We start from the raw sequence: 56,938 nt of genomic DNA on the forward strand, positions 1-56,938 counted from the left end.
CGGTGGCGGACTGTCGAACGTCGCGTCGCTGTACCGCCGCGTGCCCGAGCTGTGGGGACCGTTCGTGTTCACCGAGGCGGGCCGCATCCGCACCCGGCTGGCCGCGCCCCTGCACGGCGATTCGTCGGGCGTGCGCGGCGCGGCGTGGCTGTGGCCGCCGGTGCGCCGCTAGACGGGCGCGGTTCTAGAGCGATCCCGGGCGGATGGGATCCACCGCCATTCCGAAGCGAAGCGGCGGATCGTTCCACGGATGGGGATCCCTCGCCGCGGTTCGGGATGACGGAGCGGAACGGCGACTCCGCCCCACCGGAACGCGCGTCGGCGGCCGGCGGTCCCTACGGGCATTTCGGCGCCTCGATCGCCTCGATGCGGATCAGGCGGTACTCCATCCGCAGGTCGCCTTCCTCGTGGGTGCCCCAGATCTCGATGCCGTTGTCGAGCGTGACGCTGCTCTGCTCCTGGGTCGGCTCGTCCGCGATCCGGCCGCCCTCGCCGACCGCGCGGAACGACGCGCGGAAGTAGAAGCGCTCCCTGCCCTCCAGCAGGCGCGTGTCGCCCTCCGGCGCGGGCAGCTCCTCCGTGCGCTTCGGCGGCTTCCCGAACAGCGCGCTGACCGCCATCGCCGATTTCTCCTCGGCGCCGAAGAAGAAGCGGGCCTCGTAGCCGGTCTCGCCGGCCTTCCACGCACCGACCATGCCGCGCACGATCGACACGGGGAAGCGCGTGTCGGCGGGGATCTCGATCGGCGCCGCCTTCGATCCCCTGAACACGGCGCGGCGCGCGCCATCGCGGGTCTCGACCACGCCTTTCGTCGTCGACATGCGGCGGCCGTCGACCGAGGACTGGTGCTCGAACTCGTAGCGCGCGCCGTCGCGCGACTCGCCGCCGGTCGAGACCTGGTCGATCAGCGTCGCGGCGCCGTCCTTGCGCATCTCGAAGCGCAGGCGCTGCTGGAAGGCGTGGCCCGTGCAGGTCGCCTGCAGCCGGTAGACGTAGGTGCCCTTGACCTGCGGCGCCGACGCGCCGGCCGGCGCGCGGCCGGTCGCCACCTCGTAGACGGCGAGATGCGGGGTCAGCTCCGGCGCCTGGGCGCGCGACGGCGTCGCCGCGGCGACCAGCGCGAGGACGGCGAGAAGCGGCGCCGCCGCCGCCGGGATCATCCGCATTTCGGTCTCGGCAGCGCGTCGATGCGCTGCAGCTTCGCGTCGAGGGCGAAATCGCCGTAGTCGAGCGTCATCGAGCGCGCGACGCCGTTGGCCAGCAGTTCCATCGACACCTCGTACTCGGGCTGGCTCTCCTGTCCGTCGGCCGGGAAGAACGCCAGCGTCACCTGCCACGATGGCTGGTTGCGCAGCAGCGCGGTGTCGCCGCGCGGCACCGGCGCGAGGCCGCCGCGCTGCGGCTTGCGGATCACCGCGTTGACCTTGAACGCGCCGTCCAGCCGGGCGCCGTCGAACACGTTGTAGGCGACCACGTTCTCGCCCTGGCGGGCGTGCTCGATCAGCTGCGAGAGATGCGCCATCGGGAACGTGGTGCCGGCCGGCAGGTCGAACGCCCGCGGCTCGGGCAGGTTGAAGCTGGCCTTGCCGGCGCCGTCGCGGCCGATCTCGGCGCGCCCGCGCAGCTCCTCCTCGACCTCGCCGTTCTGCGTGTTGCGCACGCTGAACTGGAGCGTCGATCCATCCTTCGATTCGAAGCTGACGAAGCTGGAATCGGTCACGAACTCGTCGGTGTCGGTGCGCAGGAAGGTCAGCTTGATGCGCTGCTTGGTCTCCCAGGAATCGCAGGCGTCGATCGATTCCATGACCATCAGGCCGCGCACGTCGACCACCCCCTGGGCCTTACCGACAAATCCGTACGCCGGATGTTGAGGTGCGCGCTGTCTCTGCTAGGGTAGGCTGCGCCGGCCAAAAGTCGAGTCGTATCGCACCGCCGAACGCACAGAGGCGCCATGACGAAGCCAAAACCGGTCGTGCTCGCGACCCGTCTGTTCCCGCCCGCCGTCGAGGCCCGGCTCTCGGCCGGCTTCGCGCCCATCCTGAATCCGACCGACGCCATCTACGATGGCGCCCGCCTGGTGGCCGCCGCCGAGGGGTGCGCCGGCGTGATGTGCGCCGCCGGCGACGCCCTGGACGCCGCGACCATAGGCCGGCTGCCGGCGAGCGTGCGGATCATCTCGACCTTCTCGGTCGGCTACGAGCACATCGACGTGGCCGCCGCCGCCGCGCGCGGCATCGTGGTCACCAACACCCCCGACGTGCTCACCGACGCCACGGCCGACATCGCCCTGCTCTGCCTGCTGGGCGCCTCGCGGCGCGCGCAGGAGGGCATCGACATGCTGCGCCGGCGCGAATGGGTGGGCTGGGCGCCGACCCAGCTCATGGGCACGCAGCTCACCGGCAAACGGCTGGGCATCCTCGGCATGGGGCGCATCGGCCAGGCAGTCGCCGACCGCGCGCGGGCCTTCGGCATGACGATCCACTACAACAACCGCAACCGGCTGCCGCCGGCGCTCGAGAAGGGCGCGGTTTTCCACAGCGACCCCGAGGCGATGCTGCCGTTGTGCGACTTCCTGTCGATCAACTGCCCGCTGACGGCGCAGACGCGCCATTGGCTGAACGCCGCGCGCATCGCGAAGCTGCCCGACGGCGCCATCGTGGTGAACACCGCGCGCGGCCCCGTGGTCGAGGACGCGGCGCTGATCGCGGCCGTGAAAAGCGGCAAGCTGGCGTCGGTCGGGCTGGACGTGTTCGAGGGCGAACCGAATCTGAACGCCGGCTACCACGAGCGGCCCAACGCGTTCCTGCTGCGGCACATGGGCTCGGCGACTCTGGAGACGCGCAACGCCATGGGCTTCCGGGCGCTCGACAACCTCGAGGCGTTCCTGCTGCGCGACGAAACGCCGCCCGATCCGGTGCGGCCCGCCTGAGGACGACCGCCTAGTAGAGGATCAGCGGCGGCTCGGCGCGGCTGGTGGCGACGCGCGTGCCGGCCGGACGCTGCGACACCGTGACCACCGCGGGCGACACCGGCGGCTTGCGCGGGGCGGCCCGCGCCGTCTGCGTCGGCTTGGCGGGCGACGGCTTCGCGGCGACGGCCGCTGGCGGCGCGGTCGATGGCTTGCCGGCGACCGCCGGCGGCCGGCGTGCCGCGGCGACGGCGGGTTCCCGCGGCTTGGCGGCGGCGGCTTTCGGCGCGGTCGCCCGCGTCGGCGCCGATGCCATGGCGGGCTGCGACCTAGCCTCGGCGACCGGAGTCGCGGCGGCAGGCCGGGAACCGACCTCGGCGGGGGCCGGTAGCGCGGCGGTCTCGACGGCCGCGGGCGCCGCCGTCGACGTGCCCGGCGGTTTGCGTGGCGCCATCGCTTCGCGCGCCTGCGCGTCCAGCAGCAGGGCGCCGCCCTGGCTCGACGGCGCGTACAGTTGGGCGATGCCGCTCTCATCGACCGTACGGTGCGGCGCGTCGCGGTCGACCTGGTAGGGATTCTCGCCGGGTGGCCGGTCGACGCAGATCTCCTTGCCTTTGACGACCCGCCAAGTAGCGCAGTCCTTGTCCGACACCATCGAGATCAGGTGGTCGGAGCCGGATTTGCCGGTGGTGAGGTAGAGCGCGCCATCGGTCGCGTAACTGGCGATGGCGACGCCGATCGGCAGCGCGCAGCCACCGAGCAGCAGGGGCGAGGACAACACGAGCACCAGCGCGAGGGGTCGCATGGGAGCTCCGATCTATTCTTGATCTTATTCAAGAGCATCATAGCATCGCCACAAGCGACGGAAACAGAAAAAGAATCACGGGTCTCCGCTCATCCTGGACCGCGTCCGGGCGCTCATCTCCGGCACTGACGCCTCGTCGGGGACATGCCGGCCTGCCGCCTTCCCACCGGCCTAGATGAACTCCGCCCCGGTCCAATTGTAGCCGTTGTTGGCGCTGAGGGTGAACGTGGTCACGCCGCCATCGGCCGACAGGATCGCGACGTCCGCCGTCGCCCCGTTGCCGATGTAGGAGATTCCCGTCAGATCGACGCGGTCCCCGTCGGCGAAGTTGAAGTCGACGATGATGTCGTCGCCGTCGCCAAGCGAATACGCGAACGTGTCCGCCCCGCCACCGCCGATCAGGATGTCGCGGCCGGCGCCGCCAGCGAGCACGTCCGCCCCGTCGTAGGCGATCAGCGTGTCGTTGCCGCCCGCGCCGGACAACGTGTTCAGGGCATCGTTTCCCTGGATCAGGTTGTCCAGACCGTTGCCGGTGAGATTGAGGGCCGTGCCGATGTTGGCGGCCAGGTTCTCGATCCCGTCCGGCGCGACGTAGTCGACGGTGACGGAGACCCACACCGTGTCGATTCCGGAACCGCCAACCTCGCTGACCACGTCGCCGGCCGCGTCGACCCGGTAGAAGTCGTCGCCAACGCCGCCGAAGTAGGTGTTGCCCGCGCCGCCGCCGCCGATGAACGCGTCGTTGCCGGACCCGCCATAGAGCGTGTCGGCGTCGAGCCCGCCCTGGAGCACGTCGTCGCCGTCCTCGCCGTGCAGCGCGTCGATGCCGGCGTAGCCGAGAAGGTTGTCGTTGCCGCCGCCGCCCATCAGCGTGTTGACGCCGTCCGTGCCGTAGAGGGTGTTGTCGATGGCGTTGCCGGTGAGGTCGCCCGCCGTGTCGAAGTTCAGCACGCCCCATTCGATGTTGGCCTGCAGCGTGTGGCCGGAGAAGTTGACCCATACCTGGTCAATCCCCTCGCCCACCGCCTCGACGATGGTGTCGGCGCCACCGTCGTCGAGGCGGTAGTAGTCGTTGTCCTCGCCGCCGACGAGCGTGTCGTTGCCCGAGCCGCCGTAGAGGAAGTCGGGACCGAGGCCGCCGTAGAGCGTGTCGTCGGCGCCGAAGCCGTAGAGGTAGTCGGATCCACCCAGTCCGAACAGGGTGTCCTGCGAGGCCTCGCCGAACAGGGTGTTGCGGTCGCCCTCGCCCGTCAGAATCGCCGGTCCGGCGAAATTCACCGCGCCGACCTCGGTTCCGGTCGTCAGCGTGTAGTCGGTGAACGACACCCACACCGTGTCGAGTCCGGCGGTGCCGGGCGAGTTCTCGTCGACGATCTCGCCGGCCTCGCGCAGGATGTAGAAATCGTCGCCATAGCCGCCGTTCATCGTGTCGGCGGCGCCGTCGGCCGCCTCGTCGAAGCGGTCGTTGCCCTCGCCGCCGTATAGCGAATCGGCGCCCCCTCCGCCCTTCATTGTGTCGTTGCCGGTATCGCCGGACAAGACGTCGACATACGGCGTTCCGAAGTACTGATCGACTTCCGTGGAGCCCGGCAACGTCACGCCGGCAGTCCGGGGATCAAAAATACGAGCCCGGACGGCGTAGTCTGCGCTGCCATTTCCGACGTCGAATGCGACGACGAACCGCCCGTCCGGCAGCACCGCGATCACGGAATTCCGGGACGCTTGTTCGGTTTCGGCATCGAACTCGGCGCCGACGCGGGCGCCGGCCGAATCGAAGACCTGTCCACGTATCGTCGCGATGCCGCCCGGCGTCCACCCGGACGCGTAGTCGAACCACGTCACGACGAAGCCGCCGCCGTCGAGCGCCGCGACGAACGGGATCTCCTGCCGCCCCGTCGTCGTGGTGTTGACGAGGAACTCCGGCCCCCACGTGCCGCTCGCGAGGTCGTAGACGCGGCCCTTCACCGAACTGAAGCTTCCGTCGCCGCCGGACCCTTCGAAATCGGTCCACACAGCGACGAGGCGGCCACCCGTCAACGTTGCGAGCCGGACATAGGCCTGCGAACCAACGGTCTCCGCGTTGACCACCAGCTCCGCGCCGGAAGGCAATCCGTCCGCACCGAACACCTGCGCGCCGATGTCGCCGCCTCCCAATCCGCGCCATGCGACCGCGAAGCCACCGTCGTCGAGCGCCGCGATGGCAGGTTCGCGGGTCGAATCATCCTCCGGTCCGACGACGAACTCGGTCCCGATTCGCGCGCCATCCGGTCCGAACAGCTGCGCGGCGATGACCGACCCGGACTCGCCGTCGGTCGACCAGGCCGCGACGAAATTGCCGTCGGCAAGTCCGACCACGGCCGGGTCAACGTTGCCGCCGCGCGGCGCCGGCGCGGCGCCGAGGAGAAACTCGCCGCCCCGCGGCGTGCCGTCGGCGTTGAATATTTGGCCGTAGGCGTTGTCGTAGCGGCCCGTTGCGTCGCGCCAGACCGCCACCCAACCGCCATCCTCAAGCGCCGACACGGCAGGGTAGCCCTGCGCGCCCGCGACGGTCGTGTTGACGGCGAACCCGGCGCCCGCGGCGGAGCCATCGGACCTGAACAGCTGCGCCCGGATGCCCGCAGTACCCGCCTCGGCCCCGGCGCCGCTATAGTCCTGGTGCACGACGACGAAATCGCCATTGGAAAGCGCCGCGATCGACGGCCACACGGGAATCGCCCCGGGCGTCTCGCCGACACCGAACTCCGGGCCCCACGCCTGGAGCGGCGGCACCACCGTCAACGTGACGATCTCGGTATGGCCGAGCCCGCCGGCGTCGGCGACCGCGATCGTCACGTCCCATTCCGCGCCGGCGGCGAGGTCGACGACCGCCCCGGCCCTTACGCGCAGCGCGTCGCCGACGATCTCGAAATACCCTGATGGATCGTCGACCAACGTGTAGGTCAGCGCGTCGAGGGTATTTGGATCATTCGACGACAGCCGGCCCACCAGCGTCCCGCCGCCCGCCCGATCGACGACGGCGGTGCCGGTCAGCGCGAGGTCGGTGGCCGCGAAATTGATGAGTTGACCGGCGGTCAGCGTGCCGTCGGCGAAGCGGAAGCGTTCGACGGATTCCACGTGGTCCAGACCGTCGGGCGCGCCGCCGCGCCGGTCTGCCAAGGTGAAGCCGGCGCCGGAGTCGCCAGTGATCGTGTAGTCCCGCCAGTTCCCGGCGTAGATCGCGAGATCGTCGCCCCCGCCGCCCGCTACCGTGTCGTCGCCCGCACCGCCCGTGGCAGTGTCGTTCCCGCCGGCGCCGTCGACGACGTCGTTGCCACCGCCGCCGACGAACGTGTCGCCGAAGCCCTGCCCCGATAGAACGTCGGGGCCGGCCGCGCCGACGAAGCGGTAGCCGAAGTCGTCGAAGATCGCTCGCAGCGGCAGGAGGTCGCCGCCCGCGGCGGCGGAGGCCGCGGCGACGAGGGCGTCGACGTCCATGGTCATGTTCGAGCCGATGGCGACCTGGACGCCGTCGACGACCATGCGGAAATTCGTGACCGTGCCCGACGCCGGTGTGTCCCCCGCGTACGTCACGCCGTACCCGTAGAAAGTGACCACCGTCGTCCCGGCGGTCACCGTGAACCTGCCGCTCGTGCCCGCGGCGAAAGCGCCCGCGCCGAGCGTCGCCTCGAGACCGCCGACGACGTCGACGCCAGCGGCGCCAGTCACCTGGACCAGCGCCGCGCCGGCCTGGACGCCGCCGCGCGGATCGCCGATGGCGAGGTGGATGCCGTAGCCGCTGATATCCGATACGCCGCTGCCGTCCTGCCACGCGACGATGAAGCGTCCGTCGGACAGAAGGGCGGAATCCGCGTTCGATTGCGCGTTGTCGGTGAAGGTGTTCACACGGAATTCGACGCCGACGGGGTTGCCGGCGGCGTCGAAGCGCCGGGCGAGGGTGTCCGTGTTGTTGGTGTCGAACAGGCTCTGGTCGGACCACGACACCACGAATCCGCCATCGGCGAGCGCTGTCACGTCCGCCCGGTTCTGCGCGCCCGCGGTCGACGTGTTGACGAGGAACTCGTCTCCGACAGGCACGCCGCTCCAGTTGAACAACTGCCCGCGGATCGCCCAGGACGCGGTGTCCCCTCCGGTCTGGCTACCGTCGGTCCAGACCACGACGAAGCCGGCGGCGCCGAGCGAGGCGACAGCAGGCTGGTACTGGTAGCCGGCGGTCGTCGTGTTCACGATGATCGCGGGTTCGTAGTTCCAGTCGAATCCGGTGATCCGCCGCAGTTTGACCGACCACAGCGCGCCATCGCCGGTCGCCTCGTCCATCTCGGTCCACACGGCCATGACGGTTCCGGTGGGCGAGATCGCGAGCGCCACCTGGAAATCGGCGCGCGGAAACTCGCCGCCCTCGATCAACTGGCTGATCAAGCTGCCTGAAATGATCCGGGTTCCAGACGATGTGAAGTGAGAGACGTAGACCGACGAGCTTTCATCTGAGAGGAGCGGGAACGCGACGGTGAATCCACCGTCAGGTCGAGCGACGACGTCCGGTTCAAACTGATCGATGTTCGAGCCGCCCCAGACGAGGATTTCATCGCCGATCGGCGTGCCTTCGGGCGTGAAAATCTGGGCTCGAACAGCGAACCTAGAGTCGCCAGCGAGACTAGCGCTGCCATCGGCCCATGTGACGACAAAATTGCCGTCGGCGAGCACGGTGACGCGGGCGGCGACCTGATCCCCGGCCGTCGTCGTATTGACGAGGAAGTCGCCAACGGCCGCGTTGCCATTGGCGGCGCAGACGATCGCGCGGATGGACGTTCCACTGCCGTCGCTGGCGGCGTCGGTCCAGACGACGACGTAGCCGCCGTCGTGGAGGGCCGCCACCGCGGGCGACGTCTGGTCGCCCGTCCTCGTCGTGTTGACGATGAACTCTCCGCGCCAACCCACTGGTGTCGTGGTCATTCACGCCCCCCGCGATCTGGACGAACACCTAGACTTGGCTACGCTACCCAACGCGCGCTAACCGAGCGGACGCGCCGAGCGACGCCGGCATCGGCGATGCTTGGAATCAGATAAACTCCGCCCCCGTCCAGTTGTAGCCATTGTTGGCGGATAGCGTGAAGGTCGTCACCCCCCCATCGGCCGACAGGATGGCGACGTCCGCCGTCGCGCCGTTGCCGATGTAGACGATGCCGCTCAGGTCGACCCGGTCGCCGGCCGCGAAATCGAAGTCGACGATGATGTCGTCGCCGTCGCCCAGCGTGTAGGCGAAGATGTCGGCGCCCGAGCCGCCGGAGAGCACGTCGCGGCCGGCGCCGCCGACCAGCGTGTCGAGGCCGCCGAAGCCCTGCAGCGTGTCGTCGCCGCCGGCCCCCGACAGGACGTTCACCGCGTCGTTGCCCTGGATCAGGTTGTCGGTGGCGTTGCCGGTCAGGTCCATGTCGATCGTCGCGTTCGCCGCGATCACCTCGACCCCGGCCGTGGCGACGTAGTCGATGTCGAGCGACACCCAGACCGTGTCGACGCCGGAGCCGCCGGTCTCGTCGACCATGTCGCCGGCCGCGTCGATCCGGTAGAAATCGTCGCCGGCGCCGCCGAGATAGGTGTTGGCCGCGCCGCCGCCGCCGATGAACGCGTCGTTGCCGATGCCGCCGTAGAGCGTGTCGGAGCCGAGGCCGCCCTGCAGCACGTCGTCGCCGGCGTCGCCGTGCAGCGCGTCGGCGCCGGCGTAGCCCAGCAGGTTGTCGTTGCCGCCGCCGCCGTAGAGCGTGTTGATCCCGTCGGTGCCGTAGAGCGTGTTGTCGATCGCGTTGCCGGCCAGGTCGCCGTCGCCGTCGAAGTTCAGGATCCCCCATTCGACGTTTGCCGACATGGTGTGGCCGGAGAAACCCACCCAGACCTGGTCGACGCCGTCGTCGAACGCCTCGATGACGGTGTCGGCGCCGCCGTCGTCGAGCCGGTAGTAGTCGTTGCCGGCGCCGCCCGCGAGCGTGTCGCCGCCCGTGCCGCCGAACAGGAAGTCGTCGCCAAGCCCGCCGTACAGCGAGTCGCCGCCCGCGAAGCCGTAGAGGTAGTCGCTGCCGCCCAGGCCGAACAGCGTGTCCTGCGACACGTCGCCGAACAGGGTGTTGCGGTCGCCCTCGCCCGTGAGGATGGCCGGCCCCGCGAAATTCACCGCGCCGACCTCGACGCCCGACGGCAGGGTGTAGTCGGTGAACGACACCCACACGGTGTCGAGGCCCGCGGTGCCCGGCGACGTCTCGTCGACGATGTCGGCGTCGTCGAGCCGGTAGAAGTCGTCGCCGGCGCCGCCGACCAGCGTGTCGAGGCCGGCGCCGCCGAACAGGCGGTCGTCGCCGTCGCCGCCGCGCAGGGTGTCGTTGCCGCCGGCGCCGACGAGCTGGTCGTCGCCGCCGCCGCCGTCGAAGGTGTCGTTCTGGTCGCCGCCGGTGAAGCGGTCGATCTCGTCGCCGCCCGCCAGCGCCTCGATGCCCGCGAACACGTCGAGGCCGGCCGCGCCCGTGGCCGAGCCGGCGCCGCCGGCGATCGTGACCTCGACGATGTCCAGCGTCGTCAGGGCGGCGTCGGCGAAGCGGACCGTGTCGTTGCCGTCGCCGCCGTAGATGGAATCGTCGTCCAGGCCGCCGTCGAGCACGTCGTCGCCGTCGAACCCGAACAGCGTGTCGGCGCCGTCCAGTCCGCGCAGCGTCTCGTCGCCCACGAGGAATCCCGGGAACGAGTAGTTGATGCCCTGGATCTCGTTGTCGTTGGAATTGCCGGTCAGCGTGAAGTCGCCGAACGCGGCGGCCCGCAGGTCCTCCAGCGCGATATCGAGCGTGTGGTCGAACGCCACCAGCGCCGTGTCGTGGCCCTCGCCGGGAAGCTCGACCACGACGTCGTTGGGATCGTCGAGCACGTAGACGTCGTCGCCGTAGCCGCCGGTCAGCGTGTCGACGCCGGAGCCGCCGTCGAGCACGTCGCTGCCGTAGCCGCCGGTCAACGTGTCGGCGCCGGAGCCGCCGTCGAGCACGTCGCTGCCGTCGCCGCCGGTCAGCGTGTCGTCGCCGTCGAGGCCGAAGAACTGGACGTCGAACCAGATCGACGACAGCGGGCCGGGCATGCCCAGGTCGATGATGTCGGGTCCGACGCCGCTCATCGTGTCGTTGTAGGCCGAGCCCACGTAGTAGTAGAGGTTCGACAGCGTGTCGGTCGCGCCGTAGCCGTCGACCGCCGTGCCCTCCCAGACGTCGATCGTGACGGAGCCGGGATCGTACTGGTAGCTGACGGCGTCGAAGCCGCCCGGGCGGCCGTCGATGACGTCCGCGCCGGCGCCGCCGACGAAGGTCTCGAAGGTGAAGCCGGAGGCGCCGAGCAGGGTGTCGTCGTAGTCGGAGCCGAACACCGCCTCGAAATCGCCAAGCACGTCGAACTCGCCGCTGTCGACGATCGTCGTCTCACCGATCCCGAGATCGACGGTGACGGCGTAGAACGCGCCGCGGTAGTCGACCCAATCGGTCCAGCCGCCGCCACCGTAAAGGGAGTCGTTCCCCAAGCCGCCGGCGATGGTGTCGTCGTCCTCGCCGCCGTAGATCGTGTTCTCGAGGGCGTCGGCGGCGATCGTGTCGCGGCCCCAGCGGCCCTCGATCACGCGCACGTCGAACCCGTCCCAGAACGTGTCGTCGTAGTCGGAGCCGATCACGGTCTCGATGGCGATGAGCGAGTCGATGTCGCCGAACACCTCGGTGACGATGTTGGTCGAGCCGCCGTAGAGCACCGCGAAGATGGACCCGACCACGGGGCCCCACTCGCCGCTGTAGTCGACCACGTCCTCGTCGGCGCCGCCGTCGATGTAGTCGGAGCCGAAACCGCTGACGAAATAGTCGTCGCCGTCGCCACCCTCCAGCTGGTCCCAGCCGTCGTCGCCGTAGACGCTGTCGTTCCCGGTCCCGCCGTAGACGGAATCGTCCTCTCCGCCGCCGTACAGGACATCGTCCAGATCGTCGCCGTACAGGGTGTCGCGGTCGGCGCCGCCGTATCCGAGGTCGAAGCCGTCGCCGCCGGACAGCGTGTCGTCGCCGGTCCCCCCGTCGAGGGTGTCGTCCTCGGCGCCGCCGTCGAGCGAATCGGCGCCGTCGTCGCCGGCGAGATGGTCGTAGCCGGCGCCGCCCGAGGCGGTGTCGTCCTCGCCGCCGCCGTAGATCGAATCGTCGCCGTCGTCGCCGAACAGCTGGTCGTAGCCGGCGCCGCCCGAGACGGTGTCGTTGTCGTAACCGCCATAGGCGGTGTCGTCGTCGTCAGCGCCGTCGAGGGAGTCGTCCCCGTCGTCGCCGTACAGCGCGTCGTAGCCGCGCCCGCCGTCGAGGCTGTCGGCCTCACCACCGCCGGAGAGCTCATCGTCGTCGTCGCCGCCGGACAGCGTGTCGAGGCCGTTCCCGCCCCACAGGCCGTCCCGGCCGCTATCGCCGTGCAGCGTGTCGTCGCCCTCCTCGCCGAGCACGGAGTCGTCGCCGTCCCCGCCGTAGGCCGCGTCGGCGTTGTCGCCGCCATGGAGGGTGTCGGCGTCCCCCTCGCCGCTGAGCGAATCGTCGCCTTCGCCGCCGTCGAGGGAATCGTCGCCCAGGCCGCCCGCGAGCGTGTCGTTCTCGGTGCCGCCGTCGAGCGAATCGCCGCCGCCGCCGCCGCTCAGCGTGTCGTCGCCCGAGCCGCCGGAGAGGGAGTCGTCGTCCCCGCCTCCGTCGAGCGAGTCCGCCCCGCCGCCGCCGGCCAGTGAATCGAGGCCGTCGTCGCCGGCGATCGAATCGTCGCCCTCGTCGCCGTGCAGCGAATCGTCGCCGCCGCCGCCGGCGACGACGTCGTTGTCGTCGCCGCCATACACGGTGTCGGCCCCGCCACCGCCGGTCGCGGTGTCGTCGCCCGTGTCGCCCTCGATGTAGGCGCCGGTCGAGGCCGTGGCGTCGAGCATGTCGTCGCCGATACCGCCGTAGAGCTGGTCGAATCCAGGGCCGGAACCGAGGCTGTCGTCGCCATCCTCACCATGGAGCGTGTCGTTGGCCCCGTCCCCGGCGAGACGGTCGTTCTCGCTCCCGCCGTAAAGCGTGTCGTAGCCGTCGCCGCCCGCGAGGTCGTCGTGGCCGGCACCGCCGTAGAACGTGTTGTCGAGGTAGACCGAGGAGACCGTGTCGTCGCCGGCGCCGCCGTAGACGACGCGCAGATCGAAGCCGCTATCGAGCGTGTCGTCGTAGTCGGTCGCGAACAGGGTCTCGACGGCGATGAGGGTGTCGACGTCGCCGAACGCCTCGGTGACGATGTTCGTCGATCCGCCGTACAGGGCCGGGACGCCGGTGCCGACGAGCCGGTCGGCGTTGGCGCGGTAGTCGACCACGTCCTCGTCGGCGCCGCCGTCGATGTAGTCCGAGCCCGGGCCGCCGTAGAGGGTGTCGCTGCCGGCGCCGCCGTCGAGCGAATCGTCGCCGTCGCCGCCGGCCAGCGTGTCGTCGCCGCCGGCGCCGGCGAGCGTGTCGCCGCCGCCGGCGCCGCGGAACACGTCGCCGTCGAGGGCGCCGCGCATCGTGTCGGCGAAGCCCGAGCCCTCGTACTCCTCGATCCCGGCGTAGGTGTCGACGCCACCGGAGCCGTCGCGGTTCTGCGACTGGTCGGCGAGGTCGACGACCACGCCGGCGGCGTCGCTGAAGAACGACACGATGTCGCGGCCGCCCATGCCGTCGATCAGGTCGCCGCCACCGCCGCCGACGAAGAACTCGTAGGCCGCGGCGGAGCCGCCGCGCAGCGTGTCGTCGAAGCGCGAACCGTGGGCCGCCTCGATGTCGACGAGGACGTCGGTACCCGTCGAGGCGCCACCCGAGGCGCTTCCCGCCCCGAGGTCGACCACCACGCCTTCGGCGGCCCTGCCGTAGTGGGCCATGTCGACGCCGTCGCCACCGTCGATATGGTCGTCCCCGCCATTGCCGGCGAAGTACTCGAAATAGCCGACATCCGGGCCGGACGGATCGTCGCTGCCGAAGAAGGTGTCGTCGAAATCGGAGCCGAGGACGCCCTGGACCCCGGTGAACGCGTCGGCGCCGGTGCGGTAGTCGCCGCTCGATCCACCTCGCCGGCGGCGGTGAACGTGACGGTCACCCCGGAGCCGGCGTTAACGTAGGAGATCGCGGTGAATCCATTGCCGACGACGGTGTCGTCGCCGGCCATGCCCTCGAACACGTTGAACCGCGGGTCGACCGCGGTGCCCGGTCCATTGGCCGCGCCGTCGCCGCCGGCGAATCCGGTGGCGTCGAACAGGTCGTCGACGATCGTGCCGCGCACGGCCTCGACCGAGATCAGCGTGTCGGTGCCGCTGGTCGCGGGGTCGCCGACGACGATGCCGGCGGCGAGATCGACGGAGATGCCGGCCGCGGGTACGCCGTCGAGGCTGTAGATCGCCTCGTCGAAGCCGGAGCGGCCGTCGATGCGGTCGTTCCCCCCGCGGCCCTCGAAGCCCTCGTAGTCGTCGTCGACGCCGCCGCTCAAAGTGTCGGCGAAACCCGATCCGCGGACCTGGTTGACGCCGTGGAAGCTGTCGACGCCCCCCAGACCGTCGCCGGCCGAGCCGACCACGAGGTCGACGGTGACTCCGATCGTGGCCGAGCGGTAGTCGATCCGCGTGTTGCCGTTGCCGACGACGGTGTCGTTACCGGCATCGCCCTGGAAATGGTTGAAATCGCCGCCGCCGACCCCGTTGGCGAAGGCCGAGGCGTCGAAGCGGTCGGCGAAGGACGAGCCGCGGAAGAAATTGACGTCGAACAGCGCGTCCGTGCCGACGCCGGCGCCGCTCGCGGTCCCGTCGCCGCCCGCGTCCAGCACGATCGTGACCGCGCCGGCCGCGTCCCAGTACTCGGCGCGGGTGTTGGTGACGCCGTCGCCGTGGATCCGGTCGTCGCCTCCGCCGCCGACGAAGCCCTCGAAATCCGCGCCGGAGCCGCCGTAGAAGGTGTCTGCGAAGGACGAGCCGCGGGCGCTTTCGATCCCGATCAGCACGTCGTTGCCGGCGCCGGCGCCGCCATACACCGTGCCGTTCGCGAGATCGACGACGACGCCGTTGGCGGTGCCCCGGTAGTCGGCGAAATCGTACTCGGCGAAGGCGTTGGGATCGTCGAGGTCGAATAGACCGCCGCCGATCAGCACGTCGTCGCCGCCGCCGCCGCGCAGGCCGTCGTCGCCGTAGCGGGCGTTGAGCGTGTCGGCGCCGTCCTCGCCGTCGAGGTAGTTGTAGCCCTCGTCGCCGCGGATGACGTCGTCGAGGAAGGAGCCGCGGACGTGCTCGATGGCGATCAGCCGGTCGATGTCGGCCCAGCCGTCGCGCGCCGTGCCGGCGTCGATGTCGACGTCGACGCCGGCGGTGTCGTCGATGTAGTCGACGAAATCGAAGCCGTCACCGCCGTCCAGCGTGTCGGCGCCCTGGCTGCTGACCAGCGAATCCGCGCCGCCGAACGCCTCGATCGTGTCGACCGCAGCCGTTCCCGGGAGCGTGTCCGCGCCCGCGCCACCCGTGATGATCGCCATAGCAGCCGCCGGCGGCCGCGCGGCCACCGCTCCCTCTCGGCGCGTTCCGACCCCCAAGTCGACACGCCACCCCACCCGATATTCTGAGTGAATAATCCCCTGCGGAGCAAATAGAATCCACGCGAGCGCCGCTCCTCCTCCGGCACCGACACGGACGCGACCGCGCTGTCGTCCACCGCGCCGGCCGGCGGCCACCGCAAAATCCCCTTGCAACGCTCGGAAACGTCTGCAAAAAACCGCGCGCTCGGACGGCACACGCCGGCCGTTCCGCCGATCCGGAGTAGCTCAGCGGTAGAGCAGGCGACTGTTAATCGCCTGGCCGGGGGTTCGAATCCCTCCTCCGGAGCCAATTCAAGGGCCGCTTCCCGCTGGAAGCGGCCCTTTTCCGTCCCGCCATCACGAACGGAGCGAAGCCATGCCGGGCCCGGAGACCAGCGAACGCATCGTCGCCGTCAACCGCCGGGTGGCGTTCCAAGGCCATTTCCGCATCGCCGAATACCGCTTCCGCCACTCGCTGTTCGGCGGCGGCGCAAGTGGCGAGATCAAGCGGGAGGTGTTCGAGCGCGGCCACGCCGCCGCCGTGCTGCCCTACGACCCGGCGCGCGACCACGTGGTGCTGATCCGCCAATTCCGCGCCGGCGCCCACGCCGCTGGACGCCACGCCTGGGTGTGGGAGACGGTCGCGGGCATCATCGAGGACGGCGAGACCGGCGCCGACGTGGCCCGCCGCGAGGCCCGCGAGGAGGCCGATCTGGAGATCGGCGAGCTGGTCGCGATGTGCGATTTCCTCGTCAGCCCCGGCGGCACGTCCGAGACCTGCGCGATGTTCTGCGGCCGGGTCGACGCCTCGGCGGCCGGCGGAGTGCACGGGCTGGCCAGCGAGGGCGAGGACATCCTCGTGCGCGCCTTCGATCTGGCGGAAGCCCGCGCGATGCTGGAGCGCGGCGAGATCGCCAGCGCCACCGGCGTGATCGGCCTGCAATGGCTCCTGCTGCACCGCGACGAGCTGCGCGCCCGCTGGCGGTGACGGCGTCGGTTTGCGTCCCCCTCCCTGCGCCGCTACCGTCGCGCTCATGCCCCGCATCGTCGTCGTCGGAAGCCTCAACATGGACCTGATCGTCCGCGCGCCGCGCCATCCCGCGCGCGGCGAGACGGTCATGGGCGACGATCTGCGCGTGCTGCCGGGCGGCAAGGGCCTCAACCAAGCGGTGGCGGCGGCGCGGCTCGGGGCCGAGGTCGAGATGGCGGGCCGGGTCGGCGACGACGATTTCGGCCGCCGCTTCCTCGCCTTCCTCGACGCCGAGAGGATCGTCCGCGACGGCGTGTCGGTGTCGCCGACGGCGCCAACCGGGGTCGGCATCGTCACCATCGCCGGCGGCGACAACGCCATCGTCGTGGCGCCCGGCGCCAACATGGAGCTGGCGCCGGCGCTGGTGGCGGCCACACGCTTCTCGGCCGGCGACATCTGCCTCGGCCAGTTCGAGGTGCCCGTGGAGACGACCGCCGCCGCCTTCGCCCGCGCCCGCGACGCGGCGCCACGACCATCCTCAACGCCGCGCCGGCGCGGGCGCTGCCGGAGGGGCTGCTGACGCTGATCGACACGCTGATCGTCAACGAAACCGAGCTGGCCGCGCTCTCGGGCGCCGCCGTCGCGGGCGACAGCGCGATGGCCGATATCGCCGCCGCCGCGCAACGCCTCGCCGACGGCCGCCGCGTGGTGGCCACGCTGGGCGCGCGCGGCGCGCTGGTGGTCGACCGCGAAGGCGTGCGCGCGTTTGAAGCGCGGCGTGTCGAGGTCGTCGATCCTACCGGCGCCGGCGACTGCTTCGTCGGCGCCTTCGCGGCTGGAATCGCGGCCGGGCTGGATTCCGGCGCCGCGCTGCGTCGCGCCAACGCCGCCGCCGCGCTGTCGGTGACGCGTCCCGGCGCCGCGCCGGCCATGCCGACGCCGGCCGAGCTCGACCGCTTCATGGCGGCCGTCGCTTGACGCGCGCCGCCCGTTCTCCCAGATCGTGACATCGACCAGGTTCCAGCGGAGCGCATGATGGACGTCCGGCGCGGATTTCTCGAGAGCATCGGCAACACGCCGCTGATCCGCCTGAAGGCGGCGTCGGAGGCGACGGGCTGCGACATCTACGGCAAGGCCGAGTTCCTCAACCCCGGCGGATCGGTCAAGGACCGCGCCGCGCTGGCGATCGTCGAGGACGCCGAGCGCAAGGGCCTGCTGCGCCCCGGCGGCACGATCGTCGAGGGCACCGCCGGCAACACCGGCATCGGCCTGTCGCTGGTCGGCAACGCCAAGGGCTACCGCGCGGTCATCGTGATGCCCGACACGCAGAGCCAGGAGAAGAAGGACATGCTGCGGCTATGCGGCGCCGACCTGCGCCTCGTGCCCGCCGTGCCCTACGCAAACCCAAACAACTACGTCCGCTATTCCGGCGCGCTGGCGGCCGAGCTGGCGAAGAGCGAGCCCAACGGCGCGATCTGGGCCAACCAGTTCGACAACACCGCCAACCGCGACGGCCACTACCGCACCACCGGCCCGGAGATCTGGACCCAGACCGACGGCAAGGTCGACGGTTTCACCTGCTCGGTCGGCAGCGGCGGCACCCTCGCGGGCGTCGGCATGGCGCTGAAGGAGCGCAGCGCGAAGGTCGTCGTGGCGCTGAGCGACCCGATGGGGTCGGCGCTGCACGGGTGGTACGCCCGCAAGGAGCTCAAGGCCGAGGGCAATTCGATCACCGAGGGCATCGGTCAGGGCCGCGTGACCGCCAATCTCGAGGGCGCGCCGATCGACATGTCGTTCCAGATCACCGACGAGGAGGCGCTGCCGATCCTCTACGACATGATCCAGGGCGAGGGCCTCGTGCTCGGTGGCTCGTCGGCGATCAACGTCGCCGGCGCCATGCGGCTGGCGCGCCATCTCGGCCCCGGCAAGACCATCGTCACGATCCTGTGCGACGGTGGCCAGCGCTACCAGTCCAAGCTCTTCAACCCCGAGTTCCTGCGCTCGAAGAACCTGCCGGTGCCCAAATGGATGGCGTGACCGCGAAGACCGAGGAGCTGTTCCGCGAGGACGCGTACCTGAAGATGTGCGAGGCCGCCGTCATCGCGATCGAGGACGGCGCCTACGTGCTGGATCGCACGGTGTTCTACGCCACCAGCGGCGGCCAGCCCGGCGACACCGGCTCGCTGAGCACCGCCGACGGCCGCATGGTCGTGGTGCGCGACGCCACCAAGGGCGCCGCCGGCGTGCGCCACGTGCCGGCGCCGGATTCGCCGGCGCTGGCGCCTGGCGAGATCGTCACCGCCGTCATCGACTGGGACCGCCGGCACCGGCACATGCGCATGCACACCGCGCTGCACCTCGTCTCGGCCGCCGTCGCGGGCGACATCACCGGCGCGCAGGTCGGCGCCGAGCGCAGCCGCGTCGACTTCAACCTCGCCGGCGAGGTGCCGACCAAGGAATCGGTGACCGAGGCCGTCAACAAGATGATCGCACTGGACCGCGCGGTGACCCCGCGCTGGGTCACGGACGAGGAGCTGGCGGCGCGGCCGGAGCTGGTGCGCAGCATGAGCGTGCGGCCACCGACCGGCATGGGCCGCGTGCGGCTGCTCGACATCGAGGGCATCGACCTCCAGGCCTGCGGCGGCACCCATGTCGCGCGGATCGGCGAGATCGGCCGCTTCGAGGTCGTGAAGATCGAGAACAAGGGCAAGAGCAACCGGCGCTTCATCGTCGCGCTGGCCTGAGACCGAGGAGACGACCGATGAGCCATACCCGCCCCGACGCGCTGGTGAGCACCGAATGGCTGGCGACGCGGCTGGACGCGCCCGACGTGCGCGTGGTCGACGGATCGTTCTACCTGCCGGCGCAGAAGCGCGACGCCAAGGCCGAGTACGCCGAGCGCCACATCCCCGGCGCGGTGTTCTTCGACATCGACGAGATATCGGACACATCGAGCGCGCTGCCGCACATGATGCCGCCGCCGGAGAAATTCGCGTCGCGGGTCCGCAAGTTGGGGCTCGGCGACGGCAACCGGATCGTGGTCTACGACGGCGGCCCGATGCCCGGCGCCGCGCGCGTGTGGTGGATGTTCCGCGCCTTCGGCCACAAGGACGTCGCGGTGCTCGACGGCGGGCTGCCGAAATGGCTGGCCGAGGGTCGGCCCGTCACCGACGATCCGCCGGCGCCGCGCGAGCGGCATTTCACCGCCCGGCTGGATTCCACGCTGATCCGCGACGTCGAGCAGGTGAAGCGCCTGGTCGAGGGCGGCGGCGAGCAGAGCGTCGACGCGCGCGCCGCGCCGCGCTTCCGCGGCGAGGTGCCCGAGCCGCGCCCGAACCTGCGGCTCGGCCACATGCCGGGCGCGCTGAACCTGCCGTACAACGAGCTGATCGATCCGAAGACCGGCTGCATGCTGCCGGACGCTGCCCTGCGCGCGCGCATCGCCGCCGCCGGCATCGATCCCGCGAAGAAGGTCACGGCGAGTTGCGGCTCGGGCGTCAGCGCCTGCGTCGTCGCGCTGGGCCTCTACCTCACGGGCGGGCGCGAGGCGGCGATCTACGACGGCTCGTGGACCGAGTGGGGCTCGCGCGAGGACACCCCGATCGTGACGAGCGGCTAAGTCGCCTAGAGCGACCTGGCCCTTGTCGGGCGGCCTTGTCGCGAACAAGTCGACGCGACCGCAGCCGGAGCATCGCCACGCGTCAATCGCCAGGACGTCCGCCCCCGCGTACCGGACGCCCGCCGGCGAGGCGACGCGCTGGGCCAAGGTCTTGCCGTCTCTGGTCGCGTCGCCGGGATGCCAGACAGAGACGAAGAAGCCGCCTAGCGTGGCCTCGGGCACGAACCCGATCTGCATCTCCGTCCCGCAAGCCGAACAGGTTGGTGTCGCCATCCCCAACAATCCTCCTCGCCGACCATGTGCAAGACTCTTGCGACCGGCGTTCGGCTACCACAGACGACGCTACTGTTGCGCCGCCATCGACGTCAACCGGTCGCCGGCCGACTGTTGGCGCCTCGACGGGCGGGTGACATATTGCGCGTCCGGCGGAAACACGGAGCGCGCAAGGCGATGAACACGAGAGTGACGGCGGCCCGCCACGGAGCCCGCCCGGCAGGTTTCTGATGCCGCTACGCGTCGACCACCACCCGCCGCCGCGCGCCGACGGCAAGTTGCCGACGGTCCTGACGTTCCTCGAGATGCGGACGCCGCCGTCCCGGCCGGCCGCGCCGGAGCGCCCGGCGCCGGAAGCCGAGCTGCGGCGGATCGTCGACGCCGACGTGGCGCTCAACCGCTACCTCTACGACGTCGTCGGCCGTCCGTGGCTCTGGTACGAGCGCAAGCTGAAGTCCGACGCCGAGCTGCGCGCCTATCTCGCCGATCCCGCCGTCGAGATGCGCGTGCTGTTCGTGGGCGGCCATGTCGCCGCCTACGCCGAGCTCGACTCGCGGTCCTGGCCGGATATCGAGCTGGCGTATTTCGGGGTGCTGCCGGACTTCATCGGCAAGGGCTACGGGCCGTGGATGCTCGACCGGCTCGCCGACATCGCCTGGTCGCGCAAACCCTCACGCTACTGGGTCTACACCAATCTGCTCGACCATCCCAAGGCGCTCGACCGCTATCTGCGTTCGGGCTTCGCGATCACCAGGCGCGAGGACGCGCTCTACGACGATCCGCGCGTGCGCTGGCCGGAGCAGTATCCATGGACGCCGCCGGTAGCCGGTGGAACCCGCAGCTGGCGGATGCCATAGTGCCCGCGACGCGCATTCGAGGACATCACGGACGATGAGCAGGAAGAAGAAGTTCACGCGGCTCGACACCATCATGGCCGTCGCCGGCCGCGACCCCGAGGGCAATTTCGGCATCGTCAACCCGCCCGTCTACCACGCCTCGACGGTGGTGTTCCCGACGGTGGCCAAGCTGCACGACCGCGTGCCGTTCGAGGGCGTCAGCTACGGCCGCAACGGCACGCCGACGCAGTTCGCCCTCGAGGACGCCTTCGCCGAGCTGGAGGGCGCGCACCGCTGCGTCGCCGTGCAGTCGGGGCTGGCGGCCGTCACCGGCGGCATCAGCGGCTTCCTGAAGGCCGGCGACCATATGCTGGTCACCGACAACGCCTACGGGCCGACCCGCAAATACGCCGACGGCTTCCTCGCCCGCTTCGGCGTCGAGACGACGTACTACGATCCGATGATCGGCGCCGGCATCGCGGCGCTGATCCGGCCGAACACCAAGGTGGTGTTCGTCGAGGCGCCAGGCTCGCAGACCTTCGAGGTCCAGGACATCCCCGCGATCGCGGCCGCGGCGCACAAGGCGGGCGCGGTCGTGATCATGGACAACACCTGGGCGACGCCGCTGTTCTTCCGGCCGTTCGAGAAGGGCGTCGACGTCACGGTGCATGCGGGCACGAAATACGTCGTCGGCCATTCCGACGCCATGCTCGGGCTGATCAACTGCAAGGACCGCGCGACGTTCGAGACGGTCAAGAACGCCTGCATGCTGTTCGGTTTCCACTGCGCGCCGGACGACACCTATCTCGGCCTGCGCGGCCTGCGCACCATGGGCGTGCGCCTGCGCCATCACGAGAGGAGCGGCCTCGAGCTGGCGCGCTGGCTCAAGACGCGGCCGGAGGTCGACAAGGTGCTGCACCCGGCCCTGCCGGACTGCCCCGGCCACGAGATATGGAAGCGCGACTTCACCGGCTCGTCCGGGCTGTTCGCGTTCACGCTGAAGGGCGAGTGGAGCGACGAGGCCGAGGCGCGCATGCTCGACGGTCTCGCCATCTTCGGCATGGGCTACAGCTGGGGCGGCTACGAGAGCCTGATGATCCCCGGCCATCCCGGCCAGTTCCGCTCGGCCGTGCCGTGGGACGACAGGAAGCGCATCTACCGCGTCCATATCGGCCTCGAGGATGTCGAGGATCTGCGCCAGGACCTCGCCGAGGCGCTGGACCGGCTGAAGGCGAATGCCTGACGCGGACGGCATCCGCATCGAGATCGAGGATCCCGGCCGGCCGGACGTCGTCGCCGCGTTGCGCGCCGCCGATTCCTGGTACGCCACGCTCTATCCGGCCGAGAGCAACCATCTGGTCGATGTCGAGACGCTGCGGACGGTGGACGTAACGTTCCTCGCCGCACGAGACGGCGACGGCGCTCTGCTCGGCTTCGGCGCCATCGCCGCGCGCGGCGGCTACGCCGAGATCAAGCGCATGTACGTCGATCCCGCCGCCCGCGGCCTCAAGCTCGGCCGCCGCCTGCTGGAGCGCCTCGAACGCCACGCCGTCGACGGCGGGTTCGCCATCGTCCGGCTGGAGACCGGGATCAGCCAGCCCGAGGCGATCGGTCTCTACCGGAGCGCGGGCTACCGCGACATCGCCCCGTTCGGCGAGTACCGACCCGATCCGTTGAGCCTGTTCATGGAGAAGTGGCTGACGTAGACGCCCGCCGCCCCGCCTACGCCCGCCCGGCGGCTAGGCAGGGACCGCAGGTGCCGGCGATCTCCAGCGTCATGTGGGCCGGCGCGAAGCCGTGGGCGCGGGCGCCCGCCGCGATGCTCTCGGCCAACGAGTCGTCGTGCAGCTCGCGCGCGTCGCCGCAGCGGTGGCAGATCAGGAAGAAGCCGCGGTGCGCCTCGCCGGGATGGGCGCAGCCGACGAAGGCGTTCAGCGACTCGACGCGGTGGACGAGTCCGTTCTCGAGCAGGAAGTCGAGCGCGCGGTAGACGGTCGGTGGCGCCGACCCCAGCCCCTCGGTGCGCAGCGTCTCGAGAATGGCGTAGGCGCCGACCGGCTTGTGGCTGGCCCACACCAGCTCGAACACGCGCCGGCGCAGATCGGTGAACCGCGCGCCGCGCTCGCGGCAGACCCGGTCGGCCAGCGCCAGCGCGTCCTCGACGCAATGCGCGTGGTCGTGCGGCGCGCCCTGCGGATGGCGCGCGGCGCCGCCGGCCGGCGTCGCGGCGACGCGCTTGGCCCGGCGGGCGGGCGTGGCCATGGTGGAATGCCGCGTCGACGCGCGCCGTCAGCGCCGTGGCGGCAGGGAGGCGCCGTCGTCGAGCCGCAAGCGGCAGCCGCAAGCGGGGCAGTCGACCACCGCGAGGGCCGGCGGTGGCGCCTTGCCGTCGAGCGCGGCGCGGGCGTCGGCCAGGATGCGCTCGTGGTCGGCGTTGGCGCCGCAGGCGGCGTTCAGAAGCTCGCGGGTCTTGGCGTCGGGCTCGACCAGCGTGATCGCGGCGGCTCGGCGGCCGAACGCGGCCAATCCGGCCGCGGCCAGCAGCGCGCCCCCGCCCCAGACGAGCGTCCGGCGGCGCGTCGCGGACGACGGATCGGCCGATGTGGTCGCGGCCACGGCGACGGCGGGACGACGGCGCATGGGCGCCTCCTCGTTGTCATTCGCTGATGGCGGGACTATACGCCGGGCCACCGGCGGCGCCAATGGCGACCGGCGGCCCATCCACCGGCGTTCCGCCCGGCTCCGTCCGGCCGGCCGACGCGGGAGCGCCCGACATGACCGCGACCACGACGACACCCGCGACCGATTCCGCCATCGCCGAGGCGCTGGTGGCGATCCGTTTCGACGCCCAGGGGCTGGTCGCCTGCGTCGCGCAGCAGCACGACACGGGCGAGGTGCTGATGATGGCGTGGATGAACCGCGACGCGGTTGAGGAGACACTGCGCACGGGCCGCGTCTGCTACTGGTCGCGCTCGCGCGGCAAGCTGTGGCGCAAGGGCGAGGAGTCGGGCCACGTCCAGACCCTGCGCGACCTGCGGATCGACTGCGACGGCGACACGCTGCTGGCGCTGGTCGAGCAGGAGGGCGTCGCCTGCCACACCGGACGGCACAACTGCTTCTTCCGGGCGTTGCGCGGCGGAAATCTGGCCGAGATCGCACCGGTGCTGGTGCCGCCGGAGAAGATGTATGGCGGCTGAGGCACGGGCGCCATCGTTCAACGACCGCCGCCGGGCGCTGCGCGCGCTCGTATCGGCGCCGGGCGCGACGCCGGCGATGGGCGCCACCGATGCGTTGAGCGCGCGGCTGATCGAGGCGGCCGGCTTCGGCTGCGTCTACATCGGCAGCTACGCTACCGCCGCCAGCCGCTTTGGCCTGGCCGACACCGGCCTGCTGACGCTCGACGACATGGTGGCGCAGGCCCGCACCATCGTCGACGCCACGACGCTGCCGGTGGTCGCCGACGCCGAGGGCGGCTTCAACGACGCGGCCAATATCTGGCGCACGGTGCGCGCGTTCGAGCGCGCCGGCGTCGCCGCGATCCACATCGAGGATCATGCCTTCGGCAAGCACGCCGACGTGCCGCAACGGCTGCACACCGCCACCGCCGTGGCCGGCCGCATCCGCGCCGCCGTCGACGCGCGCGAGGATCCCGACATGTTGATCGTGGCGCGCAGCGACGCGGCGTGGGCGACCGGCGACATCGACGAGACCGTGCGGCGCCTGGCGCTCTACGCCGACGCCGGCGCCGACATGGTGTTCCCCACCATGGTGCCGCCGCCGGCGCTCAAGGCGATCCGGAATCGACTGACGCGGCCGGTGATGGTGGTCGACTCGCCGGGTTTCACATTGGCGGACGAGACCGCGGCCGGCGCCGACATCGTGCTGTACTACGGCTTCGCCGCGCTGATTCACTACGACGCATTGACGCGGGCGCTGGCGCGCTTCAAGAGCGTCGGCGACGCGGGAGCGGTGCCGGGCGCGCGCGACCGCACCGCCGAATTCGAAGAGTCCCTGGGTTACGCCGCGTTCGCCGGGCGCGCGCGCAAGTACGGTGCGGAAGAAGAATGAACGAAGCTTTGACGCGACGGTCCGGCCCCTCCCCGGACCCTCGCGGCGCGGTCTCAGGCGCGATGGCGCGACGGACGATGCTGTTCGCCGGAATCGCCACCACGGTCGCGGCCTGCGAGAGCATGCCGCCCTGGCTGGGCGGCCGGCGCGGTCCCCGCCCGATCGTCGCGCCGCCGCAGGTCGAAAAGCTGCTCGCGTGGCTGCGCGCCGAGGGCCGCGACACGGTGCTCGATCCGTCGGCGCCGCGAATCATGGGCTTCGACAACGGCAACCAGGACATCCCCGTCAAACAGCTCGCGGCGGAGGGGCCTGACGGACGCTACGTCGTCAGCCTGTTCCGCGCCCGCGGCCGCGAGCAGCTGATCTTCCACCGCCGCCAGCGCGACACGCTATATTTCCATCTCGCGGCGGTCGATCTCACCCGCGCAGGCAGCGCCTCCTTTCCGCGCAACGGCGCCCCGAGCCGCATGGCCGACTCGATGGCGCCGCTCGATTTCGACCTCCAGACCCGTTTCTGGATCGACGCCGCGGCCCGCCGCTAGCCGTCGCCACTCGACCCCGGGCGCCGCGCGTGTGATCCTGCGGGGCGTCGTCAAACCGAGGGAGCGCGTGGTGGCCGGCGGAATCTCGATCCATGTCGTCGACGTCAGCCGCGGCGTGCCGGCGCACGGCCTCCGGGTGGCGCTGCGCCGGTTGTCGGACGGCGCCGTCGCGACGCTGTTCGAGGGCGCGGTCGACGCCCGCGGCCTGCTGCCGATGCCGCCCTCGATCGGCGACACGCCGCAGCCCGCCGGTGTCTACGAGGCGGTGTTCGCGATCGGCGCCTACTACCGCGCGCGCGATCCCGCGGCGGCGACGCCGGCCTTCGTCGAGGACGCGACGTTCCGCTTCGGCATCGCCGAGCCGTCGCAGCACTACCATCTGCCTCTCAAGATGACGGCGTGGGGCTATTCGCTGTTCCGCGGCGGCGCCTAGGTCCGCCCTCGCGCCGATGTGAACCGCCGGACGCTGACGCCGGGATCGCCGCGTGCGAGATTCCAAGGCGCCGCCGGCCGCTCCGGCCGGCCTCGACAGGAGATCGCGCGATGCCGGTTCCCGCGGGCCGTTTCGTCTGGTTCGAACTGATGACCACCGACCAGGCGGCCGCGAAGGCGTTCTACGCCGCGGTCGTCGGCTGGGGCGCGATGGACGCGCCGATGCCGGGCATGACCTACACCATGTTCACCGCCGGCGGGACGCCGATCGGCGGGCTGATGGACCTGCCCGAGGACGCGCGCAAGGCCGGCGCGCCGCCGTCGTGGAGCGGCTACGTCGCGGTCGACGACGTCGACGCGGCGGCCGCGAAGGCCGCGTCGCTCGGCGGCGCCGTGCACGTGCCGCCGACCGACATCCCCGAGGTCGGGCGCTTCGCCGTCGTCGCCGACCCGCACGGCGCGGCGCTGGCGATGATCAAGCTGTCGAGCCCGGACCAGCCGCCACCGCCGCCGGGCACCGCCGGCCGCGTCGGCTGGCACGAGCTGCTGGCCGGAGACCGCGAGACGGCGTTCGCGTTCTACGCCGCCATGTTCGGCTGGACGAAAGCCGACGCCATCGACATGGGCGAGATGGGCATCTACCAGCTGTTCGCGGCCGGCGGCGAGGTGATCGGCGGCATGTTCACCAAGCCGCCGATGATTCCCGTCCCCTTCTGGCTCTACTACGTCAACACCGGCGACATCGACGCCGCCGCCAAGCGCGTCGGCGAGGCCGGCGGCAAGATCATGATGGGGCCGATGGAGGTGCCTGGCGGCGACTGGATCGTCCAGGGCATGGACCCGCAGGGCGCCGCCTTCGCGCTGGTCGGCAAGCGCGGGTGACGATCAGGCGTGGATTCCGATGGATCGCCCGCGCCCGTCATCCCTGGCGGCGCTCGGGATGACAGGAGCGGCCGGCGCGCGTCGGGTCGAGGGTCTAGTTGAGCTTGGCGCCCGACGCGATCACCGCCGGCTTGAAGTCGGCGACCTGCCGCGTGACGAAGGTCGTGAACTCGGCCGGCGTCATCTTCGACGACACGATTCCAAGCTCGTTGAACCGCGCCGCCACTTTCGAATCGGCCAGCGTCTCAAGCACGGCCTTGTTGAGCCTGGCGACGGCGGCGGCCGGCATACCGGCGGGTCCGGAGACGCCGATGAAGTTCTCGGCCACCAGCTTCGGATAGCCGAGGTCGCCGACCAGCGGCACGTCGGGCGCGATCGCCGGCCGCGTCGTCGAGGTCAGCGCCAGCACCCGCAGCTTGCCGTCCTTGGCCAGCGTCCACACCTCGGGGAACGCGTTGATGGCGATGCCCAGCTGGCCCGCCATCATGTCCTGGAACATCGGCGCGGCTCCCTTGTAGGCGATGTGCTCCATGTCGAGGCCGAGCTGGCTCTTGAACATCTCGCCGACGATGTGGCCGATCGAGCCGGCGCCGCCGGAGCCGAACGGCACCGGCTTGCCCTGCGCCTTGATCCACGCCACCAGCTCCTTCATCGACGTCACCGGCATCGAAGGGCTTACCGCGAAGGCGTTGGCCATCGACGCCAGATGGGCGACGTGGGTGAAATCCTTCACCGGGTCGTAGGGCGGCGTGTCGAACAGGAACGGCGCGATCGAGATCGGCGCGCTGTTGGCGATCAGCAACGTGTGGGCGTCGTCGCGCGCCGACAGCATCGAGCGCACGCCGATCGTGGTGCCACCCCCGGGCCGGTTGTCGACGATCACCGTCTGGCCGAGCCGCTCCGTCAGACCGGGCGCCACCAGCCGCGCGACGACGTCGCTGATACCGCCGGGCGGGAACGTGACCACCAGCTTGAGCGGCCGGGCCGGCCATTCCTGCGCCCGCGCCGCGCCCGGCGCGACGGCCAGCGCGCCCGCCGCCGCGATGATGCTCCGACGTCCATACATAGGGTATCCTCCTTGGTGGTCAGAACGCCGCGCGGAACTCCGCACCGTCGCGACAAGCGAGATTCGTGCCAATGCCGCGCCATTACGCGGTCGAAGCCGTATCAGCTCCCGCGATAGGTGGCGTAGCTCCACGGCGTCGCCAGAAGCGGCACGTGGTAGTGGCCCTCGGCCTCGGCGACGCCGAACCGCAGCGGCACGACGTCGAGGAACGGCGGCTCCGGCAGTTCCAGGCCGCGCGCGGCGAAATAGGCGCCGATCGCGAAAGTCACCTCGTAGCGGCCGATCGGCAGCGGCCGGCCGCCGATCAGCGGCGCGTCCGTCCGTCCATCGGCGTTGGTCTCCATCCGCGCGACCACCCGCGGCGCGCCCGAGTCGGACAGCTCGCGCAGTTCGACCGCCACGCCGGGCGCGGGCTGGCCGAGATGGGTGTCGAGCACGTGGGTCGAGAGCCGCCCATGGACCCCGGTCACACCCTCGACGCGGGTGTCCAGACGCAGCGCCACGATGCGGTCGATCTCGCCCAGCGCGGTGTCGAACTCGACCGGCGCGGATTGCGCGAGGCGCCGCTCGAACGTCGCGAGGATCGAATCGCGGCTATGGCGGCGGACGCAGACGATGAAAGGGAAGCCGAATTTACGCCGGTAGGCGTCGTTGAGGGCGTGGAACCGCGCGTAGCCGGCCTCGGTCAGCGAATCGAGCCCGGCGCCGGCCTGCTCGGCGACCGAATCGTCCGTCATGTCCCCGGCGCGCGCGGCCTTCCCGGCGAGATCGGGATGGCCGGCGACGAACGCGGTCTGTCGTTCCACCGGCGCGGCGCGGATCGCGGCCCGCAGCGCCGCCCGCAACGCGTCGACCGACGCGAACGGCCGTCGCGCCGCGGCCGCCGAGACGATCCACGTGGCGTTCTCGCACACCTCGCCCAGCGCCGCCGTGAAGGCGGCGGCGTCCATCGAGTTGAGTTCGGCAAGCGTCAGCTTCCGTGCGGATTCCATGGCCGCCTCCCCCCGACTAGGCGCGCACCGGCCCCATCGGCCGCAATCGGACGCCCGACCGCAGCAGCTTGTAGTCGAGCTCGACCGGATCCGTGATGTGCGCGCCGGGCGACTGGACGACCAGGATCACCTCGGCGATCGGCTGGAAATCGGCGCGGAAATGCACCGTCGATTTGAGCCCGAGGATCGGGACCTTGGCGGGCTCGACGCCGACGTGGCGGAACATCTCCTTGTCGGCCGCCTGCACGCGCTTGGTCGCGAGCACGACCGACACGCCGGACTCGTCGTCGGTGAGCAGCGCCATCGGACCGATCTGGAACTTGGCGCCGCCGTAGAACGGGCCGGTGCCCGTGAACACGCCGGTGCCGACGCGCGCGACGCGCCAGTCCGCCTCGACCGGGGCTTCGCCGGCGTAGCCGACCACGGCGCCGATGCCGCGCCGGATGATCGCCCCCTCGCCCGCGGCCGCCGCCGCGTTGGCCGACGCCTCGTCGATCAGCATGCCGATCACCGCCCCACGCGCCTTGTGGCGCATCAGCGCGCGCAGCAGGCCGACCGTGTCCGACGTGCCGCCGGCGCCGGGATTGTCCTGCACATCCGCCAGCACCACAGGCTTCGTCGCGGTACGCGACAGACGGATCGCCTCCTCCGCGGCCTCGTCCGGCGTCCACAGCCTGCCGGCGAAATCGGCCTCGCGCGCCCGCACGGCGGCGGCGAGGCGGTCGGCCGCCGCCTCTGCCGACGCCTGGTCGTGGGCGTAGACCACCAGCGCGGGGCCGCACTGCGCGATGTCGGCCGGCGGGAAGCCCGGCGTATGGGTCAGCGACACGATGCCCATGTTGTGGCCCGCCGACGGCGCGCCGGCGGCGTCGGTGCCGCGCTCGATCTCCTCCAGCAGCGAGAATATCCCCCTGGCGGGATCTAGGTCGGTGCACTGCCAGACCAGCGGGATGAGGAAGTCGAAGCTGCGGTAGGCCTTGAACAGCGGCCGGCCGTCGCGCAGAAGGCGGTCGAGCAGCCTCGCGGCGCGCGCGCCGGTGTCGGCCATGTCGACATGCGGATAGGTGCGGTAGCCGATCATCGCCGTGCTACGGGCCACCATCTCGCGCGTCATGTTGGTGTGGTAGTCGAGACTGGCGACCAGCGGGATGGTCTCGCCGACGACCGCGCGGACGCGGCGCATCAGCTCGCCCTCGCCGTCCTCGTGGTGTTCGGCCACCATCGCGCCGTGCAGGTCGAGGTAGATCGCGTCGAACGGCCCGAGCCTCTCCAAGTCCTCGACCATCCAGCCCGCGACCTTCTCGTAGGCGTCGCGCGTCACGTGCGCGCTGGGCGGCGCCGAGCACCAGCACAGCGGCACGACCTCGTGGCCGCGCGCCGTGAGCTCCTTCACGGCGCCGGCGATCGGGATGTTGAAGCCCTCGACGGCGGCGATCATCTCCGGCCCGCGCACGAAGGGCGGCCAGGCGTCGGCACGCGCGAAATCCTCCCAGGTCGCCTGCTGCGGCGCGAACGTGTTGGTCTCGTGCTGAAAACCGCCGACGGCGATGCGGGCCATGCGTCTTCCTTTCGTTGCGATCTCGACTGTCGCGCCGACCCTATCAAGCGGCGGCGCCATCCGTCGACCGTCACCGGAAGCTTCACAATTCCGCCATGGCGCGGGAGGATACGCCGCCGCGGGCGCGCGCCACCGCGCGCCGTCGTCCGGAGCCGGGGATCGCCATGCGCCGCCCAAGTATCGCCACCGCCCTGTCGGGCCTCTGCGCCGCCGCCGCGCTGTCGGCCTGCGCGTCGAACTACACGTGGGAGCGGTCGGGCGCGAGCAGCGAGACGATGCGCGCGGACTACGCCGACTGCCGCAAACAGGCCGGGCAGGAGGCGTTCCGCGAGTTCGCCTTCAATCGCGGTTTCATCACGATGGGCCCGGGCTACTGGGGATACCCCGGCCGGCCCGAGTACTGGATGTGGCAGCAGCGGCTCCAATCCGACCGGTTCTACTACGAGAACCGGCTCACGCATTTCTGCATGCGCAACAAGGGCTACGAGCTGGTGCAGGTCGAGCAGGACATGCGTGCGGTCCCGCCAGCCGCCCCGGCGCCCGCGCGCTGATTGCCCGCGCGCTGACGGGCGGCGCGGCGGCCGTCAGCTGAAGATGAAGTCGCCGGCGGCCCAGCCGCCACCGTACCCCAGCACGACGATGGTCGTGCCGTCCGGCAGCACGATTTGCGAATCGGCGCCGCCGTTGATCGAGGAGATCGAGAGCGCGCCGAAGCTCGTGCCGTGGCCGATGACCTCGATCCGGTCCTGGCCGTGGCCGAAGCCGTTGACCGTGTCCGTGCCGGCGCCCGGGCCGAACCCGATCGTGTCCGCCGCGCCGTCGCCGGCCCCGACGTCGAGCCAGTCGTCGCCGTCGCCGCCGCGCAGCGTGTCGGCGCCGGTACCGCCATCGAGGCTGTCGTTGCCGGCGCCCGCCACCAGCCAGTCGGCCGAGGCGCCGCCGCTGAGGAAGTCGTCGCCGCTGCCGCCGAACAGCGTGTCCAGCCCGTTCTGGCCGGCGAGGCTGTCGACGCCGTCGTAGCCGTAGAGCAGGTCGTTGCCGTCACCGCCGAGCAGCGTGTTGGCGGCGTCGTTGCCCTGGATCAGGTTGTCGAGCGCGTTACCGGAGATATCCATCGCGTGGTACGCGTTCACCGCCAACGCCTCGACCCCGGCGGTGGCGGCGTAGGTCGTGCCGACCGAGATCCAGACGGTGTCGACGCCGGAGCCGCCGGTCTCGTCGACCACGTCGCCGATCGCGTCGATACGGTAGAAATCGTCGCCCGAGCCGCCGAAATACGTGTTCGCCGAGCCGCCGCCGCCGATGAAGGCGTCGTTGCCGGCGCCGCCGAACAGCGTGTCCTCGTCGAGGCCGCCCTGCAGCACGTCGTCGCCGTCGTCGCCGAACAGCACGTCGATGCCGGCGTAGCCGAGCAGGTTGTCGACGCCGCCGCCGCCGCGCAGCGTGTTGACGCCGTCGGTGCCGTACAGGGTGTTGTCCGACCCGTTGCCGGTCATGTCGCCCGGCGTATCGTCCTCGAGATTGATGATGCCCCACTCGACGTTGTCGTCGAGGGTGTGCCCGGAGAACGCCACCCAGACCTGGTCGGTGCCCTCGCCGGCGCTCTCGACCACGACGTCGGCGCCGGGATCGTCGATCCGGTAGTGGTCGTTGCCGATGCCGCCGATCAGCGTGTCGTCGCCGACGCTGGCGTGCAGGAAATCGTCGCCGGAGCCGCCGTAGAGCGTGTCGTCGCCCTCGCCGCCGAAGATGCGGTCGTGTCCGCCGACGCCGTAGATCGTGTCGGCGAAGATATCGCCGAACAGGAAGTTCACGTCCTCCTCGCCTGTCAGGATCGCCGGGCCGGCGAAGTTGATGGCGCCGACCTCGACGGCGGGCGCCAGCGTGTAGTCGGTGAACGAGACCCAGACAGTGTCGAAGCCGGCCGTGCCCGCGGAGAACTCGTCGACCACGTCCATCGGATCGCGCAGGCGGTAGAAGTCGTTACCGTAGCCGCCGTTGAGCGTATCGACGACGCCGTCCGGCGCCTCGTCGAACAGGTCGTCGCCGTCGCCGCCATAGAGCGAATCCGCGCCATCGCCGCCGGTCAACGTGTCGTTCGCGCCCTGGCCGACGATGGTGTCGTCGCCGCCCTGGCCCTGCACGACGTAGATCGAGCCTGCCGCGCCGAGCCCGTACTGGAAGCCGCCGAGCACGAGGTAGGCGCCGCCCGCCCCGCCGAGGCCGCCCGCCCCGACCATGAAATCGTCGTAGCCGTCGCCGTTGACGTCGCCGGCCGAGGACACCGCGACGCCGACGTCGTCGCCCGAGACGACGCCGTCGAGGCGCATGCCCGTGAACGTCGTCAGCGCCGCCAGCGAGACCGAGCCGAACGTCTCGAACCACTGCCGCTGGCCGTAGACGACGTAGGCGTGGCCGGCGCCGGCGCCGCCGTCCGGATCCTCGCCGGGCGCGCCGATGACGAGGTCGTCGTAGCCGTCGCCGTTGATATCGCCGCCGAACGCCACGGAGTAGCCGACCTCCTCGCCCGGCACCGCGCCCTCGAACGCCACGCCGTCGTTGCCGTCGAGGACCGTGAGCAGCAGGTTGACGGAGCGCTCGCCGCCGTGTCCGAAGACCACGTAGGCGACGCCGGCGCCGCCGTTCGAGCCACGTTCACCGATCACGAAATCGTCGTAGCCGTCGCCATTGATGTCGCCGCCGCCGGCGACGACCATTTCCGACGTCCCGTCGCTGGTCAGCCGCTGGCCATCGAGCACGGTCATCCCCGGCAGCGCCAGGTTCGGCACCAGCGTCCAATGCGCGCTCTCGGCGCCGAACACCAGATAGGCGCGGCCCGCCCCGGGCGTGCCGACCAGCACGTCGTCGTAACCGTCGCCGTTGACGTCGCCGGCGGACGCCACCGACGTCCCGGCCTGGTCACCCACGTCCGCAGACAGCCGGACACCGTTGCCGCCGTTGATCGCCGCGAGGTCGAACGTCGCGGCCCAGCTCGACTGGCCGAACAGGATGTAGGCGCCGCCGTCGCCGCCGGCCAGGCCCGTGGCGCCGATGATCACGTCGGCGTAGCCGTCGGCGTTCACGTCGCCGGCAGAGGACACGGCCGCGCCGGCGGCGTCGCCCGCGGACGCGCCGTCGATCCGGAATCCATCGGCCCCGGTCAGCGCGGAGACGTCGAGCTCGGGCGTCCAGCCACCACCATGGCCGAACACGACGTAGGCGGCGCCGGCGCCGCCGCCGGCGCCCGGCGCGCCGATCACGAAGTCGTCGATGCCGTCGCCGTTGACGTCGCCGGCGGACTGGATCGAGGTGCCGCTCAAGGCGCCGGCGTCCGCGCCGGAGACGCGGAAGAAGCCGGAGCCGTCCGGCGTGTCGAGGGAGAGGGTCGCCGGCAGGCCGGCGGCCGTCCCGAACACGACGTAGCTGGCGCCGGCGTCGCCGGCGCCGTGGCCGGGCGCGCCGACGGCGTAGTCGCCGTAGCCGTCGCCGTTGATGTCGCCGAGCGCCGCGACGCTGCGGCCGGCCTGGTCGCCGGAAACGTCGCCGTCGATCCTGACGCCGTTCGAGCCGTCGAGATTCTCCAGACCCAGCGCCACGTCGCTCCAGATCGTCGCCGACACCGGCGCGAACACGTCGTTGCCACCACCGAGCTGGAACTGCTCGGCGACGAGGTCGATCAGCCCGTCGACGACGTCGGCGCCGTTGCCGTAGAAGACCGTGTCGTAGCCGGAGCCGCCGACGATGCGGACATCGTCGCCGTCGGCGTGGACGGTGTCGTCGCCGGCGCCACCCGTCAGACTGTCGGCGCCTTCGCCACCGTCGAGGGTGTCGTCGCCGGCCAGACCCTGGAGGACGTCCTCGCCCTCAAGCCCGAACAGTGTATCCGCGCCGAGCCGTCCATCGACGAAATCCGACCCGCTGCCGCCGGCGAGCGAGTCGTCCGTATTGGTGCCGATAAATGTGGGCATTTCAACTATGTAAAGGTTGAATTTGGAGTCAGAATAGCAATAGATGCGAGGTGCGTCCACGAAACTATTAAATCAGGTCGTATTTTTACTATAATTATCTGATTTTATTATATATTATTAATATTCACAAGAGCGCATATTGACCCTTCCAAACGACACCCCGTCGTCGAGCTTGAGAATAGGCGTCCGCGACGCATGGCGCGCGTCGGCGAGGCGGTGGCGGGTCCCACCAGGTCGCGCACCGTGGACGATGCCGCCCACGTAGGCGCGGACATGGGCGCTTCACGATACGCCGGCCCGATCCCCGCCCCTCTATCGCGACACCACGACAATTCCGAGCGGCGCCGGGCGGGCCAGCCCTGCGCGGCGGCTATAGCGGCGCGGCGGCGTTGCGATACACTTCACGCGACAGAACGCCGACGCACCGGAGTCGCCGCATGAACGCCCCTGCCAAGATCGACGGCCAGCAGCTTCTCGACAACTACACGTTGGAGGACCGCTACGTGCGCGAGCGCGGGCGGGTCTACATGACCGGCGTGCAGGCGCTGGTGCGCCTGCCGATGATGCAGCGCCAGCGCGACCTCGCGGCGGGCCTGAACACCGGCGGCTTCATCTCGGGCTACCGTGGTTCGCCGCTGGGCATGTACGACCACGCGCTGTGGGGCGCCAAGAAGCACCTCAAGGCCAACAACATCCACTTCCAGCCCGGCCTCAACGAGGACCTCGCGGCGACCGCCGTGTGGGGCACGCAGCAGACGACGTTGTTCGCCGAGGCGACCGTCGATGGCGTATTCGCCATCTGGTACGGCAAGGGCCCCGGCGTCGACCGCTCGATGGACCCGATCAAGCACGGCAACGCCGCCGGCACCGCCAAACATGGTGGCGTGATCGTGCTGGCCGGCGACGACCACGGCTGCCAGTCCTCGACCCTGCCGCACCAGTCCGAGCAGGTGTTCCAGGCCGCGATGGTGCCGGTGCTCAACCCGGCGACCGTGCAGGAATACGTCGATTTCGGCCTGCTCGGCTTCGCCATGTCGCGCTACTCCGGCTGCTGGATCGGTTTCAAGGCGATCTCCGAGACGGTCGAGAGCGGCGCGTCGGTCGACATCGACCCCGATCGCGTCAAGGTCGTGATCCCGCCGGATTTCGAGATGCCGGAGGGCGGCCTCAACATCCGCAATCCCGATCCGCCGATGGAGCAGGAGAAGCGCCTGCACCTCTACAAGCTGGACGCGGTCAAGGCGTTCGTGCGCGCCAACGGCATCGACCGGCGCGTGTTCGACCCGCCGAAGGCGCGGGTCGGCATCATGACCACGGGCAAGGCCTATCTCGACACGCGCCAGGCGCTCGAGGATCTCGGCATCGACGAGGACAAGGCGCTGCAGCTCGGCATCCGGCTCTACAAGGTCGGCATGACGTGGCCGCTCGAGCCGGTCGGCGCGCGCGCCTTCGCCGACGGCCTCGAGGAGGTGATCGTCGTCGAGGAGAAGCGCGAGATCCTCGAGGACCAGCTGGTCAAGCTGCTCTACAACATGCCGGCCGACCGCCGGCCCGCGATCATCGGCAAATACGACGAGACCGGCCGGCGCGTGCAGCCGACCGAGGGTGAACTAACGCCGACCGGCGTGGCGCGCCTCGTCGCCGAGCGTCTGATGAAGCACGGCGGCGACAGCCCGGAGATGCGCCAGCGCCTGGCCCGCATCGAGGGCAAGGAGAAGCTGCTGCAGGCGCCGCCGCCGAAGACCGTGCGCACGCCGTTCTTCTGCTCCGGCTGTCCGCACAACACCTCGACCCGCGTGCCGGACGGCAGCCGCGCCATGGCCGGCATCGGCTGCCACGGCATGGCGATGCTGATGCCGCACCGCCGCACGTCGCTGATCTCGCACATGGGCGGCGAGGGCGTGGCCTGGGTCGGACAGGCGCCGTTCACCAGCGAGAAGCACGTCTTCCAGAACCTCGGGGACGGCACCTACCACCACTCCGGCCTGATGGCGATCCGCGCCGCGTCGGCGGCGGGCGTCAACATCACCTACAAGATCCTGTTCAACGACGCCGTCGCCATGACCGGCGGGCAGCCGCACGACGGGCCGCTGACCGTGCCGCAGATCACGCGCCAGGTCTCGGCCGAGGGCGCCAAGCGCGTCGTCGTCGTCACCGACGAGCCGGACAAGTATCCGATGGGCAGCGACTTCGCGCCCGGCGTCACGATCCGCCACCGCGACGACCTCGACCAGATCCAGAAGGAGCTGCGCGAGGTCGAGGGCCTGACCGTGCTGGTCTACGACCAGACCTGCGCCGCCGAGAAGCGCCGCCGCCGCAAGCGCGGCACCTTCCCCGATCCGCAGAAGCGCGCCTTCATCAACGACGCGGTGTGCGAGGGCTGCGGCGACTGCTCGGAGCAGTCCAACTGCGTGTCGGTGCGGCCGCTGGAGACCGAGCTCGGCCGCAAGCGCCAAATCGACCAGTCCAACTGCAACAAGGACTTCTCCTGTGTGAAGGGCTTCTGCCCGAGCTTCGTGACGGTCCATGGCGGCCGCCTCAAGCGCAACCGCAAGGCCGGCGCCGACGCGGTCGCGGCCGATCCGTTCGCGGCCCTGCCGATGCCGGCGATCAGGCCGCTGTCGGAGCCCTACGGCATCCTCGTCACCGGCATCGGCGGCACCGGCGTCATCACCGTCGGCGCGCTGATCGCGATGGCTGCGCATCTCGAGGGCAAGGGCTGCACCTCGCTCGACTTCACCGGCCTCGCCCAGAAGAACGGCGCGGTGATGAGCCACATCCGCCTGGCGCCGACGCCGGAGGACATCCACGCCGTGCGCATCGCCGCCGGCGGCGCGCATCTGGTGCTGGGCTGCGACATGGTCGTGGCGGCCTCGCCGGCGGCGCTGTCGCGCCTCGAGCAGGGCGTCACCCGCGCGGTGATCAACGGCCACGTGGCGCCGACGGCCTCGTTCGTGATCGACAACGACATCGATTTCGGCGCCCAGGTGATGATGCGCTCGATCCGCGAGGCCACCGGCCGCGACGGCGCGACCTTCATCGACGCCACCGGCATCGCCACCGCGATCCTCGGCGACTCGATCGCCACCAACCTGTTCATGGTCGGCTACGCCTGGCAGAAGGGCCTGATCCCGCTCTCGCTGCAGGCGCTGCGCCGCGCCATCGAGCTCAACGGCGTGGCGGTCGACACCAACATCCGCACCTTCAACTGGGGCAGGCTGGCGGCCCACGACATGGCCGCCGTCGAAGCGGTCGCGCGTCCGCAGATGCGCGAGGAGACGCCGCCGACGCCGGGCTTCGACGAGATCGTCGCCACCCGCGTGGCCGCGCTCACCGCCTACCAGGACGCCGCCTACGCCGCCCGCTACAAGACCTTCGTCGACAAGGTCGCGGCCGCCGAGGCGGACAAGGCGCGCGGCCGCACGGGCCTCGCCGAGGCGGTGGCGAAGTCGCTGCACAAGCTGATGGCCTACAAGGACGAGTACGAGGTCGCCCGCCTCTACACCGACGGCGGCTTCGAGAGGAAGCTGCGGCAGCAGTTCGAGGGCGACTTCAAGCTCAAGTTCAACCTGGCGCCGCCGCTGATCGCCGACCGCGATCCGGTCACCGGCGAGCTGAAAAAGGGCGAGTACGGGCCGTGGGTGTTCACCGCGTTCCGCTTCCTCGCCCGGCTCAAGCGCCTGCGCGGCACCGCGTTCGACGTGTTCGGCCGCACCGAGGAGCGGCGCACCGAACGCCGCCTGATCGGCGAGTACATGGCGACGATCGAGAGCGTGGTCGCGGCGCTCACGCGGGCGAACCACGCCTTGGCCGTCCAGATCGCCGCGCTGCCCGAGCAGATCCGCGGCTTCGGCCACGTCAAGGAGCGCAACCTCGCAAAGGTCCGCGAGCGCGAGGCCAATCTGCTAGCGACGTTCCGCCGGCCCGACGCGCCGGCGGCGATGGCGGCGGAATAGCCCTCAGCCCTTGGCCGGCGCCGCCTCGGCGCGCCGGCGCATCGCCTCGGCGAGCACCGGCCAGTATTTGGCGCCGTCGCCGTCGGCGATGGCGTTCTCCAGCCAGCGCCGCGCGGTCTCGGCGCCCTCGGCCGCGAAGCCCGACGCGCGCGCCAGGTCGAGCGCGTAGGCCACGTCCTTCAGCATGTATTCGGCCGAGAACGCGCGCTCCGGATAAACGCCGGGCAGCATCGCCTTCATGCCGTGGTTGCGCAGCGCGAAGCTGTCGGCCGAACCCTTGGTCAGCGTCCCGAACAGGCGGCCGGCATCCATGCCGGCGGCGCGCGCGATGCCCAGCGCCTCGGCCAGCGCCACGACGGTCTGCGCAAGCACCATGTTGTTCATGATCTTGGCGATCTGTCCGGCGCCGACCTCGCCGCAGTGGCTGACCTCGCTGGCCATGGTGCGCAGCAGCGGCTCGACGCGCGCGAACACCGGATCCGGGCAGCCGACCATGATGCTGAGCGTGCCGGCGATCGCCGCCTCGCGCGTGCGCGCGACCGGCGCGTCGGCGTAGGCGACGCCCCTCGCGCCGAAGGCGGCGGCGAGCTCCCGCGTCAGCGGCACCGGCGACGTCCCGAGATCGACGACGGTCTGGCCGGCGCGCCCAAGCGCCAGCAGACCGCCGTCCCCACGGCACACCGCTTCGAGCTGCCGGCCGCCGGGCAACGACAGGAACACGATGTCGGCGGCGGCCGCGACGCCGGCGATGGAGCCGGCATCGGCCACGCCGGCGTCGGCGAGCCGCGCCAACGGCTCCGGCGCGATGTCGCTCGCCACCGTCCGGTGGCCGGACTTGGTCGCGAGGTTGCGGCACATCGGCTCGCCCATGGTGCCAAGTCCGATGAATCCGAGTGTCGCCGTGGTCATGGTCTGGTTCCGCGCTGGGGTGTCGCCGCACCATATCGACTGCGGCGCCGGCGACAACCCGCCGCCACCGGCGCGGCGTCAGAGTTTCGACGGCCGGCTGTCGCGCGAGCGGAGATAGACGAGCAGGCCGCTGGCGAGGCTGGCGGCGACGAACCCGAACACGACGCGGTAGGCGGTCTCGGGCGCCGCCCCGGCGCCCGACGACAGGCCGCCGAGGATGTAGCCGGTCGCGGCCGGCAGCGCCGCCGAGCCGATCACCTGCGCCATGTTGACGGTGGTCACGCCACGGCCGGCGAGCGCGTCGGGAAACAGCGCGCGGCCCTGGGCGACGATGGCGATCGAGTACGACGACACGAACGGCAGCGCGATCATCAGGAAAACCGCGAGATGGAACGACGGCCCGGCAATGGCGCCGAGCGCCGCCAGGGTCGACACCGCCAGGCCGGCGCCGATCAACACGACCTTCTTGCGTGAATCGAGGATGCGGTCCATCGGGCCGCAGACCAGCAGGCCGACGATCTGCGCCGCGCCCATCGCCAGCATGACGTTGCCGCGGCCGACCGCGTCGAGCCCGTGGACGTCGTGCAGGTACGGCCCGGCCCAGACGCCCAGCACGGTCACCATCGCGGCGTAGGCGAAGGTGTGCATCGCAAGCACCGGGACCAGCCCCGGCGTCCGCCACACCGCCAGCAGCCCGTCGACGACCTCGCGGAAGGTCTCCGGCCGCGCCGGCCGCGGCGGCGCCTTGCCGGGCGGGTAGTCGCGCACGACCAGGAGGAACGCCGCCGCGATGACGACCGTGACCCCTGCCAGCGCGAGGAAGGCGCCGCGCCAGCCGATCGTCGCGCTCGCCCAGGCCAGCGGCGTCGCGGCGCCCAGCGTGCCGATGTTGCTGGCCGCGAACACCCAGCTCAGCACCGTGGTGTAGCGCGCGCCGGGGAACCAGCGCGAGCACAGCAGCACCGCCGACATGAAGCTGGCGGCGCATCCCAGCCCGACCAGCCCGCGGGCGGCGATCAGCGACGTGGCGTCGCTGGCCCGCGACAGCAGGATCGCGCCGGCGATCGCCAGCAGCGACATCGTGGCCACGACGCGGCGCGGTCCGTAGCGGTCGAACCACATGCCGACGGGATCTGCGCCACCAGCAGCGCGAGGAAGAACGCGCCGCCAGCCCAGCCGAGGTCGCTCTTGGTCAGGCCGAGGTCGCGCGTCAGTTCCGGCGCGATGACGCTGTTCGACACGCGGTAGAACTGGCTCAGCGCGGTGGCCGCCGACAGCAGCAGCAGCAGGGCCGCGCGCCGCGCGGCCAGCGACGGGCCGGTCTCGCTCTCGGTCTGGGTCATCGAATCGTTCCGGCGCCGCCCTCGCCCGCCTCGCCGGCTTCCATCTTCGTCTCCCCGCCGGACCGTCCGGCGGCGGCGATTGAACGCGGCGGGCGCGGGCTTGTCGATCTGGAAAACGCCCTCACGCGCCGGCGTCGAGAAACTCCGCGAGCTGACGGCGGTCGCGGTACAGGAACGCGCGCCAGCCGCAGGTCCGCGCCGCGTCGACGCTGTCGCGGTCGGCGTCGAAACAGGCGATCGCGCGGCCCGCCGCGACACCCATGCGGGCCTGAGCGTTGGTGAAGAACACGCGGTCCGGCTTGCACACCCCGAGCGCGGCCGAGTACAGGATCTCGTCGACATGGTCGTCGATGCCGCCGCTGCGGCGCAGATGGTCGATCCGGTGGTGCTCCTGGTTCGCGATGACGAAGACGCGCCCGCCGGTGGCGCGGCGCCACGCGTCGATACGGGTCAACAGCCCCGAATCCGGAACCGGCGCGCGATCGAACCACCACGTCACGAACTCGACGGCGCGTCCGTCGACGCCCACGCCGGATAGATACTCGTCGACGGCCTGGTAGAGGTCGAGACGTCCGCGCAACGCCTCGCGGAACGACGCGCGCAGGAAGCCGTCGGCGAACGCTTCCGGCGCGATTCCCCAGTCGCGCTCGAGGTCCGCGCGCCATGATTCCACTGGAGGCATCAGCACGCTGTCGAGGTCGATCGCGAGCACGGCCCCCGTCATCGCCCCTTCCCCGCTCAGGCGAACGCGAGCATGGCGCGCTCGGTCAACAGCCAATCAAGGCGGCCGTCGCCGGGCCCGCGCGGCACGGCATCGACGCGCTGCGCCTCGAAGCCGACGCCGATCGCGGTGACCGCGCGGCGCGCGCGCAGCGCCGCCAGCGTGCGGTCGTAGTATCCGCCGCCGTAGCCCAACCGGTAGCCGTCGTCGTCGAACGCCAGCAGCGGCACGAGCAGCGCGTCCGGTTCGACGATGGCGGCCTCGGGACCGGGCTGCGACGTGCCCATCGGTCCACGTAGAAGTGCGGCGCCGGGACTCCACGCGCGGAAGGTCAGCGGCGCGCCGCGCGCCGGCGTCACCGGCAACGCGATGGCGTAGCCCTCCGCCGACAGCCGCGCGAGCAGCGGGCGGACGTCGATCTCGTCGCCCATCGACCAGAAACCGGCCATCACCGTGGCGGCGCCGTCGTCGCGGCGCGTCGGCACCGGGCGCTCCCGGTCCCAGATCGCAATTAACGCGGCGGCGGCGGAGGCGCGCGCATCCGGCGCGAACGCGGCGCGGCGCGCCAGCATCGTGGCGCGCATCACCCGCTTGCCGTCATCGAGCGCCGACAGCGCCACGACTCCGCCGTCGCGCGCGCCCGCCGCCATCTCAGGCCAGCCGGTACACGCGGCTGGCGGTGCCGCTGAACAGCGCCGTCTTCTCCGCGGTCGACGCGCCCGCGGCCAGCCGCTTGAAGGCGTTCCACTGCACCGTGTAGTTGCAGGTGATCTTATCGACCGGGAAGTTGCTCTCGAACATGCAGCGATCGGCGCCGAAGGCCTCGATGCACGCGTCCATCCACGGCTTCCAGCCGGCCGCCAGCTCCTCCGACGACGCCGGCTCGGCGCGCTTTTGGAAATCGAAGACTCCGATGCGCATGCCCAACCCGCCGAGCTTGACCGTCACGTTCGGGCATTTGGCCAGCTCCATGATCGAGGTCTTCCAGGTCTTGAACGTCTCCTCCCCCTTCCCGGCGTAGGGGCCGATGCCCAGCGGCCCGCCAAGATGGTCGAGGATGATGGAGGTTTCCGGGAACGCGCGCGCCAACGCCGTGAGCTCGGGGATCTGCGGATGGTACAGCCAGGCGTCGAACGACAGGTTCAGCGGCGCCAGCCGCGCGAAGCCGGCGCGGAAGGTGGCGTCGCCCAGCAGCCCCTTGGGCGGATTGGTGTGGCTGTTGCGGATGTCGTCGCTGGCGTCCCAGCCGGCGGCGTGGCGGATGCCGCGGAAGCGGTCGCCGCCGACGCGTACGTGCGCCTCCAGGATCTCGGCGACGCGGTCTCCGAGCGACAGGTCGGCGAAGCCAACGATGCCGGCGCAAGCGCGCGTCGCGCCGTAGACACCGCTGGCGGCCATCGCCGCGACGCCGTTGATGAACTCCGTCTCGCCCAGCGAACGGCGCTCCGGCGGGCCATCGGCGCGGTACATCGCCATCGCCTCGACGAACACCGTGGCGCGGATGTCGTGGCCGCCGCCGGTGTCGGCCAGCAGGTCGGGCAGCAGGTAGCGGTGGTTCGAGCGTTCCCAGAGGTGGTGGTGCGGATCGACGATCGGCAGCTCCGGCTCCAGCGCCGTCTCGACACGCCGCGCCACCCAGGCGTCGTCCGGCATCTGCACGTTGCCCAGCGGTCGTTCGGTTTTCGCGTCCGTCATCGCTTCCCACTCCCCTCGTCCGGCTGGCGCCGGATCAGCCGCCGCCGATCGCGACGGTGGTCATCGCGCGGCGGAAATCGTCCGCCGGCGCCGCTATTCCAGTCTCGCCGAAGATGTCGGCGGTCAGCGACCCGATGGTGCGCGCGTCGACGCGCACGCCGTTGCTCTCCAAGAAGCGCCGCGCCGCCGCGACGGCCTCTGCCATGTCGCCGCCGCTCTTGTACTGCTTGTAGTAGTCGGCGCGGCCGCCCTTGCCGACCGCCTCCGCCAGCACGTCGGTGAAGTTCACGACCTCGAAGGGATGCGACGCGCCGGCGCCGGCCAGCGCGCGGTGGCAGGAATGGTACATCGTGACCACGAGGTCCGCGCCGGCGGCGCGCGCGCCCTCGGCGACGGCGGCGTGGATCGCCCGCTCGCGGTCCTTGTACTTCGCCGCGACGCCGCCGCAGGCGTACGAGAAGCCGCTGTCCTGCGGGAAATCGACGACGGTGAGGTTCGGCACCGCCCCCATCAATGCCCGCACGCTCTCCAGCGACGCGCCGATCCCCTGATGCTCGTGGATCACGGCGCGGCGCGGCGGCAGGTCGACGAACGCCGGCCGCAGGCGGTCGAGGCTGGCGGCGAGGAACTCGCTGATATGGGCGAGATCGAAGGACGGCGGCGCCGGATCGGCCTCTAGCTCGTCGAAATTCTTGGTGCAGGTCGGACACCACGTCAGCACCTGCTTCGCCCCGGATTTGCCGAAGCGCTCGAAGGTGCGGTGGCCGACGCGCTCGTAGGTCGGCAGATCGGCCTCGAGGAACTGGTAGACGCCGCAGCAATGCGACGGGCCGCCGACGACGTCGAAATCGACGCCGAGCGTGTCGAGGATGTCCATGACGTTGAGCACGATGTGCGGCGTGCGCAGCACGTTGCAGCCCGTATAGAAAAGGACCTCGGCGTGGCGGGTCTCGACCGGCGCCAGCACGCGCGACAGCGTCTCCGACGGCAGCTGCATGGCGCCGAGCAGACGCACGGCCTGCGACATCGAGCGGAACCGCTTCGCCTGGGCGGCGCGGCGCGCCTCCTCCGGCCGCGCCGCCGAGACCGCCTTCATCCGCGAGACCGCGATCCACTGCCGGACGTTGATGTTCTCCGGACAGGCGTCGACGCAGCGGCCGCTGCCGTCGCAGGCGTCGAGCCAGCGCGTCAGCTCCGGTGCCGCCGCCTCCCCGGCCGCCAGCGCCTTCAGCTCGCCGACGCGCGCGACCGCGCCGTCGCGCGCCATGCCGATCTCTCGCGCCGTCGGACAGGCCTCGAAGCAGGCGCCGCACGACACGCACGCGGACGCGGCGCGCGCGACGACGGAATCGAGCTGGTCGGCGTAGGCGGTCATCGACAGCGGCGCTCCGGGAGCCCTCGGAAGGATCGGTGGCGATTATGCGCCACGCGGGAGCGTTGTCGATGCGTGTCCGAGCGGCGCCGGCGGGGCGCGGCGGTCCGGACGGAAGGTGAAGCGGGGCGGCACCACGTCGGCCGTGGACCTGGCGCAACCTCTGTGGCCTGCTTGCGCAGGTGGGCGCCGTGTGGCCAGGACCAGGATCTAGGCCAGGGACAGCTCCCTAGAGGAGAGCATTGGCCCCAGGGTTAGTGCGGTCCACGAACCACGCAGAAATCCGCCCCGTCCGCAATGTAGGGAGCGCAGGGCCCCGCGGCAACCTCTCCGCCGGGGCGGCACGTCGTCAGGCGGCGGCGACCTTGCGCGTGATGGTCTCGATCCGCGTCTCGACCGCCGAGAACAGCTCGTGCAGCGAGATCAACTCGCCCTCCGGCCGCTCGGCGCGCGGCGCTTCGATCGCGGCGCGGGCGGCGTCGGCCTGCACGCGCGCCTCGCGCGCGCGGTCCGCCAGCATCAGCGCCGCCAGCACCAGCAGGCGCGCCTCCGGCGAGTTCGGGCTCTGCGTCCGCAACTCGGTCAGCACGTCGTCGACGTCGGCCGCGAGCGAGTGGAGGCGGTCCTCCTGGCCATCGCCGCACGCGAGGTCGAAACTACGCGCGCCGATGCGAACGGAAACTTGGGGCATGGTGAACTCTCGAGGGGGGCTAACGTTCTTGTTTGATTGACGTGTCGAATAGTCGGCCAAGGCGTCTCCGCGGTCAACGCGTCCGATACGGCGATGTCAGCGCGTCTCGTCGGTCAGCAGGGCGCGGATCTGGTCCATGGCGCGTTCGAGCCGCGCCTCGACATCCATCGCGACCCGCTTGAGATCCTCGTGCTGGGACTCAAGTTGAGCCAGACGCTCGGCCAAAGCGTCGGCGCGCGCCGTCTCGTCGCGCAGCCGTTCCTCAACCATTCTCTCAAGGCGGCTCAGGGCGCTGTTAACCTTGCCCTTGACCTCGTCCAGTCTCGTCATCGGCAGTTCTCTCCCCCGCCGTCGCGCTCGGCTTTTCCGCAATTAGAATGAGCGCGGCGCGTCGATCCGTCAATATCTCGCGGGCCTTCGGGGCGGATATCCCCCATATCTGGCATGTTGTCCACATCCGACTTATCCCGGGCGAGCGGGCGTTCACGCCGGACCGCCGCGTTGCCCCGACGCTGGATTCCCGCCGCCGCGTCCGTCGCGCCGCGCACCCCTGACAGACGCGCGGACGCGCCAATCGCGCATTGACGCGCCCCGGACCAGTCGGCATTTTGCCGCGCGCTTCCCCACCCCCGCGTCCGCCGGCCCGCGCCGCGCGCCGGCGCCAACCGCCCATCGCCGGCTTCCGGACCCAAATGCCCGATCAAACCGCCTCGGCCGCCCCGGCGACGACGACCGTTTCCCACGCCGACATGGCCAACGCGATCCGGGCGCTCGCGATGGACGCCGTCGAGCAGGCGAAGTCGGGCCATCCCGGGATGCCGATGGGCATGGCCGACGTCGCCACGGTGCTGTTCACGAAGCACCTCAAGTTCGATGCCGCCGGCCCCGGGCTGGGCCGACCGCGACCGCTTCGTGCTGTCGGCCGGCCACGGCTCGATGCTGCTCTACGCGCTGCTGTATCTGACGGGCTATCCCGACATCACGCTCGACGAGATCAAGCGCTTCCGCCAGCTCGGGGCGAAGACCGCCGGCCACCCGGAGTACGGCCACGCCGCCGGCATCGAGACCACGACCGGCCCGCTCGGCCAGGGCATCGCCAACGCCGTCGGCATGGCGATGGCCGAGCGCCATCTCGCGGCGGCGTTCGGCGACGCGGTGGTCGACCATTTCACCTACGCCATCGCCGGCGACGGCTGCCTGATGGAGGGCGTCGGCCAGGAGGCGGTCACGCTGGCCGGCCATCTCGGCCTCGGTCGCCTGATCGTGCTGTTCGACGACAACGGCATCTCGATCGACGGCGCCACCTCGCTGTCGACGTCGGAGGACCACCTCAACCGCTTCGCCGCCGCCGGCTGGCACGTGCTGCCGTGCGACGGCCATGACCCGGCCGAGATCGAGCGCGCCATCGCCTTCGCGCGCACCGTCCTCGACCGGCCGTCGCTGATCGCGTGCAGGACGGTGATCGGTTTCGGCGCGCCGAAGAAGGCGGGCACCGCCGCCACGCACGGCTCGCCGCTGGGCATGGACGAGGTCGCCGGCGCGCGCGCGAAGCTGGGCTGGCCGCACGCGCCGTTCGAGATCCCCGCGCCGGTCCTCGCGGCGTGGCGCGCCGCCGGCGCGCGCGGCGCCAGCGCCCGCGCCGCCTGGCAGACGCGGCTCGCGGCGCTGCCCGCCGACGCCAAGGCCGAGTTCGAACGGCGCCAGAAAGGCAAGCTGCCTGCCGGCATCGGCCAGGCCATCGCCGCCTTCAAGGCGAAGATGGCGGCCGACAAGCCGTCCTGGGCGACGCGGAAATCCAGCCAGGAAGTGCTGGAGGTGGTCAACCCGTTGGTCGTCGAGACGCTGGGCGGGTCGGCCGATCTGACCGGCTCCAACAACACCAAGACCGCCACGCTCGCGCCGTTCCAGAAGGGCGCCTACGGCGGCCGCTACGTCTACTACGGCATCCGCGAGCACGCGATGGCCGCCGCCATGAACGGCATCGCGCTGCATGGCGGAGTCATCCCCTACGGCGGCACCTTCATGGTGTTCACCGACTACTGCCGCCCGGCCATCCGCCTGTCGGCGCTGATGGGCGTGCGCGTGATCTACGTCATGACGCACGACTCCATCGGCCTGGGCGAGGACGGACCGACGCACCAGCCGGTCGAGCACCTCGCGGCGCTGCGCGCGATCCCCAACCTGCTGGTGATGCGCCCCGCCGACGCCATCGAGACGGCGGAGTGCTGGGAGATCGCTCTGAAGTCCGACAAGACGCCGAGTGTGATCGCGCTGACGCGCCAGAATCTGCCGACCGTGCGCGACGCGAGCGACGGAAACCGCTGCGCCAAAGGCGCCTACATCCTCGCCGGCGCCGCCGGCGATGGCGTGCGCCTGATCGCGTCGGGCTCGGAGGTCGAGATCGCTCTCGCCGCCCGCGCCCTGCTGGCGAAGGACGGGATCGCCGCCGCCGTGGTGTCGATGCCCTCGTGGGAGCTGTTCGCGCGCCAGCCCGACGCCTACCGCGCCGAGGTGCTCGGCGCCCCCGGCACGCCGCGCGTCGCCTGCGAGGCGGCCGTCGGATTCGGCTGGGAGCGCTGGCTGGGCGAGCGCGGCGCTTTCGTCGGCATGACCGGCTTCGGCGCGTCGGCCAAGGCCAGCGACCTCTACCGCCATTTCGGCATCACCGCCGAGGCCGTCGCCGCCGCCGCGCGGTCGCTCGCCAACAAATGACCACGATCGGACCGCAGGAAGCCGCCCGCCAACGCCACTTCGAGGAGGAACAGGGAAAATGACCGTCCGCGTCGCCATCAACGGCTTCGGCCGCATCGGCCGCAACGTGCTGCGCGCCATCATCGAGTCCGGCCGCAAGGACATCGAGGTCGTCGGCATCAACGATCTCGGCCCGGTCGAGACGAACGCGCATCTGATGCGCTTCGACTCGGTGCACGGCCGCTTCCCCGGCGAGGTCAAGGTCGACGGCGACTCGATCGACGTCGGCCGCGGCAAGATAAAGGTCACCGCCGAGCGCGATCCCTCCAAGCTGCCGCACAAGGCGCTGGGCGTCGAGATCGCGCTGGAGTGCACCGGCTTCTTCACGTCGAAGGACGCCGCCTCGGCGCACCTGACGGCCGGCGCCAAGCGCGCGCTGGTGTCGGCGCCCGCCGACGGCGCCGACCTCACGGTGGTCTACGGCGTCAACCACGACAAGCTGACCAAGGACCACTTCGTGGTCTCCAACGCCTCGTGCACGACCAACTGCCTGGCGCCGGTCGCCAAGGTGCTGAACGACCTCGTCGGCATCGAGAACGGCTTCATGACCACGATCCACGCCTACACCGGCGACCAGCCGACGCTCGACACGCTGCACAAGGATCTCTACCGCGCCCGCGCCGCCGGCCTGTCGATGATCCCGACCTCGACCGGCGCCGCCAAGGCCGTCGGCCTCGTGCTGCCGGATCTCAACGGCAAGCTCGACGGCTTGTCGATCCGCGTGCCGACCCCGAACGTCTCGGTGATCGACCTGAAGTTCGTCGCCAAGCGCAAGACGGACGTGAAGGAGATCAACGAGGCGGTGCGGCTCGCCGCGGCGAACCAGCTCAAGGGCGTCCTCGGCTGGACCGACGCGCCGAACGTCTCGATCGACTTCAACCACGATCCGCACTCCGCGACCTTCCACATGGACCAGACCAAGGTCATGGACGGCACCTTCGTGCGCGTGATGGCCTGGTACGACAACGAGTGGGGCTTCTCCAACCGCATGAGCGACACCGCCGTCGCCATGGGCAAGCTGGGCTGACGCGTCCGCCCGCGCCGACCGACGAGGGCCCCGTCCGCTGGACGGGGCCCTTTTTCGTGGCCGCGGCCGCCGTGCTAGGCTGGCGGCGCGCGCCCGGACCGGGCGCGAGGGAGCATCGATGCCGCGCAGCCCCGACACCGTGCGTGCGACGCGCCATGGCTAGGTCGCCGGCCCGGCGCCTGACGCTGGTCGGCGCCGCGGCGCCCGCCGCCGAGCCGCCGCCCCCCGTCGTGCGCGTGCATGGCTGGAAGCACGTTGCCGCCGCGCTGATGGCGGCGCGCGAGCACGGCCGGGCGGTCACGCTGTTGTCGCCACCGAACGCCTCCTACGCCGGCGGCGTCGGCTTCTGGCACGCGATCGACCGGCGAGTCGCCGAGCTGTTCCCCGACGTGCGCGCCACCTTGATCGTCGATTGCGACGGCGCGCCGGGGCATGTGCTGGCGGCCTTTCGCACCGGACTTCGCGCTATCGTGTTCGACGGCAACGCCGCCGCACGCCGCCGCCTCGAGGACATCGCCGCCGCCCACGGCGCGGCGCTGGTGCCGCGTCCGGACGCCGCGCTCGATCTCGTACACGAGAAGGATCCATTGCGCGCGTGCCGGCTGGCGCTGGCGCCCGTCGCGGTGGAAAAGGGAGAGGACGCATGACATCCGGCATCCAACGCGACTTCGTCGGCTACGGCGCGAACCCGCCCGATCCGAAATGGCCCGGCGGCGCGCGCGTCGCGCTGAACTTCGTCGTCAACTACGAGGAGGGCTCGGAGGCCTCGATCGACGACGGCGACGGACACACCGAGACGGCTCTGACCGAGGCCAGTACCTCGGCCGCCGGCATGAAGGGCCGCGACCTCGGCGGCGAGAGCATGTTCGAGTACGGCAGCCGCGTCGGATTTTGGCGCCTGCACCGCGCCTTCGTCGACCGCGGCCTGCCGCTGACGATGTTCGCCTGCGCGCTGGCGCTGGAGCGCAATCCCGAGGCCGCGGCGGCGATCCGCGACGCCGGCTTCGACATCTGCGGCCACGGCTGGCGCTGGGTGCGCCATTTCGCGCTGACCCCCGACGAGGAACGCGAGCACATCCGCAAGGCCGTGGAGTCCTTCAAGCGCACCGTCGGCCAGGCGCCCGCCGGCTGGTACTGCCGCTACGCGCCCAGCGTCGACACCCGCCGCCTGCTGGTCGAGCATGGCGGCTTCCTCTACGATTCCGACTCCTACGCCGACGAACTGCCGTACTGGCGCACCGTGTCGGGCAGACCGCACCTGGTGGTGCCCTACACGATCACCAACAACGACACGAAATTCGCCCACAACGTCGCCAACGGCGAGCAGTGGTTCGGCTTCGTTCGCGACGCCTTCGACACGCTCTACCAGGAGGGCGCGACGCGGCCGAAGATGATGTCGATCGGCCTGCACATGCGCATCGCCGGCCACCCCGCCCGCTTCGCCGGCCTGCGGCGCTTCCTCGACCACGTCGCGCGCCACGACGGCGTCTGGATCGCCTCCCGCGTCGACATCGCGCGCCATTGGATCGCCACCCACCCCTACCCGGGCAAGGGCCTGAACGAATGACGCCGCCGCGAAGCCGGCCGGCCCGCGTCGATGGACAACCCAACGGCCCGACGCTAAGAAATCGCCGCATTTCCGGCGTCCAAGAGCGCCGGCAGCCACCCGCGAACCAGGGAAGGAACGCAACCCGTGAAGATCACCCGCGCCGTCAAGAAGATCCTCGACAACTACGAGAGCGACAACCCCGGCACCAAGGCGAACCTCGCCCGGATCCTGATGCACGGCCGTCTCGGCGGCACCGGCAAGATGGTGATCCTGCCGGTCGACCAGGGCTTCGAGCACGGCCCGGCCCGCTCCTTCGCGCCGAACCCCGACGCCTACGATCCGCACTACCACTACCAGCTCGCGATCGACGCCGGGCTGAACGCCTACGCCGCCCCGCTCGGCCCGCTCGAGGCCGGCGCCGACAGCTTCGCCGGCGCCATCCCGACCATCCTCAAGGTCAACAGCGCCAACAGCCTGTCGACCAACAAGGACCAGGCGGTGACGGCCTCGGTGCGCGACGCGCTGCGGCTCGGCTGCTCGGCGATCGGCTTCACGATCTACCCCGGCTCCGAGGACCAGTTCGAGATGATGGAGGAGATCCGCGAGATGGCCGAGGAGGCCAAATCGTACGGTCTCGCGGTGGTCATGTGGTCCTATCCGCGCGGCGGCAAGCTCGACAAGGCCGGCGAGACGGCGATGGACGTCTGCGCCTACGCCGCCCACCTCGCCGCCCTGCTCGGCGCGCACATCATCAAGGTCAAGCCGCCGACCGACGTGTTGTGGCAGCCCGAAGCCAAGGCGGCCTACGAGAAGGCCAAGGTCGACATCTCGACGCTGTCGAAGCGCGTCGCGCACGTCATGCAGTCGTCGTTCAACGGCCGCCGCATCGTTGTGTTCTCCGGCGGCGAGGCCAAGGACCTCGACGGCCTGTTCAACGAGATCCGCGGCCTGCGCGACGGCGGCGCCAACGGCTCGATCATCGGCCGCAACACCTTCCAGCGGCCGCGCGCCGAGGCGCTCGACATGCTCGACAAGATCATCGCCATCTACCAGGGCAAGATGTAGGTTCCGCCATTCCGTCGGGCGCGACGGCGCCGGTCCTCCGGGACCGGCGCCGCCGTCGTTTCGGGGCGCGCCACGGCGCCGCCCGCCCGTCGATCCGGAGGAGATCGCCATGATCGGCTACGTCACGCTGGGCACCAACGACATCGCGCGCGCCGCGGCGTTCTACGACGAGCTGCTGAAGGAGCTGGGCGCGACGCGCGGCATGGAGTCCGACAGCTTCGTCGCCTGGTCGGTGAAGCCGGGCACGCCGATGGTCAGCGTCATCAAGCCGTTCGACGGCAAGCCGGCGACCGCCGGCAACGGCGCGATGGTCGCGATCGCCGCCGGCGCGCCGGCCAAGGTCGACGCGCTCCACGCCAGGGCGCTGGCGCTGGGTGGCACCGACGAGGGCGCGCCCGGCCCGCGCGGCGGCACCTTCTACGCCGCGTACTGCCGCGACCTCGACGGCAACAAGCTGGCCTTCTTCCACATGTGAGCGGCGGGCGCCGACGCCCGCGCGGAGAGCATCGACATGCCGGCCGACGCGCCGTCCCGCTGCCGACTGTACCTGATCACCCCGCCGCGGCTGGAGCATCCCGCCGTGTTCGCCGACCAGTTTCGCGCCGCGCTCGACGGCGGCGACGTGGCGGTGCTGCAGCTGCGGCTCAAGGACGTCCCCGACGACGCCATCGCGCGCGCCGCGGACACGCTGCGCCCGATCTGCCAGCAGCGCGACGTTGCGCTGGTCATGAACGACCGCCCCGATCTCGCCGCGCGGCTGGATTGCGACGGCGTCCATGTCGGGCAGGACGACGCCTCCTACGCCGAGGCCCGGCGCATCGTCGGGCCGGACCGCATCGTCGGCGTCACCTGCAAGGCGTCGCGCCACCTCGCGATGGACGCGGCCGAGGCCGGCGCCGACTACGTCGCGTTCGGCGCGTTCTTCCCGTCCAGCACCAAGGACGTCACCACCCCGGCGCCGGTCGACGTGCTGACGTGGTGGAGCGACATCATGACGGTCCCCTGCGTCGCCATCGGCGGCATCACCGTCGACAATTGCGCGCCGCTGGTCGAGGCCGGCGCCGACTTCCTCGCCGTCGCAAACGGCGTCTGGGGCCATCCCGACGGGCCGGCCGAGGCGGTGAGGCGGTTCAACGCCGTGTTCGACGGCCGGTAGCCGTCAGATCGCGGCCAGTCCGCGGCCGATGATCAGCCGCTGGATGTCGCTGGTGCCCTCGTAGATCTGCGCCACCCGCACGTCGCGCCAGATCTTCTCGACGATGAAATCGGCCACGTAGCCATAGCCGCCGTGGATCTGGATCGCGTCGGAGCAGACCTTCTCGGCCATCTCCGAGGCGAACAGCTTGGCCATCGCCGCCTCGGTCAGGCACGCCTCGCCGGCGTCGCGCAGCCCGGCGGCGTGCAGCAGCAGCTGGCGCGCGGCGGCGATGCGGGTCGCCATGTCGGCGAGCCGGAACTGCACGGCCTGGTGGTTGATGATCTCCGTGCCGAACGACCGGCGCTCCCCGGCGTAGGCCCGCGCCGCCTCGAACGCCGCGCGCGCCATGCCGATCGACTGCGCGGCGATGCCCAGCCGGCCGATCTCCAGATTGCCGAGCGCGATGCGGTAGCCCTCGCCCTCGGCGCCGAGCATCGCGTCGTCGGGCACGACGCAGCCTTCGAGCGCGATCTGGCAGGTGTCCGAGGCGCGCTGGCCGAGCTTCGTCTCGGTCGACGCCACGCGGTAGCCCGCCGCCGCGGTCGGCACGATGAAGCAGGAGATGCCGCGCTTGGCCGACGCCGGATCGGTCACCGCGAACACCAGCGCGACGTCGGCGGTCCGCCCGGAGGTGATGAACTGCTTGATGCCGTCGATCACCCAGGCGCCGTCGCGGCGCACCGCGCGGGTCTTGAGCGCCGAGGCGTCCGACCCGGCCTGCGGCTCGGTCAGGCAGAACGCGCCCAGCATCCCGCCCGTCGCCAGCGGCCGCAGCCAGCGCTCCTTCTGCGCGTCGGTGCCGTAGGCCAGCAGCGCGGCGCAATCCGGCGAGTTGTTGACGCTCATCATCGTCGAGACCGCGCCGTCGGCGGCGGCGATCTCCTCCAGCGCCGTCACGTACGACACGTAGTCGGCGCCGGCGCCGCCCCAGCGCTCCGGCACGCACATGCCCATGAGGCCCAGCCGTCCCATCTCCAGCCGCGTCTCCCGAGGGATCTCGCCCGCCGCCTCCCACGCCCGCGCGAACGGCGCGATGCGCTCGCGCGCGAAGTCGCGGGCCATGTCGCGGATCATCCGCTGGGTCTCGGACAGGATCATGCGTTCGCTCCCGCGCCGGCGCCCCGCCGGCGCCTCACCACGGCAGCTCGGCGCCGGAGAAGTCGAAGAACTTGCCGGTATCCGCCGGCGTCAGTCGGTCGATGACGGCGGCCATGCCGGCGATGCTCTGCGGAATGCCGACGGGGGCCTGCGCGCCGCCCATGTCGGTGCGCACCCAGCCGGGATGCAGCACGGCGCAGGTCGTGCCGCGGCCGCGCGTGTCCTTGGCGAGGCTCGACCAGCCCATGTTCAACGCCGCCTTGCTGGAGCGGTAGGCGTAGCGTCCGCCGTCGTTCAGCGCGATCGAGCCGAGGCGGCTGGAGATCGCCACCATCCGCTTCCCGGTCGAGGACGCCACGTGCTCGAGGAACGCCTCGGCCAGCTTCACCGGGCCGAGCGCGTTGACGACGAAGGTCCGCGTCCACACCTCGGGATCGATCGAGCCGAGATCGCCCGCCTCGCGCCCGGCGATGCCCGCGTTGGCCAGCAGCAGGTCGACGGACTGCCCTTCGAGCCGCGCCGCCAGCGCCGTGATGCCGGCCCAGTCGGCCGCGTCGAGCGCGTGGCGGACGACGTCGCCGCCGACCGCCTTGAGTGCCGCCGCCTCGGGGTCGCGGGCGCAGGCGTGCACGCGCCAGCCGGCGCCTGCGTAGTGCTTGACGAACTCCAGCCCGAGGCCGCGGTTGGCGCCGGTGATCAGCAGCGTCGGCATGTCCGTTCTCCTCCGGTGCGATGGACGGCGTCGCGGGCGCTCAGCCGCCCTTGAGCAGGCGCTGGCGCTGGCGCTGCCAGTCGCGCGCCTTGGTCGTCGCCCTCTTGTCGTGCAGCTTCTTGCCCTTGGCGAGTCCGAGGTTCAGCTTCGCCCGCCCCTTGGCGTTGAACTCGATCGTCAGCGGCACCAGCGTGTAGCCCTGACGCTCGACCGCGCCCATCAGGCGGTTGATCTGGCGCCGGTGCAGCAGCACCTTGCGCCGCCGCCTGGGCTCGTGGTTGTTGCGGTTGCCCTGCGCGTACTCCGGGATGTGGGCGTTGACCAGCCAGATCTCGCCGTCGGTCACCTCGGCGTAGGCGTCGGCGATGTTGCTGCGCCCGCCGCGCAGCGACTTCACCTCGGTGCCCGTCAGCTCCAGGCCCGCCTCGAAGCGCTCCTCGATGAAATACTCGTGCGACGCCTTGCGGTTCTGCGCCGCGATGCGTCCCTCGATCAGCGCCGCGCGCGCCATGTCCTTGGTCCTCTGACGGAACGGGCCGCGCCGACGAAGCCGGCGCGGCCCGCGTTATGGATCGGGGCGTCAGTTCAGCAATCCGGCGAACTGCATCGCCTCCTTGTCCTGCTTCTTGGTGCCCGCGGCGCACTCGACCAGCGGCAGCCGCAGCTCGGCCGAGCTCTTGCCGATCAGCTCGCAGGCGTACTTCACCGGCGCCGGGCTGGTCTCGACGAACAGCGCCTTGTGCAGCGGCATCAGGCGCTCGTTGAGCTCGCGGGCCTTGTCGAAGTCGCGCGCCTTCCAGGCGTCGTGCATGTCGCCGAGCATGCGCGGCGCGCAGTTGGCCGTGACCGAGATGCAGCCGTCGCCGCTCTGCGCCAGGAAGCCGAGCGCGCTGGCGTCCTCGCCGGAGAGCTGCACGAACGCGTTGCCGGCCTTCAGCCGCGTCAGCGTCGGGCGCGCCATGTCGTAGCTGGCGTCCTTGATGCCGACGATGCCCTTGACCTTCGACAGACGGACCACGGTGTCGACCTGCATGTCGCCGCCGGTGCGCGGCGGCACGTTGTAGAGCAGGATCGGGATGTCGACCGCCTCGGCCACCGCCTTGAAGTGCTGGTACAGGCCTTCCTGGGTCGGCTTGTTGTAGTACGGCACCACCAGCATGGCGGCGTCGGCGCCGGCCTTCTTGGCGTAGGCGGTCAGCTCGATCGCCTCGGCGGTGGAGTTGGACCCGGTGCCGGCGATCACCGGCACGCCGCTGCCCTTGGCGGTCTGCACGCACACGTCGATCAGACGCTTGTGCTCGTCGTAGTCGATGGTCGGCGACTCGCCGGTGGTGCCGCACGGCACCAGCCCGTCGGTCCCCTCCTCGATCTGCCACCGCACGAATTTCTCGAACGCCTTCTCGTCCACCTTGCCGCCGCTCATGGGCGTGATGAGGGCGACGAGCGACCCGCTGAACATCATGGTTCCCTCCCGGCCGCGCGGTTGACCGCTGTCGGCGACGGCGCACCCTACAGCCGCGCCCGCGGAGCGGCAACCCGGCCGCCGACTTCCGCGAAGCGCCGCGCGCGCGATGGACAGTCCGCGCTCTCGCGGTTACGATTCAATGGTGTACCGACGCCCGCTCAAACCTCCACGTGAAGCCGTGACGACGGCGCGCGCGGCCCTGTTGGCCGGATTGTCGGCGGTCGCGCTGGCCGCCGCGCCGGCCGCGCTCGCCCAGGTCACGATCCTCAAGGGCACGCCGCCCGCCGCGCCGGCGCCGGGCCCGGCGGCCCGCGAGCCGACCTCGCCCGGCCCCGCGATCCACACGCCCGGCGGCGGCGCGTCCGGACCGGGGATCGCCACGCCGCCCAGCCAGCCCGGCATGGGCGCGATTCCCGGTGGACCGCTGCGGCCGCTCGGCGGCGGCGCGCTCCCGCCCGGCGGCGGCACCGCCGCGCCGAAGGACGGCACGACCGTGGCCGAGGCGCTGGCCCAGGTCGCGCCGCTGGCGGCCGACGCCGCCGGCGCCCTGGCCGCCGCGCTCAAGGCCTCGGACGAACAGCGCTGGGACGAGGCGCGCGCCGCCGCCAAGGCGACCCGGGTCGCGATCCTGGCGAAATACGTCGAGTGGTCGATCCTGCGGCAGCCGAAGAACGACGCGGGCTTCGCCGAGGCCGCCGCGTTCCTGCGCGGGAACCCGGACTGGCCCGACGACCTGGCGATCCGCCGGGCGGCGGAGGACAAGCTCGGCGTCGAGACCGCGCCGCGCGACCAGCTCGCATGGTTCGAGGCGTTCCCGCCGCTCACCAGCGCGGGGATAATGCGCCGCATGGAGGCCGCCGAGGCGGCCGCGCCGGCCAAGGTCG

Annotated in this window: 47 protein-coding genes, 1 tRNA gene, 1 other RNA gene and 9 pseudogenes (1 of these 58 only partly in view); 25 read left to right on the forward strand and 33 right to left on the reverse strand. The window is 71.1% G+C overall.

Annotated elements, in window-relative coordinates; genetic code table 11:
• Positions 1-335 precede the first annotated feature (335 nt).
• Positions 336-1,166, reverse strand: coding sequence for a DUF1849 family protein (locus IPK81_01310; GenBank protein ID QQS12950.1), 831 nt, complete (start codon positions 1,164-1,166; stop codon positions 336-338).
• Positions 1,157-1,831 carry a DUF1849 family protein gene (locus tag IPK81_01315; GenBank protein ID QQS12951.1) on the reverse strand — a complete coding sequence of 225 codons (675 nt, stop codon included), beginning with the start codon at positions 1,829-1,831 and terminating at the stop codon, positions 1,157-1,159. Before IPK81_01315 ends, IPK81_01310 begins: the two co-directional genes overlap by 10 nt.
• A 120-nt stretch (positions 1,832-1,951) precedes the next feature.
• Here IPK81_01315 and IPK81_01320 point away from each other — a divergent pair, with 120 nt between their 5' ends.
• On the forward strand, positions 1,952-2,929 hold the full coding sequence (locus tag IPK81_01320; protein QQS12952.1) for a D-glycerate dehydrogenase: 978 nt from the start codon (positions 1,952-1,954) through the stop codon (positions 2,927-2,929).
• 10 nt (positions 2,930-2,939) lie between these two features.
• Here the strand turns inward: IPK81_01320 and IPK81_01325 are convergent, their stop codons facing one another.
• From IPK81_01325 to IPK81_01375, 11 genes and pseudogenes are all read right to left on the reverse strand, one after another.
• Positions 2,940-3,713 (reverse strand): hypothetical protein, encoded by a 774-nt coding sequence (locus tag IPK81_01325; protein ID QQS12953.1) that lies wholly within the window; start codon positions 3,711-3,713, stop codon positions 2,940-2,942.
• 171 nt (positions 3,714-3,884) lie between these two features.
• Entirely contained in the window at positions 3,885-8,663 is a 4,779-nt protein-coding gene (locus IPK81_01330) for a calcium-binding protein (GenBank protein ID QQS12954.1), read from the reverse strand.
• A gap of 106 nt (positions 8,664-8,769) precedes the next feature.
• Complete coding sequence (locus IPK81_01335) at positions 8,770-9,252, reverse strand: hypothetical protein (GenBank protein QQS14917.1); 483 nt, start codon at positions 9,250-9,252, stop codon at positions 8,770-8,772.
• 60 nt (positions 9,253-9,312) lie between these two features.
• Positions 9,313-9,522, reverse strand: a pseudogene (locus IPK81_01340) (calcium-binding protein).
• 123 nt (positions 9,523-9,645) lie between these two features.
• A pseudogene (locus IPK81_01345) lies at positions 9,646-10,074 on the reverse strand (calcium-binding protein).
• A 543-nt stretch (positions 10,075-10,617) separates the two neighbouring features.
• A pseudogene (locus IPK81_01350) lies at positions 10,618-10,857 on the reverse strand (hypothetical protein).
• Between the two features lie 363 nt (positions 10,858-11,220).
• Positions 11,221-11,604: pseudogene (locus tag IPK81_01355) on the reverse strand (type I secretion protein).
• Positions 11,605-11,844: 240 nt separating this feature from the next.
• Positions 11,845-12,144: pseudogene (locus IPK81_01360) on the reverse strand (calcium-binding protein).
• Positions 12,145-12,663 (reverse strand): annotated as a pseudogene (locus IPK81_01365) (calcium-binding protein).
• A gap of 48 nt (positions 12,664-12,711) precedes the next feature.
• Positions 12,712-13,107: pseudogene (locus tag IPK81_01370) on the reverse strand (calcium-binding protein).
• A 320-nt stretch (positions 13,108-13,427) separates the two neighbouring features.
• Positions 13,428-15,257, reverse strand: coding sequence for a hypothetical protein (locus IPK81_01375; protein QQS12955.1), 1,830 nt, complete (start codon positions 15,255-15,257; stop codon positions 13,428-13,430).
• Between the two features lie 274 nt (positions 15,258-15,531).
• Here IPK81_01375 and IPK81_01380 point away from each other — a divergent pair.
• The 9 genes and pseudogenes from IPK81_01380 (at position 15,532) to IPK81_01420 (ending at position 22,700) form a co-directional block, all read left to right on the forward strand.
• Positions 15,532-15,606 (forward strand) — tRNA-Asn (locus tag IPK81_01380).
• Positions 15,607-15,672: 66 nt separating this feature from the next.
• A complete protein-coding gene (locus IPK81_01385; GenBank protein ID QQS12956.1) occupies positions 15,673-16,284 on the forward strand; it encodes an NUDIX domain-containing protein in 612 nt (203 codons plus the stop codon).
• A 46-nt stretch (positions 16,285-16,330) separates the two neighbouring features.
• Positions 16,331-17,244 (forward strand): annotated as a pseudogene (locus IPK81_01390) (ribokinase).
• A gap of 57 nt (positions 17,245-17,301) precedes the next feature.
• The gene (locus IPK81_01395; protein ID QQS12957.1) at positions 17,302-18,303 is read left to right on the forward strand and encodes a cysteine synthase A; all 1,002 of its coding nucleotides are present in this window, start codon (positions 17,302-17,304) and stop codon (positions 18,301-18,303) included.
• Positions 18,291-19,010 (forward strand): alanyl-tRNA editing protein, encoded by a 720-nt coding sequence (locus IPK81_01400; GenBank protein QQS12958.1) that lies wholly within the window; start codon positions 18,291-18,293, stop codon positions 19,008-19,010. The genes IPK81_01395 and IPK81_01400 overlap by 13 nt, the downstream gene beginning before the upstream one ends.
• A 17-nt stretch (positions 19,011-19,027) precedes the next feature.
• On the forward strand, positions 19,028-19,885 hold the full coding sequence (gene sseA, locus IPK81_01405) for a 3-mercaptopyruvate sulfurtransferase (protein QQS12959.1): 858 nt from the start codon (positions 19,028-19,030) through the stop codon (positions 19,883-19,885).
• Between the two features lie 503 nt (positions 19,886-20,388).
• Positions 20,389-21,015: a GNAT family N-acetyltransferase gene (locus IPK81_01410; GenBank protein ID QQS12960.1), complete on the forward strand. Its 627-nt coding sequence runs from the start codon at positions 20,389-20,391 to the stop codon at positions 21,013-21,015.
• Between the two features lie 34 nt (positions 21,016-21,049).
• Positions 21,050-22,237: a cystathionine beta-lyase gene (gene metC, locus IPK81_01415; GenBank protein ID QQS12961.1), complete on the forward strand. Its 1,188-nt coding sequence runs from the start codon at positions 21,050-21,052 to the stop codon at positions 22,235-22,237.
• The gene (locus IPK81_01420; protein QQS12962.1) at positions 22,230-22,700 is read left to right on the forward strand and encodes a GNAT family N-acetyltransferase; all 471 of its coding nucleotides are present in this window, start codon (positions 22,230-22,232) and stop codon (positions 22,698-22,700) included. The genes metC and IPK81_01420 overlap by 8 nt, the downstream gene beginning before the upstream one ends.
• Before the next feature lie 16 nt (positions 22,701-22,716).
• On the opposite strand, the gene IPK81_01425 is transcribed toward IPK81_01420, so the two are convergent.
• Together IPK81_01425 and IPK81_01430 are read right to left on the reverse strand one after the other, a co-directional pair.
• Positions 22,717-23,256 carry a transcriptional repressor gene (locus IPK81_01425; protein ID QQS12963.1) on the reverse strand — a complete coding sequence of 180 codons (540 nt, stop codon included), beginning with the start codon at positions 23,254-23,256 and terminating at the stop codon, positions 22,717-22,719.
• Between the two features lie 27 nt (positions 23,257-23,283).
• On the reverse strand, positions 23,284-23,634 hold the full coding sequence (locus tag IPK81_01430) for a hypothetical protein (GenBank protein QQS12964.1): 351 nt from the start codon (positions 23,632-23,634) through the stop codon (positions 23,284-23,286).
• Positions 23,635-23,768: 134 nt separating this feature from the next.
• Here IPK81_01430 and hisI point away from each other — a divergent pair, with 134 nt between their 5' ends.
• The 5 genes from hisI to IPK81_01455 all read left to right on the forward strand — a co-directional run bounded on the left by hisI (position 23,769) and on the right by IPK81_01455 (position 26,918).
• Positions 23,769-24,191, forward strand: a complete 423-nt coding sequence (gene hisI, locus IPK81_01435) for a phosphoribosyl-AMP cyclohydrolase (protein QQS12965.1) — start codon at positions 23,769-23,771, stop codon at positions 24,189-24,191.
• Entirely contained in the window at positions 24,181-25,062 is an 882-nt protein-coding gene (locus IPK81_01440) for an isocitrate lyase/PEP mutase family protein (protein ID QQS12966.1), read from the forward strand. The genes hisI and IPK81_01440 overlap by 11 nt, the downstream gene beginning before the upstream one ends.
• A gap of 77 nt (positions 25,063-25,139) precedes the next feature.
• Positions 25,140-25,604 (forward strand): hypothetical protein, encoded by a 465-nt coding sequence (locus tag IPK81_01445; GenBank protein ID QQS12967.1) that lies wholly within the window; start codon positions 25,140-25,142, stop codon positions 25,602-25,604.
• Positions 25,605-25,674: 70 nt separating this feature from the next.
• Positions 25,675-26,037: a hydroxyisourate hydrolase gene (locus IPK81_01450; protein QQS12968.1), complete on the forward strand. Its 363-nt coding sequence runs from the start codon at positions 25,675-25,677 to the stop codon at positions 26,035-26,037.
• A gap of 110 nt (positions 26,038-26,147) precedes the next feature.
• A complete protein-coding gene (locus IPK81_01455; protein QQS12969.1) occupies positions 26,148-26,918 on the forward strand; it encodes a VOC family protein in 771 nt (256 codons plus the stop codon).
• A gap of 94 nt (positions 26,919-27,012) precedes the next feature.
• Here the strand turns inward: IPK81_01455 and IPK81_01460 are convergent, their stop codons facing one another.
• From IPK81_01460 to IPK81_01470, 3 genes are all read right to left on the reverse strand, one after another.
• The gene (locus IPK81_01460; protein QQS12970.1) at positions 27,013-27,984 is read right to left on the reverse strand and encodes a tripartite tricarboxylate transporter substrate binding protein; all 972 of its coding nucleotides are present in this window, start codon (positions 27,982-27,984) and stop codon (positions 27,013-27,015) included.
• A 101-nt stretch (positions 27,985-28,085) separates the two neighbouring features.
• Positions 28,086-28,976: a 2-oxo-4-hydroxy-4-carboxy-5-ureidoimidazoline decarboxylase gene (gene uraD / locus IPK81_01465; protein ID QQS12971.1), complete on the reverse strand. Its 891-nt coding sequence runs from the start codon at positions 28,974-28,976 to the stop codon at positions 28,086-28,088.
• Positions 28,977-28,992: 16 nt separating this feature from the next.
• Positions 28,993-30,534: a M81 family metallopeptidase gene (locus IPK81_01470; GenBank protein QQS12972.1), complete on the reverse strand. Its 1,542-nt coding sequence runs from the start codon at positions 30,532-30,534 to the stop codon at positions 28,993-28,995.
• Positions 30,535-30,698: 164 nt separating this feature from the next.
• On the opposite strand from IPK81_01470, the gene IPK81_01475 reads away from it, so the two are divergent.
• Positions 30,699-31,085: a hypothetical protein gene (locus IPK81_01475; protein QQS12973.1), complete on the forward strand. Its 387-nt coding sequence runs from the start codon at positions 30,699-30,701 to the stop codon at positions 31,083-31,085.
• Positions 31,086-31,118: 33 nt separating this feature from the next.
• On the opposite strand, the gene IPK81_01480 is transcribed toward IPK81_01475, so the two are convergent.
• Positions 31,119-34,502: an FG-GAP repeat protein gene (locus IPK81_01480; GenBank protein ID QQS12974.1), complete on the reverse strand. Its 3,384-nt coding sequence runs from the start codon at positions 34,500-34,502 to the stop codon at positions 31,119-31,121.
• A 437-nt stretch (positions 34,503-34,939) separates the two neighbouring features.
• Here IPK81_01480 and IPK81_01485 point away from each other — a divergent pair, with 437 nt between their 5' ends.
• On the forward strand, positions 34,940-38,458 hold the full coding sequence (locus IPK81_01485) for an indolepyruvate ferredoxin oxidoreductase family protein (GenBank protein ID QQS12975.1): 3,519 nt from the start codon (positions 34,940-34,942) through the stop codon (positions 38,456-38,458).
• A 3-nt stretch (positions 38,459-38,461) separates the two neighbouring features.
• Here IPK81_01485 and IPK81_01490 read toward each other — a convergent pair whose 3' ends face one another.
• The 10 genes from IPK81_01490 to IPK81_01535 all read right to left on the reverse strand — a co-directional run bounded on the left by IPK81_01490 (position 38,462) and on the right by IPK81_01535 (position 45,519).
• The gene (locus tag IPK81_01490; protein QQS12976.1) at positions 38,462-39,367 is read right to left on the reverse strand and encodes an NAD(P)-dependent oxidoreductase; all 906 of its coding nucleotides are present in this window, start codon (positions 39,365-39,367) and stop codon (positions 38,462-38,464) included.
• A 78-nt stretch (positions 39,368-39,445) separates the two neighbouring features.
• Complete coding sequence (locus tag IPK81_01495; protein QQS12977.1) at positions 39,446-40,489, reverse strand: MFS transporter; 1,044 nt, start codon at positions 40,487-40,489, stop codon at positions 39,446-39,448.
• On the reverse strand, positions 40,384-40,710 hold the full coding sequence (locus tag IPK81_01500; GenBank protein QQS12978.1) for a hypothetical protein: 327 nt from the start codon (positions 40,708-40,710) through the stop codon (positions 40,384-40,386). The genes IPK81_01495 and IPK81_01500 overlap by 106 nt, the downstream gene beginning before the upstream one ends.
• A 121-nt stretch (positions 40,711-40,831) precedes the next feature.
• Positions 40,832-41,434 (reverse strand): hypothetical protein, encoded by a 603-nt coding sequence (locus tag IPK81_01505; GenBank protein QQS12979.1) that lies wholly within the window; start codon positions 41,432-41,434, stop codon positions 40,832-40,834.
• 14 nt (positions 41,435-41,448) lie between these two features.
• Positions 41,449-42,015 carry a 5-formyltetrahydrofolate cyclo-ligase gene (locus IPK81_01510; GenBank protein QQS14918.1) on the reverse strand — a complete coding sequence of 189 codons (567 nt, stop codon included), beginning with the start codon at positions 42,013-42,015 and terminating at the stop codon, positions 41,449-41,451.
• A gap of 67 nt (positions 42,016-42,082) precedes the next feature.
• The gene (locus IPK81_01515) at positions 42,083-43,084 is read right to left on the reverse strand and encodes an amidohydrolase family protein (GenBank protein QQS14919.1); all 1,002 of its coding nucleotides are present in this window, start codon (positions 43,082-43,084) and stop codon (positions 42,083-42,085) included.
• Between the two features lie 76 nt (positions 43,085-43,160).
• Entirely contained in the window at positions 43,161-44,501 is a 1,341-nt protein-coding gene (locus IPK81_01520) for a (Fe-S)-binding protein (GenBank protein ID QQS12980.1), read from the reverse strand.
• 124 nt (positions 44,502-44,625) lie between these two features.
• A non-coding RNA gene (gene ssrS, locus IPK81_01525) (6S RNA) lies at positions 44,626-44,783 on the reverse strand.
• Positions 44,784-44,847: 64 nt separating this feature from the next.
• On the reverse strand, positions 44,848-45,189 hold the full coding sequence (locus IPK81_01530) for a cell division protein ZapA (GenBank protein ID QQS12981.1): 342 nt from the start codon (positions 45,187-45,189) through the stop codon (positions 44,848-44,850).
• Between the two features lie 96 nt (positions 45,190-45,285).
• Complete coding sequence (locus IPK81_01535; GenBank protein QQS12982.1) at positions 45,286-45,519, reverse strand: hypothetical protein; 234 nt, start codon at positions 45,517-45,519, stop codon at positions 45,286-45,288.
• A 362-nt stretch (positions 45,520-45,881) separates the two neighbouring features.
• Between IPK81_01535 and tkt the strand changes: the two are divergent.
• The 7 genes and pseudogenes from tkt to IPK81_01570 all read left to right on the forward strand — a co-directional run bounded on the left by tkt (position 45,882) and on the right by IPK81_01570 (position 52,737).
• Positions 45,882-47,901 (forward strand): annotated as a pseudogene (gene tkt, locus IPK81_01540) (transketolase).
• A 58-nt stretch (positions 47,902-47,959) separates the two neighbouring features.
• Positions 47,960-48,967, forward strand: a complete 1,008-nt coding sequence (gene gap / locus IPK81_01545; GenBank protein QQS12983.1) for a type I glyceraldehyde-3-phosphate dehydrogenase — start codon at positions 47,960-47,962, stop codon at positions 48,965-48,967.
• 155 nt (positions 48,968-49,122) lie between these two features.
• Positions 49,123-49,614, forward strand: coding sequence for a hypothetical protein (locus IPK81_01550; protein QQS12984.1), 492 nt, complete (start codon positions 49,123-49,125; stop codon positions 49,612-49,614).
• Complete coding sequence (locus tag IPK81_01555) at positions 49,611-50,534, forward strand: allantoinase PuuE (protein ID QQS12985.1); 924 nt, start codon at positions 49,611-49,613, stop codon at positions 50,532-50,534. The genes IPK81_01550 and IPK81_01555 overlap by 4 nt, the downstream gene beginning before the upstream one ends.
• A 126-nt stretch (positions 50,535-50,660) precedes the next feature.
• A complete protein-coding gene (locus IPK81_01560) occupies positions 50,661-51,581 on the forward strand; it encodes a class I fructose-bisphosphate aldolase (protein QQS12986.1) in 921 nt (306 codons plus the stop codon).
• A 109-nt stretch (positions 51,582-51,690) separates the two neighbouring features.
• On the forward strand, positions 51,691-52,056 hold the full coding sequence (locus IPK81_01565; GenBank protein ID QQS12987.1) for a VOC family protein: 366 nt from the start codon (positions 51,691-51,693) through the stop codon (positions 52,054-52,056).
• 36 nt (positions 52,057-52,092) lie between these two features.
• Positions 52,093-52,737 (forward strand): thiamine phosphate synthase, encoded by a 645-nt coding sequence (locus IPK81_01570; GenBank protein QQS12988.1) that lies wholly within the window; start codon positions 52,093-52,095, stop codon positions 52,735-52,737.
• Between the two features lie 3 nt (positions 52,738-52,740).
• Here IPK81_01570 and IPK81_01575 read toward each other — a convergent pair whose 3' ends face one another.
• The 4 genes from IPK81_01575 to IPK81_01590 form a co-directional block, all read right to left on the reverse strand.
• Entirely contained in the window at positions 52,741-53,877 is a 1,137-nt protein-coding gene (locus IPK81_01575; protein QQS12989.1) for an acyl-CoA dehydrogenase family protein, read from the reverse strand.
• 34 nt (positions 53,878-53,911) lie between these two features.
• The gene (locus IPK81_01580; protein QQS12990.1) at positions 53,912-54,589 is read right to left on the reverse strand and encodes an SDR family oxidoreductase; all 678 of its coding nucleotides are present in this window, start codon (positions 54,587-54,589) and stop codon (positions 53,912-53,914) included.
• A gap of 40 nt (positions 54,590-54,629) precedes the next feature.
• Positions 54,630-55,100 (reverse strand): SsrA-binding protein SmpB, encoded by a 471-nt coding sequence (smpB, locus tag IPK81_01585; protein ID QQS12991.1) that lies wholly within the window; start codon positions 55,098-55,100, stop codon positions 54,630-54,632.
• A gap of 69 nt (positions 55,101-55,169) precedes the next feature.
• Complete coding sequence (locus tag IPK81_01590) at positions 55,170-56,048, reverse strand: 4-hydroxy-tetrahydrodipicolinate synthase (protein QQS14920.1); 879 nt, start codon at positions 56,046-56,048, stop codon at positions 55,170-55,172.
• A gap of 145 nt (positions 56,049-56,193) precedes the next feature.
• Here IPK81_01590 and IPK81_01595 point away from each other — a divergent pair, with 145 nt between their 5' ends.
• Positions 56,194-56,938 carry the beginning of a lytic transglycosylase domain-containing protein gene (locus tag IPK81_01595; GenBank protein ID QQS12992.1) on the forward strand. It continues 1,511 nt past the right edge of the window, so 745 of the gene's 2,256 nt are visible here — the first part of the coding sequence; its start codon is at positions 56,194-56,196; the stop codon falls past the right edge of the window.

The sequence above is a fragment of the Rhodospirillales bacterium genome (assembly GCA_016699855.1).
GTDB lineage: Bacteria > Pseudomonadota > Alphaproteobacteria > Reyranellales > Reyranellaceae.

Excerpts from the sequence above, each read along its gene's own strand:
- IPK81_01580 (QQS12990.1), bottom strand. The coding sequence starts at position 54,589 with ATGCCGACGCTGCTGATCACCGGCGCCAACCGCGGCCTCGGGCTGGAG.
- IPK81_01515 (QQS14919.1), bottom strand. The coding sequence starts at position 43,084 with ATGCCGGACGACGCCTGGGTGGCGCGGCGTGTCGAGACGGCGCTGGAG.
- IPK81_01310 (QQS12950.1), bottom strand. The coding sequence starts at position 1,166 with ATGCGGATGATCCCGGCGGCGGCGGCGCCGCTTCTCGCCGTCCTCGCG.
- IPK81_01440 (QQS12966.1), top strand. The coding sequence starts at position 24,181 with ATGGCGGCTGAGGCACGGGCGCCATCGTTCAACGACCGCCGCCGGGCG.
- IPK81_01495 (QQS12977.1), bottom strand. The coding sequence starts at position 40,489 with ATGTGGTTCGACCGCTACGGACCGCGCCGCGTCGTGGCCACGATGTCG.
- IPK81_01375 (QQS12955.1), bottom strand. The coding sequence starts at position 15,257 with ATGGCGATCATCACGGGTGGCGCGGGCGCGGACACGCTCCCGGGAACG.
- IPK81_01500 (QQS12978.1), bottom strand. The coding sequence starts at position 40,710 with ATGACCCAGACCGAGAGCGAGACCGGCCCGTCGCTGGCCGCGCGGCGC.
- IPK81_01550 (QQS12984.1), top strand. The coding sequence starts at position 49,123 with ATGGCTAGGTCGCCGGCCCGGCGCCTGACGCTGGTCGGCGCCGCGGCG.
- hisI (QQS12965.1), top strand. The coding sequence starts at position 23,769 with ATGACCGCGACCACGACGACACCCGCGACCGATTCCGCCATCGCCGAG.
- IPK81_01430 (QQS12964.1), bottom strand. The coding sequence starts at position 23,634 with ATGCGCCGTCGTCCCGCCGTCGCCGTGGCCGCGACCACATCGGCCGAT.
- IPK81_01385 (QQS12956.1), top strand. The coding sequence starts at position 15,673 with ATGCCGGGCCCGGAGACCAGCGAACGCATCGTCGCCGTCAACCGCCGG.
- IPK81_01330 (QQS12954.1), bottom strand. The coding sequence starts at position 8,663 with ATGACCACGACACCAGTGGGTTGGCGCGGAGAGTTCATCGTCAACACG.
- gap (QQS12983.1), top strand. The coding sequence starts at position 47,960 with ATGACCGTCCGCGTCGCCATCAACGGCTTCGGCCGCATCGGCCGCAAC.
- IPK81_01555 (QQS12985.1), top strand. The coding sequence starts at position 49,611 with ATGACATCCGGCATCCAACGCGACTTCGTCGGCTACGGCGCGAACCCG.
- IPK81_01475 (QQS12973.1), top strand. The coding sequence starts at position 30,699 with ATGCGCCGCCCAAGTATCGCCACCGCCCTGTCGGGCCTCTGCGCCGCC.
- metC (QQS12961.1), top strand. The coding sequence starts at position 21,050 with ATGAGCAGGAAGAAGAAGTTCACGCGGCTCGACACCATCATGGCCGTC.
- IPK81_01565 (QQS12987.1), top strand. The coding sequence starts at position 51,691 with ATGATCGGCTACGTCACGCTGGGCACCAACGACATCGCGCGCGCCGCG.
- IPK81_01530 (QQS12981.1), bottom strand. The coding sequence starts at position 45,189 with ATGCCCCAAGTTTCCGTTCGCATCGGCGCGCGTAGTTTCGACCTCGCG.
- IPK81_01460 (QQS12970.1), bottom strand. The coding sequence starts at position 27,984 with ATGTATGGACGTCGGAGCATCATCGCGGCGGCGGGCGCGCTGGCCGTC.
- IPK81_01510 (QQS14918.1), bottom strand. The coding sequence starts at position 42,015 with ATGCGCGCCACGATGCTGGCGCGCCGCGCCGCGTTCGCGCCGGATGCG.
- IPK81_01445 (QQS12967.1), top strand. The coding sequence starts at position 25,140 with ATGCTGTTCGCCGGAATCGCCACCACGGTCGCGGCCTGCGAGAGCATG.
- IPK81_01455 (QQS12969.1), top strand. The coding sequence starts at position 26,148 with ATGCCGGTTCCCGCGGGCCGTTTCGTCTGGTTCGAACTGATGACCACC.
- IPK81_01505 (QQS12979.1), bottom strand. The coding sequence starts at position 41,434 with ATGACGGGGGCCGTGCTCGCGATCGACCTCGACAGCGTGCTGATGCCT.
- IPK81_01325 (QQS12953.1), bottom strand. The coding sequence starts at position 3,713 with ATGCGACCCCTCGCGCTGGTGCTCGTGTTGTCCTCGCCCCTGCTGCTC.
- IPK81_01395 (QQS12957.1), top strand. The coding sequence starts at position 17,302 with ATGGACGTCCGGCGCGGATTTCTCGAGAGCATCGGCAACACGCCGCTG.
- IPK81_01575 (QQS12989.1), bottom strand. The coding sequence starts at position 53,877 with ATGATCCTGTCCGAGACCCAGCGGATGATCCGCGACATGGCCCGCGAC.
- IPK81_01570 (QQS12988.1), top strand. The coding sequence starts at position 52,093 with ATGCCGGCCGACGCGCCGTCCCGCTGCCGACTGTACCTGATCACCCCG.
- IPK81_01410 (QQS12960.1), top strand. The coding sequence starts at position 20,389 with ATGCCGCTACGCGTCGACCACCACCCGCCGCCGCGCGCCGACGGCAAG.
- IPK81_01320 (QQS12952.1), top strand. The coding sequence starts at position 1,952 with ATGACGAAGCCAAAACCGGTCGTGCTCGCGACCCGTCTGTTCCCGCCC.
- IPK81_01520 (QQS12980.1), bottom strand. The coding sequence starts at position 44,501 with ATGACCGCCTACGCCGACCAGCTCGATTCCGTCGTCGCGCGCGCCGCG.
- IPK81_01420 (QQS12962.1), top strand. The coding sequence starts at position 22,230 with ATGCCTGACGCGGACGGCATCCGCATCGAGATCGAGGATCCCGGCCGG.
- smpB (QQS12991.1), bottom strand. The coding sequence starts at position 55,100 with ATGGCGCGCGCGGCGCTGATCGAGGGACGCATCGCGGCGCAGAACCGC.
- IPK81_01335 (QQS14917.1), bottom strand. The coding sequence starts at position 9,252 with ATGGTCGACGAGACCGGCGGCTCCGGCGTCGACACGGTCTGGGTGTCG.
- IPK81_01480 (QQS12974.1), bottom strand. The coding sequence starts at position 34,502 with ATGCCCACATTTATCGGCACCAATACGGACGACTCGCTCGCCGGCGGC.
- IPK81_01590 (QQS14920.1), bottom strand. The coding sequence starts at position 56,048 with ATGTTCAGCGGGTCGCTCGTCGCCCTCATCACGCCCATGAGCGGCGGC.
- IPK81_01425 (QQS12963.1), bottom strand. The coding sequence starts at position 23,256 with ATGGCCACGCCCGCCCGCCGGGCCAAGCGCGTCGCCGCGACGCCGGCC.
- sseA (QQS12959.1), top strand. The coding sequence starts at position 19,028 with ATGAGCCATACCCGCCCCGACGCGCTGGTGAGCACCGAATGGCTGGCG.
- IPK81_01490 (QQS12976.1), bottom strand. The coding sequence starts at position 39,367 with ATGACCACGGCGACACTCGGATTCATCGGACTTGGCACCATGGGCGAG.
- IPK81_01400 (QQS12958.1), top strand. The coding sequence starts at position 18,291 with ATGGATGGCGTGACCGCGAAGACCGAGGAGCTGTTCCGCGAGGACGCG.
- IPK81_01535 (QQS12982.1), bottom strand. The coding sequence starts at position 45,519 with ATGACGAGACTGGACGAGGTCAAGGGCAAGGTTAACAGCGCCCTGAGC.
- uraD (QQS12971.1), bottom strand. The coding sequence starts at position 28,976 with ATGGAATCCGCACGGAAGCTGACGCTTGCCGAACTCAACTCGATGGAC.
- IPK81_01470 (QQS12972.1), bottom strand. The coding sequence starts at position 30,534 with ATGGCCCGCATCGCCGTCGGCGGTTTTCAGCACGAGACCAACACGTTC.
- IPK81_01485 (QQS12975.1), top strand. The coding sequence starts at position 34,940 with ATGAACGCCCCTGCCAAGATCGACGGCCAGCAGCTTCTCGACAACTAC.